This window comes from Streptomyces sp. NPDC005496 (genome assembly GCF_042872045.1).
Lineage (GTDB): Bacteria > Actinomycetota > Actinomycetes > Streptomycetales > Streptomycetaceae > Streptomyces.
The window spans coordinates 280365-338035 of sequence record NZ_JBIAJQ010000004.1 but is presented as its reverse complement, the minus strand read 5'-3'; the positions used below and the strand labels follow the sequence as shown (position 1 = coordinate 338035).

The window sequence follows — 57671 nt, the reverse complement described above, 5'->3', positions numbered from 1 at the left end:
GCGTCGGTGACCTGGCAGATGCACGCGGACCCCATGATGTGGATCGCCGGCATCCGGGCGCTCTACCTCCAGGCGCTGCATCCGCGCGCGGTCCGCGGGGTCATGGAGAACGCGGACTTCCGGCGCGACGCCTGGGGCCGGCTGATGCGCACGGCGGATTTCGTCGGGACCACGACGTACGGCACCACCAAGGCGGCCGAACGGGCGGGCGCCCGGGTGCGGAAGATCCACGGCATGCTCCGGGCGACGGACCCCGCCACGGGGGAGCCCTACGGTGTCGGCGAGCCCGACCTGCTGCTGTGGGTGCACTGCGCCGAGATCGACTCGTATCTCCACGTCCTGCGCCGCTCGGGCTTCCCGCTCACGGACGCGCAGGCCGACCGCTACGTCGCCGAACACCGCACCAGCGCCCGGCTGGTGGGCCTCGACCCGGACACCGTGCCCGCCGACCGGGCCCAACTCGCCGCGTACTTCCGCGGGATGCTGCCCGAGCTCGCCGCGGGAGCCGACGCGCGCGCGGTGGACGACTTCCTGCTCCGGCCGCCGACACATCCTCTGCTCGTCCCGGCGCGCGCCCTGCTCTGGCGGCGCGTGGCGCGGCTCGCGTACGGCGCCCTGCCGCCGTACGCCCACGCCCTGTACGGCAGACCGGCCCCGCCCCCGGCCAGGGTGACCCGGCGCCTGCGGGCCACGGGCACGGCGCTCCGCTGCGTTCCCGCGGGTCTGCGCCGGCAACTGCCGCCCCGACACGTACGCCGCGCCGTGGCCCGCCTCGGCCCCGACGCCCGTCCGGCACGGTACGAGGCCGGCGGACGGCTCGCTCCGTAGGACGGCCCGCGCAGGGCGCGGGGGCGGCGGGGCCGTCGCACGGGCGGCGGAGGCCGGGTTCGGTACGGTGCCGGCCCCGACCAGGTCGACTCATAGCCGTCCGGCCCGGTGGGCGCCGCCCCGACCGGCCGGCGACCAGCGGTACGGCGTCCGGCCCGATTCGAGGCCGGTACCGGGTGCCGCCACGTCCGGGGCCCGTCCGCCGTACGGCGGCTCGTCCGCACGCCTCTGGCCCGCCCTGATCATCGCGTGCTACCAAGAACCATGTCTGCACACGAGCGATATGACGCCGTGATCGTCGGCGGCGGTCACAACGGACTGGTCGCCGCCGCCTACCTGGCCCGGGCCGGACGGTCCGTGCTGGTCCTCGAACGACTGGGGACCACCGGCGGCGCCGCCGTCTCCACCCGGCCGTTCGCCGGCGTCGACGCACGCCTGTCGCGCTACTCGTACCTGGTCAGTCTGCTGCCCCGGAAGATCGTGCGGGACCTCGGCCTGGACTTCCGGGTCCGCGGGCGCACCGTCTCCTCGTACACCCCCGTGGAGCGCGACGGCCGGTCCACCGGGCTGCTCGTCGGCGGCGGCGAGCGGCGCACCCGGGAGGCCTTCGCGCGGCTGACCGGCGCCGACCGCGAGTACGCGGCATGGCAGCGCTTCTACGGGATGACGGGCCGCGTCGCCCAACGGGTCTTCCCGACCCTCACCGAACCGCTGCCCACCCGCGAGGAGCTGCGCCGGCGCGTCGACGACGAGGACGCGTGGCGGATCCTCTTCGAGGAGCCCATCGGTGCCGCCATCGAGGAGAACTTCGCCGACGACCTGGTGCGCGGCGTGGTGCTCACCGACGGGCTCATCGGCACCTTCGCGGACGCCCACGACCCCTCCCTGCGGCAGAACCGCTGCTTCCTCTACCACGTGATCGGCGGCGGCACCGGCGCCTGGGACGTCCCCGTCGGCGGCATGGGCGCGCTCACGGACGCGATCGCCGCCACGGCACGGGCCGCCGGCGCCGTCCTCGCCACCGGCCGCGAGGTGGTGCGGATCGAGACGGACGGACGGGCCGCCGAGGTCATCCACCGCGGCGCGGACGGCGGGGAGGCCGTCGTCGCGGCCCGGCACGTCCTCGTGAACGCCTCGCCGCAGGAGCTGGCCGCCCTGGTCGGCGACGCCTCGCCGGCCCCCGCCGAGGGTGCCCAGTTCAAGGTGAACATGCTGCTCAAGCGGCTGCCGAGGCTGCGCGACACGTCCGTGGACCCGCGCGAGGCGTTCGCCGGGACCTTCCATGTCGCCGAGGGGTACGAGCAGTTGGCGGCCGCGCACGCCCAGGCCGCGTCCGGCTCGCTGCCCGCCGCGCCGCCCTCGGAGATCTACTGCCACTCGCTGACCGACCCGACGATCCTCGGCGCCGGCCTGGCCGACGAGGGCTACCAGACGCTCACGCTCTTCGGCCTCCACACCCCGGCCCGGCTCTTCGCCGCCGACAACGACGGTGTGCGCGCGGAGCTGTTGAAGTCGACGCTCGCGGAGCTGGACGCGTACCTCGCCGAGCCGCTCGCGGACTGCCTCGCGACCGACGCCGAGGGCCGCCCGTGCATCGAGGCCAGGACTCCGCTCGACCTGGAACGCGACCTGCGGCTGCCCGGCGGCAACATCTTCCACCGCGACCTCGCCTTCCCGTACACCCAGGAATACACGGGCCGTTGGGGTGTGGAGACGCGGCACGCCAACGTCCTGCTGTGCGGCGCCGGCGCCGTACGCGGCGGCGGGGTGAGCGGCGTACCCGGGCACAACGCGGCCATGGCCGTACTGGAGGCGGTGGAGCAGGGCGGCCCGCGCTAGGGAGTACCCCGGGCGGCACCGGACCGGTGCCGCCCCGCGCCGTGTGCGGGAGTCTCAGTCGGCCGAGGGCGACCAGCCCGCCGCCTCGATCCGCGCCGCGTCCGCGGGCCGCGCGCCGTCGAAGAGGACGCGGTCGCCCGTCTCGACCCGCAGCGCGTCCACGTAGGCGCCGCGTCCGGCGTACAGGCGGTCGGTGGCGTACCGCCAGCGCAGCGTCAGCGCCCGTTCCGCGGGCAGGCCGGCGTGCAGCCTGTGCCAGACGCGGCCCGACCAGCCGGTGACCGAGCCGGCCGGATGGTCCCGTGGCTCCTCGTCGCGTCGTACGGTCGTGAACGGGACCGGCAGCCATGTCGCGCCCCCGTCCGCCGAGGCCTCCAGGAACAGGCCGTCCGACTGGGGCTCGGTGTCCCACCACACGGAGCAGCGCAGCCGCGTCCCCGCCGCCGTCGTGTCGAGCCCGGGCAGGGTGAGCGTCGCCGTCGTCGCGCTCGCCATGCCGGAGAACCAGGCCGTTCGGCCGCGCGCGGGGCGTACCGGTACGGCTCGCGCCAGATGGTCGGCGGCGGCGACGCGGGGCGCGGACCCGGACCGCCAACCGCGCACCGGATGAACGGAGTTGCCCAGCAGGACGAGGAACGAGTCCGTCGTCGGGTCCAGGACGATAGAGGTGCCGGTGAAGCCGGTGTGCCCGGCGGTGCGCGGTGTGGCCATCGCGCCCATGTACCAGTGCTGGTAGAGCTCGAAGCCGAGGCCGTGCTCGTCGCCGGGGAAGGCGGTGTTGAAGTCGGTGAACATCAGCTCCACCGACTCGGGCTCCAGGATGCGCGCCGACCCGTACGCGCCGCCGTTGAGCAGGGTGCGGCCCAGCACCGCGAGGTCCCAGGCGCAGGAGAACACGCCGGCGTGCCCGGCGACGCCGCCGAGGGAGTACGCGTTCTCGTCGTGCACCTCGCCCCAGACCAGCCCGCGGTCGAGCCCGGACCAGGGCGGGCGCGCGTCCTCGGTGGCCGCGATCCGGGGTTTCCAGGCGGCGGGCGGGTTGTAGCGGGTGCGGTGCATGCCGAGCGGGGCGGTGATCTCGTCGTGCAGGAGCGTGTCGAGTGCACGGCCGGTGACCTTCTCCAGGACGAGCTGGAGGGAGATCAGGTTGAGATCGGAGTAGAGGTAGCGGCTGCCCGGCGGGTTCAGCGGGGCCTCGTCCCAGATGAGCCGGAGCTTCGCCTCGCGGGTCGGCGCGTTGTAGAGGGGGATCCAGGCGCGGAACCCGGAGGTGTGGGTGAGCAGTTGACGGATCGTGATCTCCTGCTTGCCGCCTCCCGCGAAGTCCGGGAGGTACGACGCGACGCGGGCGCCGAGTTCCAGCGCGCCGCGCTCGATCTGCTGCACGGCGAGGATCGAGGTGAACAGCTTGGAGACGGAGGCGAGGTCGAAGACGGTGTCCTCGGCCATCGGGATCTGCCGCTCGGGCGGGAACTCGACGCCCGAGTCCGTCTTCTCGTCGTACGCCGAGTAGCGCACCGCCTTGCCGATCGGCCGGTGCAGGGCCACGGTGCCGCCGCGGCCGGCGAGGAGCACCGCGCCCGCGTACCAGGGATGCTTGGGGGAGGGGCCGAGGAACGCCTCGGCGTCGGTGACGAGTTGGCGCAGGTGTCCGGCCAGCAGGCCGGCCCGCTCGGCGGAGCCGTGGCGCAGCGTCGGATGGCGCCGGCCCCCTCCGGTGGCGGCCGCCGGCCCGGCGGGGAAGGGGGCGATGGCCAGGGCGCCGCCCAGGGCCAGTGCACGTCGGCCGAGTTGGCGGCGGGTCGGCCCGCCGGTCGCTCTGCCCGCTGCGTCTTCGGTCACCGAGAAGCCTCCTGCCGCGCCGCCTGAAAGTATCTTTCCGGTTTCGCCCTGCGCGGTGAAACTTTCCTGTCAGGCGAGGGGCGTGTCAACCCTGCCGAGGGGTGTCGGGGCCGCCCCACAGAAAACTGACGGAGCATCAGAAAAGGTCTTCCCTCGTCCGGACGTCTGCGGCATCCTGCGGCCATGCAGACGGAGCTGAGCACCACTCTGGGAGTCGAGCACGCCGTCTTCGGCTTCACGCCGTTCCCCGCCGTCGCCGCCGCCATCAGCAGAGCGGGCGGATTCGGTGTGCTCGGCGCGGTCCGCTACACGGCCCCCTACGACCTCAGGCGCGACCTCGACTGGCTGGACGCCCACGTCGACGACAGGCCCTACGGCCTCGACGTCGTCATGCCCGCCAAGAAGGTGGAGGGCGTCTCCGAGGCCGACGTCGAGGCGATGATCCCGCAGGGGCACCGGCAGTACGTCGCCGACACCCTCGCCAAGTACGGAGTGCCGGAACTCGCCGAGGGAGAGGCGTCCGGCTGGCGCATCACCGGGTGGATGGAGCAGGTGGCCCGGGACCAGCTCGACGTCGCCTTCGACTACCCGATCGCCCTGCTCGCCAACGCCCTCGGCTCGCCGCCCGCCGACGTCGTCGCCCGCGCCCACGACCGTGACGTGCTCGTCGCCGCCCTCGCGGGCAGCGCCCGGCACGCCCGCAAGCACGCCGAGGCGGGCATCGACGTCGTCGTCGCGCAGGGCTACGAGGCGGGGGGACACACCGGGGAGATCGCCACCATGGTCCTCACCCCCGAAGTCGTCGACGCCGTCGACCCGTTGCCCGTGCTCGCCGCGGGCGGGATCGGCAGCGGCCGGCAGGTGGCGGCGGCCCTCGCGCTCGGCGCCCAGGGCGTCTGGCTCGGCTCGCTCTGGCTGACCACCACGGAGGCCGACATGCACTCCCGCACGGTCACGGAGAAGCTGCTCGCCGCCGGTTCCGGTGACACCGTCCGCTCCCGCGCCCTGACCGGCAAACCGGCGCGCCAGCTGCGCACCGAGTGGACCGACGCCTGGGACGACCCGAACGGACCCGGCACCCTGCCGATGCCGCTCCAGGGCCTGCTGGTCGCCGACGCGCTCTCCCGCATCCAGAAGTACGAGGTCGAGCCGCTGCTCGGCACACCCGTCGGACAGATCGTCGGACGGATGAACAGCGAACGCGGCGTCCAGGCCGTCTTCGACGACCTCACCCGCGGCTTCGAGAAGGCCGTCGACCGCATCAACCGCATCGCGGGAAGGAGCACCCGGTCATGAGCCCCGAGACCCCGCCCCCCAACGGCTTCTGGGCGCAGGCCGCCGCGGACCCCGGGCGCACCGTCCTCGTCGCGCCGGACGGCGAGGAGTGGACCGCCGGGCGCCTGCACGCCGACGCCAACCGGCTGGTCCACGGACTGCGCGCCGCGGGACTCGGACGCGGCGACGCCTTCGCCGTGGTCCTGCCCAACGGCGTCGAGTTCCTCACCGCCTACCTGGCCGCCTCGCAGGCCGGCTTCTACCTGGTCCCCGTCAACCACCACCTCGTCGGGCCCGAGATCGCGTGGATCGTCTCCGACTCCGGCGCCAAGGTGCTCATCGCCCACGAGCGGTTCGCCGACGCCGCGCGCCACGCCGCCGACGAGGCCGCCCTCCCCGCCGCCCACCGGTACGCGGTCGGCGACGTCCAGGGCTTCCGCCCGTACGCCGACCTCCTCGAAGGGCAGCGCGCGTCGGCCCCCGACGACCGCACCCTCGGCTGGGTCATGAACTACACCTCGGGCACCACCGGCCGCCCCCGCGGCATCCGCCGCCCGCTGCCGGGCAGGCCGCCCGAGGACACGTATCTCGGCGGCTTCCTCGGCATCTTCGGCATCAAGCCGTTCGACGACAACGTCCACCTGGTCTGCTCACCGCTCTACCACACGGCCGTCCTCCAGTTCGCGGGCGCCTCCCTGCACATCGGCCACCGCCTAGTGCTGATGGAGAGGTGGACGCCGGAGGAGATGCTGCGCCTCATCGACACGTACAGGTGCAGCCACACCCACATGGTCCCCACCCAGTTCCACCGGCTGCTGGCCCTGCCCGCCGAGGTGCGGGCGCGCTACGACGTCTCTTCGATGCGGCACGCCATCCACGGCGCCGCGCCCTGCCCCGACCACGTGAAACGGGCCATGATCGAATGGTGGGGCGAGTGCGTGGAGGAGTACTACGCGGCCAGTGAGGGCGGCGGCGCCTTCGCCACCGCCGAGGACTGGCTCAAGAAGCCCGGCACCGTCGGCAAGGCGTGGCCCATCAGCGAACTGGCCGTCTTCGACGACGACGGCAACCGGCTGCCCGCGGGTGAACTCGGCACCGTGTACATGAAGATGAGCACCGGCGGATTCTCGTACCACAAGGACGAGACCAAGACGCGGAAGAACCGCATCGGCGACTTCTTCACCGTGGGCGACCTGGGATGTCTCGACGAGGACGGCTACCTCTTCCTCCGGGACCGCAAGATCGACATGATCATCTCGGGCGGGGTCAACATCTACCCTGCCGAGATCGAGTCGGAGCTGCTCGCCCACCCCGCCGTCGCGGACGCCGCGGCCTTCGGGATCCCGCACGACGACTGGGGCGAGGAGGTCAAGGCCGTGATCGAGCCTGCCCCCGGCCATGAGCCCACCCGGGAACTCGCCGCCGACATCCTGGAGCACTGCGCGCGGCGACTGGCCGGATACAAGCGGCCCAAGAGCGTCGACTTCATCGAGACGATGCCCCGCGACCCCAACGGAAAGCTCTACAAGCGGCGACTGCGCGACCCCTACTGGGCGGGACGCACCCGGGCGGTGTGACGCGTCCGTGGTCCCGCCCCCGGCCCAGGGCGGGACCACGGACGTCCCTACGGTGTTCGCCGAGCGGGGCCGTCGCCTCAACGCCGTGTCGGTGACCGCGCTGATGTCACATGTCGTCCATGCTCCCCGGGCCGGCGACGCACTTCCCGGCCAGGTCGACCTGATAGATGACATCACGTGTGCCCACCGCGCCCTTCGCCTTGCCGGGCCCGGGGTCGATGAACGGGCAGACCGTCTCCACTCCTCGGACGACGACTCTGTAGGTGACAGGCCACGCGCGCTCTTCCGTCCACCCGAAGTACGAGCCGCCGTCCGCGGCAGGCGTGCGTCCTGGATCTCCCTCGACCACGAGACCGTGCTCGCCGCACGGGGGGCAACCCATCACACGGGCGTCCCAGACCGACTCGTTGACCACCCGCACCGGCAGTCCTTCATCGCCGGAACCGCCGCACCCCGCAAGGGAGACAGCGACGCCGAGCATGGCCGGCAGCCGCATACGCGATCGTCTCGTGCTCTGCCAGGACTGAGGCCCGGATCTGTCCGACTTCAAGAAGAGCTGCACGCCTGGATCCCCCGTGATCATGTCCGGTTCGGATCATCGCAGGTCACGGTCATGGCGGGGGAGGCGGGCGCGACAGCCGCCCGGATCGCGGAGGCATGCGCGCTGGCCTGCGGTCGGGACCGACCTCGCCGACAGCCCGGAGCTCGAAGTGACCACGAGGTCGTGCTGGTGGCCTGAAGCCCGCACGCCCGCGACGACTTGGGCCCGGTTCCTCCTCGACGGAACGCCGGGCCGAAGTGTTGTCGCCGCAGGCGGGGGATGTGATCAAGCGGCGGCGGGCGCCTCAACCGGAGTGTCGGCGGAGGGCGCCGGCAGGGTGCGCGGCAGGAGCAGCGCGGGCAGCAGGGTGAGGGCGGTGAAGCCGAACACCCACCAGAAGGAGGTGGCGAAGGTGTCGGACAGCGGGGTGCCGGGGGTCTTCCCGTCGGTGAGTTCGTTCTGCAGGACGACGGCGACCACGGCGGTGCCGGCCGATCCGCCCAGCCGCTGGAAGATGTTCATGGCGCTGGAGGCGCGGGGCAGCGCGGCGGGGGCCAGGGAGCGGTAGGCGGCCGCGAGGCTGGGCAGGGTCACCACCCCGATGCCGATGCCGCGGGCCACCATGGCGGCGGCGAGCAGAACCGTGCCGGTGCTGTCGTCGAGGAGGGCGAAGGGCAGGGTGCCCAGCAGGGTGAGCAGGACACCGGCGACGGCGAGTGTGTTCGCCCCCGTCCTGTCGGTGGCCTTGCCGACCAGGACCATGGCGATGACGTAGCCGACGCCCTGCGGAGCGAGCATGAGTCCGGCTTCCAGGACGGTGGCGCCGCGGTCCAGCTGGAAGTACAGGGGCAGCAGGAACATCGCGCCGAACAGGCCGGCGTTGAGGGTGAACTGGGTGGCGACGGCGGCGCGGTAGCCGCGGTCCGCGAACAGCCTCAGGTCGATCAGCGGGGTGCCGGTGGTGCGCAGGGCGTGCACGGCGAAGCCGGTCAGCAGGGCCGCGCCGCCCAGAGTCCAGGACAGGCTGCCGGCGTCGGTGAAGCCGTTGCCGCCGGCCTCGGCCAGGCCGTACAGGAGCAGGGCGAGGCCGGGGGAGAGGAGCAGCAGGCCGAGGGTGTCCAGCCTGCGGTCGGTCTGCGGGCGGCCGGCGGGGAGCTTGATCCAGGCGAGGACGATGGCGGCCAGCCCGATCGGGATGTTGATGAAGAAGATAGAGCGCCAGTTCAGCTCGTCGACGAACACCCCTCCCAGCACCGGGCCGATGATCGGGGCGAGCATCGCGGGCACGGAGACCACGGCCATCACCCTGCCCAGCCGAGCGGGCCCCGCGGCGCGGGCGAGCATGGCTTGCGCCATGGGCATCACCATGCCGCCGCCGAGGCCCTGCACGGTGCGGAAGACCACCAGGCTCTCCACGGACCAGGCCAGTCCGGAGAGGGCTGAGCCGGCGAGGAAGAGAACTTGGGCGGCCAGCCATACCCGTTTGGCGCCGAAGCGTTCCATGGCCCAGCCGGCGAGCGGGACGACCAGGGAGAGGACCAGTAGGTAGCCGGTGACGCTCCACTGGACGGAGTCGAGCGGGGCGTCCAGCTCGTGGGTGAGGGTGTCGACGGCGACGTTGACGATCGTGCTGTCGAGCAGGGTGGCCAGGGCTCCCAGGACCAGGACGCCGCACAGCCACCACAGCTCGCGGTCGACGCGGGTGTCCTGCTCCGCGGCGCCGGCCGCGGGCATGGGTGGGTTCATGGCAGGGGTGCCCTCCGTAGGCGTGGCGAAGCAGAAACATGGACTGGAGCGTCTAGTTTTGAATAGTAGACTAGGCCGTCCAGAAATCAAGGCGGTAACTCTGGCCCCCAGAAGGAGCAGCAGTGGCGAAGACCGATGAGGCGGGCCGGCCCCGCCCGCGCCGTGTGCACGGCGGGCGGAACCGCAGGGCACAGATCCTCCAGGCGGCGGCCGCGGTGTTCGTCCGCGACGGCTTCGCGCGAGCGAGCCTGGACACCATCGCCGCCGAGGCGAACGTCGCCAAGCAGACCCTCTACAACCACTTCGGAGACCGTGACTCCCTCGTGGCCGAAGTGGTGGCGGCGGCGATGGACCCGCTGGCCGGCCAGTTCGACACATTGGTGCGCGAGACCATCGCCGCCCATGACGGCACCGACCTGCCGGCCCAGTTCCTGGACTTCGGCCGGCGCTGGGTGCGGCTGATGCTGGGCGACACCGCCGCGCTGCGCTGGCGGATTCTGACGGAAGCCCAGGTGGAGGAGCCCTTGCGCAAGGCGCTGCGCGGCCTGGACCGGGACGCCGGTCTGCGCTCCGTGGCCGAACAGCTCGCGCTGCTCGCCCGGGCCGGCCACCTGGACATCGTCGACACCGAAGTGGCGGCCCGGCAGCTGCGGGCGCTACTGGTCGGCGAGGCGCAGCTGGAGTCGATGCTCGGTCAGGTGCCGTTGCGCGACGCCGAGATCGATGCCGTCGTGGAGCGTGGCATCGGCATGTTCATGAAGGCCTACGGCCCGCGCTGACCGACGGAGCGCCATAGGGGCAACGGTCGTCCGCCGCACTCGCTCGGTACGGGACAAGCGCGAGGCCCGCCACGCACTGCTGCGCGCAAGGCTGCTGACGTTCCTGCGCTGCTGGTGTGCACACCCCTGATGTGGACAGCGTGGGTGACCGTATGGGCGTGCGGGACCGTCGCCGACCGAGGTCGGCGGGTGCCGCCGCGGGGTCCGCCGGAGAGCGTGCACCTTTGGGAGGCTGTGGCGAAGATGTGTGCACCTCGGTGGAATGTTGCACAGCGAGGGGCGCATAGGGGAACGTTGCCGTGAGACAACATTTTTCTCTCCGCAGGAAGGTGGTGGGGTGCGCAGGACGCGTCCCCCCTGCAGTGACTCCTTCGCACGGAACACACGTTCAGTCGACCGGCGAGGTCGCCGGTACAGGCACGGCGGCTGACGCCCCCTACCCCGTCGTCGTCGTGGACCAGGACGGGATCCTGGTCGAGGCGAACGGCACGGCACGAGGTCTTGTGCCGCAGGCGCGGCCCGGTGCCCGGCTCGAGCAGACGGTGCCGTGGCTCGCCGGCGCCCATGCCGGTCTCGATCACAGCGCCCGCGCTCGCCACTCCGCCCCCGGCTCCGCCGCCTTGGACGGGCCGGCCTCGGGTGAGATCGCCGGTCGTTCCTTCGAGGCGCATCCGACTCCGGCCTCCGGCGGGAATGTCGTCTGGTGGCTGGTCGACAGCACGGATCTACGGCTGGCCGAGCAGGCCCTGGACAGTGAGCGGGAGCGGACGCGGCTGCTCGCGGACATCTCCAGCGCGCTGCTGTCGACCTTGAACGTCGAGCGCTGCACGGAGGTGACCGCCCGCATGGCCGCTGACCATCTGGCGGACGCGGCGGTCATCGTCGCCCCCGCCCACGGCCCGCGCCACCCGCTCACCTACGCCCAGGTCGGCGGGGACGTCTCGCAGACCAGCGCCCGGATCGACCCGGGCACCGTCCCCGGCCTGTCCGAGGCGCTGCAGGGCTTCCCGCCGGTGCCGACCCGCTGGATCAGCCCCGACGACATCCCCGCCTGGGCCGTCCCGCCGGGCTTCGAGGGCCCCATCGGCTCGGTCATCGTCACGCCGCTGCCCGGCCACGGCATCCCCGCGGGCGCGCTGATCCTGCTGCGCTCCAGCACCCGGCGCGCCTTCTCCGAGAGCGAGGAAGTCTTCGCCCGCCTGTTCGCGGCCCGCGCCGGGGCAGCCCTGTCCGCGGCCCGCCTGTACAGCGAGCAGGCGTCGATAACGGCCACCCTGATGCGGGAGCTGCTGCCGCCGAAGCTGAAGCGGGTGCACGGGGTGGAGTTCGCCGGGGCGTACCGCGCCGCGCAGGACCACGAGCGCGTCGGCGGCGACTTCTACGACGTCCATCCCGGCGCCGACCCGTCCCGGGAGACGTTCGTCGTGCTGGGTGACGTCGCCGGCAAGGGACTGGAGGCCGCGGTCCTGACCGGGAAGATCCGCAGCGTGCTGCAGGCCCTGCTGCCCCTGGCGGACGACCACCAGAGGGTCCTCACGCTCCTGAACGACGCGCTGCTCAACTCCCACCACACCCGATTCGCCACCCTGGTGCTGGCCTCCGTGCGACGCCAGGCCGGGCAGGTCCGTCTGCGGCTGACCAGCGCGGGCCACATGCCGCCGCTGATCGTGCGCCGCGACGGCCACGTGGAGGAAGCCGACACCGCCGGCCAGCTCGTGGGCGCCCTGCCGCAGGCACTGGCGCGTACAGCCGAGGTCGTGCTGGCCCCCGGTGAGACCTGCCTGCTGTACACGGACGGCATCACCGAGGCCCGCGGCGGGCCCTTCGGAGACGAACTCTTCGGCGAGGAGCGGTTGCTGCAGACCTTGCGGGAGTGCGGGCGGATGCCGGCCGAAGCGGTCGTGGAGCGGGTGCAGATGGTGGCCTCGCAGTGGCTCGGCAGCAACAACCATGACGACATGGCGGTCCTCGCCATCGCCAACCCCACCAGCGCCCACAGCACTCTGCACCTGGTCGACCAATCCGACGAGCAGTCCTGACAGACCCTCACCCGTCAAAGACGGCGGCCCAAGGACCGCCGGGAAACCAAGAGACTCACCCCATGAGCACCCGTACCACCGTGGCCTGCGATGCCGACGACGGGCCGGTTCGGCACGACCTCGGCGTCCGGTTCACCGCGCCGCACCGTGACAACCGGGCCGCCCCGTGGACGGACCTGATCCCCACCCGCCGGAGAAAGAACTCGTGACCACCTCTCCCGACGCCCAGCCCGTCGCAGCCACCCCGTCCGCCGGCGCGCACACCGTGTACCTGTCCTTCACGGGCGACCTGGACTACGACACCTACGGGGAGCTCCTCCAGCTGGTGCACGCCCGGCTCTGCGACCGCCCGGACGTGGAACACCTGCGCCTGGACTGCCGGGAGCTGGACGTCGTCGATTCCATGGGCCTGGCGGCCCTGCTGCAGATCCACCGCACCGCCCGCCAGAACGGCTTCGGCTTCCATCTGGACAACATCGGGCCCGTACTGCAGCGCCTGCTGGAGGTCACCGGCACCTACGAGTACCTGACCACCCCCGACTAGAGACCCGCACCACGGCCGGCCGGACTCCACCTGCCGCCCCGGTGTCCGCGATCCGGCCACCACGGTTCCCCGTGCGCGGGGTCCGGGTGCGCTTTCTCGGCCTCCCCGCCCCGGTCACCGGCCCGTCACAGGTTCTCCGCACGCCCCCCGACCCGCGACTGCCCGGCCACGCGGCCGGAACCGCCGCCCTGGCCGCGGCCGCCGGCGCCTTCGCCCAGTCACCGTCGGCACGCACTGACTGAGCGAGACCTCACCAGTTCCGCACTCTTCGCGAAACCTCAAGCGGCTCGCTTCACCGGTGGACGCTCATGTCGCACGATGCTTTCGGGTTCATGCGGCTCGTGCGCGTTGGTCTGTTCGGGGGAGATCCGCGTCCGTCGTGGAACCGCCCTGGGCCGGGCGGTGTCACTGCGGGAGTCAGCGAGATCCGACTCCACTGGAGGGCTTGCCCATGACGGGAACGGCTGCCCCGGCCGGCCGCTGGACGAACCCGTACCGCCCGATGAGGCTCTGCACCTTCAGGCGGTAACTCTGCCCCGGGACAGACGGCCGTGCCGTCTCAGAGCCAGCCGTCTGTCCCGGTCCTCCCATCCCGTGCGGGATCAGAGGGAGATCATCAGTATGAGGTCCCGCACGTCAGAGCCGTTTAGTCGCGGGGGCGCGGTTCTTCATGGCACGAGTATCCCCGGCCTCCCCCCAACCTCCGCGCGACAGGGAGCCAGTCACAAAATCCACACATCTGCTTTCCGGCCCGGCTCTCGTCGCCAACGGCTTGTACGGATCCAGCCGCGTAGGCCCATGAAGTCGTTCAGCTCAGGCACCGGCTGCCCGAGATGCCACTGCCGGCCGCCGCCCCGGCTGGTGCTTGACGGTGATGCCCTCTACGCGATGCGTTCCAGGACGAGGGCCATGCCCTGACCGCCGGCGGCGACGACACTGATGAGGGCGGTGGTGAGGTCGTCATGGCGCAGGGTGGTGAGGGCGGTGGTGGCCAGCCGGGCTCCGGCCGCGCCGTAGGGCTCGCCCAGCGCGATCGAGCCGCCATGCGGGTTCATCCTCTCGGGACCCAGGTCGAGTTCGGCGCAGTAGGCGAGGATCTGAGCGGCGAAGGGCTCGTTGCCGGCGACGGTGCCGATGTCGGTCAGGGACAGGCCGGCGCGGGTGAGGACGGTACGGGTCGCGGCGACCGGGACGGGGCCCTCGGTCTCCGGGGTGCCGGCCGAGACCGCGGTGGCCAGGATCCTGGCCAGGGGGGTGTGGCCGTGGGCGCGGGCGTAGTCCTCGGACATCACGACGAGCGCGGCGGCTCCGTCGGACAGCGGGGCGCTGTTGCCCGCGGTGACGCGTCCGTCCGGGCGGAAGCGCGGGGGCAGCTCGGCGAGGCTTTCGGTGGTGACCCCGGTGCGCGGGCAGTCGTCGGTGGTGGCGGTTGTCCCGTCCGAGAGCTTGATGGGGACGATGTCGCCGAAGTGGAAGCCCTCGCTGAGGGCGTGCTGGGTGAGCTGGTGGGAGCGGACAGCGTAGGCGTCCATGTCGGTTCGGGTGATGCCGTACAGGTCGGCGGTGTTCTCGGCGGCCAGCCCGACGGGGATGTAGGGGTCGGGGAGCTCACCTTTCTCGCGTGGATCGCCCCATGGCAGCCCCGCGCCTGGCCCCGACCGCTGCCTGGTGCGCTCTCCGGCCTGCCGGAAGGCGGGGTTCTCCGTCCCCGGCCAGGTGTCGGAACTGCCGTACGCCAGGCGGGACTGCGACTCGACGCCGGCCGCGACGACCACGTCGGCGTCGCCGCAGCGCACGGCCTGCGCGGCCATGCGAATGGCCTGGAGGGACGAGGTGCAGAAGCGGTTGACGGTCACCCCCGGCACGTGGTCCCAGCCGAGCAGGACGGCGGCGATCCGGGCGATGTTGAAGCCCTGCTCACCGCCGGGCAGGGCGCATCCGACGACCAGGTCATCGACGTCCGCCGGCTCCAGGCCGGGGGTGCGGGCGAGGGCTTCGGCGACGGTCCGGGCGAGCAGGTCATCGGGACGCACCGCGGCGAGCATGCCCTTGTGGGCGCGGCCGATCGGGGTGCGGACAGCGGAAGTGATCACGGCGTGCGGCATGACGGGACGTCCTGGGGGATGTGGTGACGAGGGGCGGGTGATCAGAGGTGCAGGGCGGGGCGGTGGGTGCGCAGCCACTGGTCCAGGTCCAGGACGAACTCCAGTCCCTCACGGGGAAAACGGTCCGGGCCACAGGGCTCCAGCAGCAGGCTGCGTACGGCCTCGGTGTCCAGGAGGTCGGTGGCAGGGCTGCCGCTGCCGGCCAGGAGGCGGCCGACCTGCTGGGTGAGGGTGGTGCGGTAGGCGGGATCGCGGACCATCGGATAGGGGCTCTTGCGGCGTTCCAGCACCGGTGCGGGGAGCAGGTCGGCGACGGCGGCGAGCGCTGTCGCGCGGACCGCGAACGCCTGGTCAGGCAGCCGATGGTCGCCCTGCTCAACGAGGTCGCGGACACCGATCCCCGATACGAGGACTTCTCCGTCTGGCATTACCGCACCGACTCCTGGTGGTGGCAGCACCAGAGCGCGGTGATCCGCCTCGGCCGCAAGATCGAGATCGGTCTCCGGTTCTCGCTGGACGGCCTGCGGATCCAGGGCGCCTGGTGGTACCCCGACCCCGGCCAGGTGGACATGTTCCGCAAAGCCGTGGCAGCCGAGGGGAGCGGCCGCGAACTGTCCGCCATTGTCGAGGACTTGAGGAAGAAGGGCTACGACATCCCCGGGGACGTGATGAAACGCCCCCCACGCGGCTATCCGGCGGACCACCCCCGTACGGACCTGCTGCGCCACCGTTCCCTGATCGCCGCCCGCTCCCTCGGCTGCGAGGAGTGGCTTCACACCCCCGAGGCAGTCGACCGGGTCCTCTCGGCCGCCGCGGACCTGGACGCTCTCCTGCTGTGGCTGGTCCGCCACGTGAAGCACGTCGCATGACGTCACGAGGGTGCTGTGCGGCACGGGGGGAGCCACACCTGTTCCGCCGACTTGGCGTCGCTGCACCGCGAGCCGAGACAACCGTACGAAGACGCGCTCCAGGAGCTGAGGGCAAGGGGAGCGCTCACGTAGCCCATTGGCCCTTTCCCGGGCAGCCGCTGTCCGGCCTTGGGATGGAGCGGCCGCAGCCCTGTCCAGACGCCGCCGCTCGGGCAGCAGCTTGCCGGAACACTCCGGGGGGAGAACTGCTGGACGCCTCCAGCGCCATCGTCACCGACGAGGAACGCGAATTCTCCGCCTTTCTGCCTAGACGGAAAGCCACGCCTGCCGAGGCGGTTGACGTGGCCGACCGCACGGCTGGCGACGGTCTGCGGATCTGCCAGGCCTGGACGGCAGACTGCCCAGCAAGGGGCACGAATGTGATACAGAGCGTGGCGATTATCCAGTCAGCGGGGACCGCGCCGTGGCGGGCGCGACAAGGCCCACATGGCAACTATCCGGGCGACGCCTTGAACCGTTCGACGAGTCGCTCGACGTGCGGGGCGGAGCAGCGCTCGTCGGGCTTGGTCGTAGAACCGGCTATGCCATCGGTTCCGCCGCGCTCGGCGGGAGCAACGACGACGACCGCACCGCTGCCTTCGAAAACGACCTGCTGTGGGGAGCTGTCGGAGCCACTCCGGCAGGAGGCTGGATCGCAGGTTTGATGCGGTAGGAGAACAGGCCGGGCAAGGGCTTGCGGGGCTCACCACTTCGCGGGCCCTCTCCAATTAAGGAATGTGTTGTGAGGAGAACGTGGCCCATGATGCGGCAGCGCTGGCGTGGTGCGTTCTTCACCGCCCTGTTCGGGTGCGTCGTGGCAGGCCCGATAGAACTTCTGGACTCTGGTGTCACCTGGGACGCTGTTCTGGTCATGCTGGTCGGGGGTGTCGCAGGAGCAGCCGTGGGTTTCGCATTCCTCTTCTTCCTGGCTCGCGGCCCGAGGAAACGTCCGGCTTCGCCTCCACCACCTCCGCCCCATCCGCCGCCTCCCCCACCGAAATGACGGTAGGGGACTGTTGCCTCGATCCCCCCCAGGTGCGCATCCGTCGGCGTCGGGCCTCAGGACTTCCTTGACGGTGTGAGCGGCTGACACCGTTGGCCGTGCAACTCCTCGTAGCGTGGACGGGCAGGTTCATGCAGCCGACCTACCTCGCTGGGGCCTCACACGCCGCGTGTCATCCAGCTCGTCCCACCGCTAGGCCGGTGCGTTGAATCACTTCCGTTGGCGCAGGGTGTCGTTGATGATGGCCGTGTGACTCACCGCATCAGCGCTCTGATCTCGGCCTTCGGCGTCCTTGCCGGCGCGATACTGCTCGTTGCTTTCGTTCGTGAGTACAGCTCTGGGGCGTCGGCCCTCTGGCTCGTGGCTGGAGCTGTGATCTTCCTCAGCGCTTCGTACACGCTCGTGCGGGACGTGCGACGGCTCCACGCTGGGCCGACGGCCTGATAGCGGCGCCGTTCCAACCAGCCCTGTCGGTCGTCGTTCGTGTGTGCCGGTGACTGACGCGTCATGGGTGTGAATCGAGCCGCAACTCCGAGATCTCTGCGCCGTTTCGGAGGATCCGCGCTGGGTGGCGTGGTGCCGCGGCCGCACTCACGCGTTCCACGCCGGCTGATCCCGTAGCCGACCGACAGTCTGTCGGGGCTCCAGTGGCGGCTGGGCCGCCGGGGACGGTCTTGCTCCGCACCCGTCGGTGCCAGCCCGGCGGCTGTCCAGGCCGGCTGGCGGGGTGACGTCACGCAGGGGCGCCCAGCGGCGGGTGCTCGAGCACGCGGGGCTTGTACTCGACCAGCTGGATGCGGCCGTCGAAGGTGCGGTGCTCGATCATGTCGAGGGCGACGTCCGGATAGCCGTCGTAGATGCGTTCTTCGCCCGTGGCCCCGGTGATCACGGGGAACATGACGACCCGAAAGCGGTCGACGAGTCCGGCTCGCAGCAGGGACCGGCACAGGCTGAGGCTGCCGATCGTGCTGAGAAGCCCCGAGCCACTGGACTTCATGGCGCGGACCGCCTCGACGGCGTCATTGCGGACGAGCGTGGAGTTGGCCCACGCCAATGGCTCCCCGAGTGAGGAGGAGAACACCACCTTGGACGCTTGCGTCAGCTCGTCGACGGACGCCTCTTCCTCGGGCCTGAACTCGTTCTGACCGCTCGGGACCTCGCCTGCGGCGAAGCCCGAAATCAGCCGGTAGGTGTTCGCTCCCATGAGGTAGGTGGACTGGGGCTGCTCGCCGAGCCATGCGAGGTACTCGGGGCCCTCGAGGCCCCAGAACCCGGGCCATCCCTCTCCCGATGCGTAGCCGTCGAGGGAGGTGATGAAGTCGACGAGAAGCTCCGACATGGCGGTGTCCTTTCCTGAGGTCTCACGAGCTTGGACCGGCCGGGAGCCACCAACTCATCGGCCACGCTGTGGAGTGACGAAAAAACCCACGACGGTGCATCCGATCAGGTGGGCGGGCGCAACAACACCCACACCCGTAGCGCCGCGTATCCGCGCGGCACCCCCCGTCGCCTTCCCGGTCCGCCGACCGTGACGGATGCTTGACCCCGGTCGTGCGGCCCGACGAGGATCACGCCAGGGCACGGCGGACGAAGGAGCAGGTCATGACGGCGGGACGAAGCGTCACGGTCGACGGGGTGCTGCGGCGCAGCGCCCGGCGGACCCCCGAGCGCGTCGCGGTCCACTACCGCGACCGCTCCTGGACCTACGCCGAACTCGACGAGGCGGTGTCCCGCGCCGCGAGCGTCCTGCTCGGCGCCGGACTGGAGCGCGGCGACCGGGTGGGCGCCTACGGCCACAACTCCGACGCCTACCTGATCGGCTTCCTGGCCTGCGCGCGCTCCGGCCTCGTGCACGTACCCGTCAACCAGAACCTGACGGGCGACGACCTGGCCTACATCGTCGGCCAGTCCGGCTGCGGACTCGTGCTGGCCGACCAGGACCTCGCCGCGAACCTGCCCGACGGCACCCGGGTCCTCCCGCTGCGCGACACCGACGACTCGCTCCTCGCCCGGCTCCCGGCGGCCCGGCCGTACGAGGGCCCCGAGCCCCGCGGCGAGGACCTGACGCAGCTGCTCTACACCTCGGGCACCACCGCGCTCCCCAAGGGCGCGATGATGACCCACCGCGCCCTGGTGCACGAGTACCTGAGCGCGATCACAGCCCTGGACCTCCAGGCAGGGGACCGGCCAGTGCACTCCCTGCCGCTCTATCACTCGGCCCAGATGCACGTGTTCCTGCTGCCGTACCTCGCGGTCGGCGCGGAGAACGTCATCCTCGACGCGCCCGACGCCGAGCAGATCTTCGACCTGGTCGAGCGGGGCAGGGCCGACAGCCTGTTCGCGCCGCCCACGGTGTGGATCGGCCTGTCGAACCGCCCCGACTTCGCCACCCGTGACCTCAGCGGTCTGCGCAAGGCCTACTACGGGGCGTCGATCATGCCGGTGCCCGTGCTGGAACGGCTGCGGGAGCGACTGCCGAGGCTGGCGTTCTACAACTGCTTCGGGCAGAGCGAGATCGGCCCGCTCGCCATGGTCCTCGGGCCCGACGAGCACAAGGGCCGAATGGACTCCTGCGGGCGGCCGGTGCTCTTTGTCGAGGCGCGCGTCGTGGACGAGTCCGGCAAGGACGCGCCCGACGGCGAGGCGGGCGAAGTGGTCTACCGCTCACCGCAGTTGTGCGAGGGGTACTGGGACAAGCCCGAGGAGACGGCGGACGCCTTCCGGGACGGCTGGTTCCACTCCGGGGACCTCGCCGTGCGGGACGCCCACGGGTACTTCACGGTGGTCGACCGGGTGAAGGACGTCATCAACTCCGGTGGCGTGCTGGTCGCCTCGCGTCAGGTGGAGGACGCGCTGTACACGCACGAGAAGGTCGCCGAGGTGGCGGTGATCGGGCTGCCCGACGAGCGCTGGATCGAGGCCGTCACCGCGGTCGTCGTCCCGCGCGGCGAGGTCACCGAGGACGAACTCCTCACCCACGCCCGGGAGAAGCTCGCCCACTTCAAGGCCCCCAAGCGCGTGCTGTTCGTGGACGAGCTGCCGCGCAACGCCAGCGGCAAGATCCTCAAGCGGGAGCTGCGCGATCGGTTCGCCGACGCCTGACGTTCAACTCCCTTTCTGTGCTTCTCCTTCACGCTCATCGGTGGTCACCGGGCGGCCCGTGAACGCGTCCAGCAGCAGCCGGTCGCCCAGCGGCCGGTCCAGCTTCACCGTCACTGCCTGCAACCGCAGATCGGACGTGCAGGGACCGTCATCCGTTCCCTTGACGTACCCGGACAGCACCACACTGCCCTTCGTCTCCAGGACGTCCACGGCGGGTCCGTCGTCGCAGGAGCCGTGCCCGGCGGTCACGGTGACCGACCGCCCGTCCCGGGCCGTCCCCACCAGGCCGTGGAGCGGCGCAAGTTGATCGGTCGGCACCTCGCCGGCAGCGCCGATCGGGGGGCCGGGCGTCTTCGAGGAGTCCAGGGCGACCCGCCTGAGCGGAGTGTCGTACCCCTTCAGGGTGAACAGCCAGGCCGGGACGGTGGCCGGACCCCGGGTGGTGGCCACCGTCATCTCGCCCAGCCTCGCCCCGGTCACGGTGAGGTGCGGCTCCTCGTCGCCGCCGCGCGCCACCTGCTCGTAGGCCCTGCGCGCGCCCAGTACCGGCAGGGTGAGCGAGTCGCCGTTCTCCCATTCCACCCGCCCGGGCTCGCGCGGCGCGTCGGGCAGCTCGCCCTCCAGCACGAAGGTGCCGCTGCCGTACGCACGCTTGTCGGCGTCGCTGCGGAAGGCGTGGTCGGGCAGCTGGACGAGGTCCCCGACGGGGTGGTAGCCCGTCCTCCACACCCGCGCGGCATCGGACCCGTCCCAGGCCTCGGCGACCTCGCGGGCACGGGCCTCCGACGCGTGGGCCGGGTGGGACCCGGCGCGCGGTCCACCGCCGCAACCGGCGAGGGCACCGGCCGTGGCGGCGCCCAGGGCCAGCACGAGGAACAGGTCGACGGTGCGCCGGGTGTACGTACGCATGGATCCCCCAGGGACGACGGGACGGGCGCATCCTCCGCGAGGGACACGCCCGGAACACCACTTCGACGTGCCGGGCGCGCCGGACGTTCGCCCCAGTCGTCCTCCCGGCACGGTCGTCGCCGGTTCGTGATGGCGGTCAGCGGGGACGCAGATCGACGATCCGCTTGATCTTTCCCACCGACCGCTCCAGGGACTCCGGTTCGACGATCTCCACCGTCACCGAGACCCCGATCCCGTCCTTCACGGCCCGCGTGATGGCCCGGGCCGCGTCCTCGCGTGCCTCCGGCGAGGCGCCGGACCGGGCCTCGGCGCGTACCGTCAGCGCGTCGAGGCGGCCCTCACGGGTGAGGCGCAGCTGGAAGTGCGGTGCGACGCCGGGGGTGCGCAGCACGATCTCCTCGATCTGCGTGGGGAAGAGGTTGACCCCGCGCAGGATGACCATGTCGTCGCTGCGCCCCGTGATCTTCTCCATCCGGCGGAAGACCCGCGCCGTGCCGGGCAGCAGCCGTGTCAGGTCCCGGGTCCGGTAACGGATCACGGGCATGGCCTCCTTGGTGAGCGAGGTGAAGACCAGCTCGCCCTCCTCGCCGTCCGGCAGCACCTCGCCCGTCAGCGGATCGACGATCTCGGGATAGAAGTGGTCCTCCCACACGTGCAGGCCGTCCTTGGTCTCCACGCACTCCTGGGCCACGCCGGGGCCGATCACCTCCGACAGGCCGTATATGTCGACCGCGTCGATGGCGAACCGCTCCTCGATCTCACGCCGCATCGCCTCGGTCCACGGCTCGGCGCCGAAGACGCCCACCCGCAGCGAGGTGCTCCGCGGATCGACGCCCTGCCGCTCGAACTCGTCCAGGAGCGTCAACATGTACGAGGGCGTCACCATGATGATCCGCGGCTCCAGGTCCTGGATCAACTGGACCTGACGTGCCGTCATGCCGCCGGACGCGGGGATCACCGTGCAGCCGAGGCGCTCGGCCCCGTAGTGCGCTCCGAGGCCCCCGGTGAACAGGCCGTAGCCGTACGCCACATGGACGACGTCCCCGGGACGGGCACCCGCGGCCCGCAGTGAACGGGCCACCATGTCGGACCACATGGACAGGTCGTTCTCCGTGTAGCCGACGACCGTGGGGCGCCCGGTCGTGCCGCTCGACGCGTGGAGCCGGCGGACCCGGTCCCGCGGCACGGCGAACATGCCGTACGGATAGTGCTCGCGCAGGTCCGCCTTCGTGGTGAACGGGAAGCGGGCCAGGTCGGCGAGGGAGCGGCAGTCGTCGGGACGCAGGCCCGCCTTGTCGAAGGACTCCCGGTAGAAGGGCACGTTCTCGTACGCGTGCCGCAGCGACGCCCGCAGGCGCTCCGTCTGCAGGGCCCGCAGGGCCTGTGGGTCGAGCCGCTCGGCCTCGTCCAGCAGGCCCTCCGGGTCCGCCGGAACCCTGGAGTCCATGGAATCCGCCACGGGACCTCTCCCTCGACAACCGCGTCATTACGGGCGACCGATCATTCGGTCGTGCTGTTCGGGATCAGTAATTCAGGGGCCCGGGCGGATCGTCAAGGTGTGTGCGGCGCCGGCCACGGCACGCGTGCGCCGGTCAGGGCTTCGTGGCCGGGGCGGCGGAGCCGGGATGAGGGCCGTACGCCGTCAGGAACCGGTCGCGGAACTTGTCCATGCCCCACCTCGGCGCGTCCTCGGCGGGCTTGAGGCCCTCCGTCCAGTTCCACCCGGAGATCTTCTCCAGCACCTTCGGGTCGTGGGCGACGACCGTGACCGGCACGTCCTTGCCCGCGCCGCTGCCGGTGACCGTCGGGTTCGGCTGGTGGTCGCCGAGGAAGACGAGCACGGTGTTCTCGTCGCCGTACCGCTCCACGAACTCGGTCAGGCTGTGCAGCGAGTACTCGATGGCCCGCCGGTACTCGGTGCGCACGTCCTCCGGGTTCTTCCAGACCTCCTTGGGATCCTTGCCCTCCTTCTTGATCTGCTCGAAGAGCGATCCGTCGCCGAGGTCGTCCCAGTCGACCATGCGGGCGATGGGCGCCCACGGGTTGTGGCTGGAGGCCAGGATGATCTCCGCCATCATCGGCTTCCGGTCCTTCTTGCCGTGCTCCAGCCGCTCGAAGGCCTCCAGGCTGAACTGGTCCGGTACGGGCGTCCAGCTGAAGTACGGGCCCTTGTAGCCGAGGTGCTCCGAGTCGTAGATGTGGTCGAGGCCGAAGAACTTGCCCTCGGGCCAGGCGCGGCGGACCCCGGGGACGATGCCGACCGTGCGCCAGGCGCCGGTCTTCTGGAAGTAGCTGGTCAGGGTGGCGCGGTCGCTGGAGGTGAGATTGCGGTAGCGCTGCTGGTTCTTGATCCAGAGACCGGACAGGAACGTGGAGTGGGCCAGCCAGCTGCCCGCGCCGGCGATCGGCGACTTCAGCCAGCCGCTGCGCGAGGAGAACCCGGCGGCCTTCAGCGACGCGGTGCCGTCCTTCAGCACGGCGTCGACCTGCTCGGCCATCGCCGGGTCCTCGATCGCCGAACGCCCGTAGCTCTCGATGAACGTGAACAGGACGTCCTTGCCGCGCAGTCCGGTCAGCAACTGGTCCGGCGGGGTGTCGGCGAAGGCGTCGACGCGGGCCTGCTCGGCGAACACCCGGCCGTCGCGGATACCGGCCCGCACCTGGTGCGCCCGGTTCTCCAGCAGGTTGGCGTTGAGCTTGGCGGCCACCGGCACGTCGGTGAACTGCACGCCGAGCGTCACGCAGGTGATCCACGCGGTGCCGAGGACGAGGGTGGTCCGGGCGGCGACCGTGCGGTGCGCGGCCATCAGTGTGCTGACCCGCACGACGGCGAGGGCCACCAGGACGAGCAGGACCACCACGAGGGCGACGACCGCGACCACGGCGAGCAGCGCGCCGGTCCGGCCGACGGACTCCTTCAGGAACTCCGCCGCGTCGTCGAACAGGATCCAGTCGAGGACCAGGTCGAACGGCCGGTCCAGCACCGAGTAGAAGCCCATGTCGATGAACTTCAGGACGGTCAGCAGGCCGAGGCCGATTCCCGCGCACCACGCGGTGATCCGCCGCGCCCGCGGCGGCAGCACGAGCAGCAGCCCGGCGAGGAGCACGCCCTCGGCCGGGATGCGGAGGAAGGCGCCGTAGCTGAGGCGGTCGAGGTGGTTCGGCACGAGGAGGGCGAACAGCACCAGGGCGCCGGCGAGGACGGTGGTGCCGACGGTCACGGTCCGGGCTGCCCGCGGGTACCTGCGACGCCAGCCCCACCAGCCGGCCCGGACGGGGTCCCCGTCCCCCTCCCCGGCACCGGCGGCCTCCTCGGGCGTGTCGCCTTCGGCGGGTTCCCGGAGGCCGGGGGTGTCGTTGCCGGCCTGGGCATCGGGGCCCTGGTCGGCGGCATCGCTTTCGCCGGGCTCCCCGGGTATCGCGCCGTCGTCGTCCGCTTCCACGGCGGAGGAGTGCGGGGTGGTGACGCCGTCGCCGGAGTCCGGGGCGCGGTGGCCTTCCGCGCCGGCGGCTTCGAGGTCCGGGTCGGCGTCGCCCCTCGCGCCGGCGGTTTCGCGGCGCGAGGCGCTGTGGCCCTCCGGGGTGGGGTCTTCGGGGTGCGGGGTGCCGTCGCCAACCGTGGCGAGGTCTTCGAGGCCCGAGGTGTTGTCGGCCTTCGTGGCGGCGTTCTCGGCACCCGGAACGCCATCGCCCGCCTCGCGGGCTACCCCGGCATCGCGGGTGTCATCGTCCGTCGCGGTGTCCGCGTCACCGCCAACGCCACCGCGGTCCGGCTCCTGCGTGCCGGGCCGTCCGTCACGCCCGGGCGCCCGCTGGGAGCCGACCCGGCCGGCGTCCGCCGGGGTGTCCGGTCCGGGGACGGCGTCCGCCGTCGCGCCGGGACCGGCGGCAGCCGCCTCCGCTCCGGTGTCCGGCTGTTGCGGCGAGCGCGTGATGTGCGACACGCGAAGGTCCTTCCGTACGAAGCCCGTGCTGACGCGGCGGAACCGCCCCGAGGCCGGGACCGCCACCCTCCGTACGGCCCGCCTTCACCCGCAGTTCAATCCGCACGGTCAACCGCGCGCAAAGACTACGCCGGGACCCGCCGACCACTCCGTACACGCGGCCCTAGATGTCCGCCCGCACCGCGACCCCGCGCGCCCACCGGTAGTCGGCCTTCCCGCTCGGCGAACGCTGGATGCTGTCCGTGATCACCAGCTGGCGCGGCACCTTGTACCCGGCGAGACGGGAACGGCAGTGCGTCTGGATGTCCTCCAGGGACGGTTCGGCCGCTCCCCGGCGCAACTGGACCACGGCTGCCACGTGATTGCCCCACGTGGCGTCGGGCACCCCGGCGACCAGTGCGTCGTAGACGTCCGGGTGGGCCTTGAGGGCCTGCTCGACCTCCTCCGGATAGACCTTCTCGCCCCCGGTGTTGATGCACTGGGAGCCCCGGCCGAGGACGGTGACGACGCCCTCCTCGTCGACCGTCGCCATGTCACCGAGGAGGACCCACCGCTCACCGTCCTTGTGGAAGAAGGTCTCGGCCGTCTTCTTCGGGTCGTTGTAGTAGCCGAGGGGCACGTGACCGCGCTGCGCGATGCGCCCGGGCTCGCCGACCGCGACCGGTTCGTGGGTGGCCGGATCCACCACCCGCGTACGGTCGTTGACGCGCACCCGGAAGCCCCTGTCCGGGCCCGAGTCCGGTGTCGCCGTGCCGTTGAAGCCGGACTCGGAGGAACCGAAGTTGTTCAGCAGCATCACGTTCGGGACGAGCGCCTGGAACTGCTCGCGGACCGTCTCCGACATGATCGCCCCGGACGAGGACACGCTGAACAGCGAGGAGCAGTCGGTGCCCTTGAGGGGGCCGCCGAGCGCGTCGATCAGTGGCCGCAGCATGGCGTCGCCGACCAGGGACACGCTGGTGACCCGCTCCCGCTCGATGGTGCGCAGCACCTCATCGGGCACGAACTTGCGGTGGATCACGACGCGTTGGCCGAAGTTGAACCCGATGAACGCGGTGAGCGTGGAGGTGCCGTGCATCAGCGGGGGAGTCGGGAAGAAGGTGATGCCGTCGCCGCCCGCCGCCACGCGCTCGGCCAGCTCCTGCGGGGAGGCGACCGGCTCTCCCGTCGGCGCGCCACCGCCCAGCCCGGAGAAGAACAGGTCCTCCTGGCGCCACATCACGCCCTTGGGCATGCCGGTCGTGCCGCCCGTGTAGATGATGAACTGGTCGTCCGCCGACCGCGACGGGAATCCCCGTGCGGGAGAGCCCGCGGCCTCGGCGTCCCTGAAGTCCACCCCCGGCGCGGTGACGGCACCGGGCCCGGGGCTCCCGACGCGGACCAGGTGCCGCAGCGCGGGAGTACGCGGCAGGGCCGCCGCCACGCGGTCGGTGAACTCGGCGTCGTAGACCAGGGCCACCAGATCGGCGTCCCGGTAGAGGTAGACCAACTCCTCCTCGACATAGCGGTAGTTGACGTTGACCGGCACGATCCGCGCCTTCAGGCAGGCCAGCACGGTCTGCACGTACTCGACCCCGTTGTAGAGATGGAGTCCGAGGTGCTCGCCGGAACGGACACCGGCGTCGATCAGGTGGTGGGCGACGCGGTTCGCCGCCGTGTCGAGCTCGGCGTAGGTCAGACGGCGCTCGGCCCCGGTGCCGGGGTGGTCGATGTACACGAGTGCCTCGCGGTCGGGGACCACGTCGACGACCGACTCGAACAGGTCGGCAAGGTTGTACTCCACCGCTCCTCCTGACCCCGGGCAGGCCCGGTATCCCTCGGCTCGTCGGTCATCAGAGCAAAGCGGGACCCAACAGGGAAGGGCCCGGGGCGAAGAAATCTGACTGTCTGTCAGAAAACCCTTGTACTGGCCCGGCGCCTCCTGCAACCTGTTCTCGTTCCTGAGACGGGAGGACGGCAATGGGTGGGACGGAACACCTCACCGTGCAGCGCGAAGGCGCCACACTGGTGCTCACGCTCAACAGGCCCGAGGCCAAGAACGCGCTCTCGCTGCCGATGCTGGTCGGCCTGTACGACGGCTGGACCGAGGCCGACGAGGACGACACCGTCCGCTCGGTCGTCCTCACCGGAGCGGCCGGCACGTTCTGCGCCGGGATGGACCTCAAGGCGCTCGCGGGCGGCGGGATGGACGGGCAGCAGTACCGGGACCGGCTCAAGGAGGACCCGGACCTGCACTGGAAGGCGATGCTGCGCCACCACCGCCCCCGAAAGCCGGTGATCGCCGCAGTCGAGGGCCACTGCGTCGCGGGCGGCACGGAGATCCTCCAGGGCACCGACATCCGGGTGGCCGGGGAGTCGGCAACCTTCGGGCTCTTCGAGGTCAGGCGCGGCCTGTTCCCGATCGGCGGGTCCACGGTCCGCCTCCCGCGGCAGATCCCGCACACCCACGCCCTGGAGATGCTGCTCACGGGACGCCCGTACAGCGCCGAGGAGGCCGCCGCCATAGGGCTGATCGGCCGGGTCGTCCCCGACGGCACCGCGCTCACCGAGGCGCTGCAGATCGCCGAACGGGTCAACGCCTGCGGCCCGTTGGCCGTCGAGGCCGTGAAGGCGTCCGTGTACGCGAACGCCGGCCTGAGCGAGACCGACGCACTGGCCGCCGAACTGGAGCGCGGCTGGCCGGTCTTCGACACCGCCGACGCCAAGGAGGGCTCCCGGGCCTTCGCCGAGAAGCGCCCGCCCGTCTTCCGGCGCGCCTGACCTCCGGCAGGAGACGCGGCGCTCGACCCCCGAAGGAGCCACCCGGGATGCCCGAAGTCCTCAAAGCCCCCCTGGTCCTCGAATTCCCCTTCACCCGCTCGCTCGGCCCCGTCCAGAGCGCCTTCCTCACCGGTCTGCGCGAGCGGGTCGTGCTCGGGGTGCGGACGACCGACGGCAGGACGCTCGTCCCGCCCGTCGAGTACGACCCCGTGACCGCCGAGGAGATACGCGACCTCGTCGAGGTCGCCCCCACCGGCACCGTCACCACCTGGGCGTGGAACCACGCGCCACGACGCGGCCAGCCCCTCGGCACCCCCTTCGCCTGGGTGCTCGTCCGCCTCGACGGAGCCGACACCGCCCTGCTGCACGCCCTCGACGCCCCCGGACCCGAGGCCGTCCGCACCGGCATGCGCGTCCGTGTGCGCTGGGCGGGGGAACGCTCCGGCGCCATCACGGACATCGCCTGCTTCGAACCGCACGAGGACCCGCCCGGCGTCAGCGCCCAGTCGCCCGGACGGGCGGGCGCGGCCGAACCGGCACCCCACGACGGGCGGTTCGACGACATGGTGACCGGCATCGTCGCCCCCGCCCGCCTCGACTACGTGTACTCGCCCGGCCGCGCCCAGACCGCCTTCATCAACGCCCTCGCCGACCGGCGCACGGTGGGCGAACGCTGCCCGTCCTGCCGCAAGGTGTACGTCCCGCCCCGGGGAGCGTGCCCGACCTGCGGGGTCGCCACGTCGGAGCAGGTCGAGGTCGGCCCGCGCGGCACGCTCACCACGTACTGCATCGTCAACATCAAGGCGAAGAACCTCGACATCGAAGTGCCCTACGTCTACGGGCACATCGCCCTCGACGGCGCCGACCTCGCCCTGCACGGCCGCATCGCGGGCATCCCCTACGACCAGGTGCGCATGGGGCTGCGGGTCGAACCGGTCTGGACGGACGGGGGCCGGTACCCCGACCACTACCGGCCCACCGGCGAACCCGACGCGGACTACGAGGCGTACAAGGAGCTGCTGTGATGCGGGACATCGCCGTCGTCGCCTTCGGGCAGACCGACCACCGGCGCACCAGCGACGAGCTCTCCGAGGTGGAGATGCTCCTCCCGGTCCTGCACGAGGTCCTCGACCGGACCGGCCTGCGGACCAGCGACATCGACTTCACCTGCTCGGGCTCCTCGGACTACCTCGCCGGCCGCGCCTTCTCCTTCACCATGGCGCTCGACGGGGTGGGTGCCTGGCCGCCGATCTCGGAGTCCCACGTGGAGATGGACGGCGCGTGGGCCCTGTACGAGGCGTGGACCAAGCTGCTGACCGGCGACGCCGACACCGCGCTCGTGTACGGCTACGGCAAGTCGTCGCCCGGCTCCGTACGGGACGTCCTGACCCGCCAGCTCGACCCGTACTACGTGGCGCCTCTGTGGCCGGACTCGGTCGCCCTCGCCGCGCTCCAGGCGCAGGCGCTCATCGACGCGGGTGAGACCGACGAGGGCGCCCTCGCCGCCGTCGCGTCCCGCAGCCGCGCCTCCGCGGCCCACAACCCCCATGCCCAGCTGCGGGGTTCCGTACCGCACGGCGACTACGCGGTGCGCCCGCTGCGCACCGGCGACTGCCCGCCCGTCGGGGACGGGGCCGCGGCGGTCGTCCTCGCGGCCGGCGACCGCGCCCGTGAGCTGTGCGAGCGGCCCGCCTGGATCCGCGGCATCGACCACCGCATCGAGGCGCACTCCCTCGGGGTACGCGACCTGACGGACTCGCCCTCCACGCGCCTCGCCGCCGAGAAGGCCGGCGCCTTCGAACGACCGGTCGACACAGCCGAGTTGCACGCCCCCTTCACCTCGCAGGAGGTGGTCCTGCGCAAGGCGCTGCGGCTCGGCGACGACGTCCGGGTGAACCCCTCCGGGGGCGCGCTCGCCGCCCACCCCGTCATGGCCGCCGGGCTCATCCGCATCGGCGAGGCCGCCGCCCGCGTCCACCGCGGGGAGTCGGACCGCGCGCTCGCCCACGCCACGTCCGGGCCCTGCCTCCAGCAGAACCTGGTCGCCGTACTCGAAGGGGACGCCCGATGAGCAAGGAGCCCGTGGCCGTCGTAGGCATCGGCCAGACCAAGCACGTGGCCGCCCGGCACGACGTGTCCGTCGCCGGCCTGGTCCGCGAGGCCGCCCGGCGGGCCCTCGACGACGCCGAGCTGACCTGGGCCGACGTCGACGCCGTCGTGATCGGCAAGGCGCCCGACTTCTTCGAGGGCGTCATGATGCCCGAGCTGTACCTGGCCGACGCGCTCGGCGCCGTCGGCAAGCCGATGCTCCGCGTCCACACCGCCGGTTCCGTCGGCGGCTCGACGGCGCTCGTCGCCACGAACCTGATCGCCGCGCGGGTCCACGGCACCGTCCTGACCCTGGCCTTCGAGAAGCAGTCGGAGTCGAACGCCATGTGGGGCCTGTCCCTGCCGGTCCCCTTCCAGCAGCCCCTGCTGGCCGGCGCGGGCGGCTTCTTCGCCCCGCACATACGTGCCTACATGCGGCGCACCGGCGCCCCCGACACCGTCGGCTCGCTGGTCGCGTACAAGGACCGCCGCAACGCGCTCAAGAACCCGTACGCGCATCTCCACGAACACGACATCACCCTGGAGAAGGTCCAGGCCTCGCCCATGCTGTGGGACCCGGTCCGCTACTCGGAGACCTGCCCGTCCTCGGACGGGGCCTGCGCGATGGTCCTCACCGACCGGGCCGGCGCGGCCCGTTCGCCGCGCCCGCCCGCCTGGCTGCACGGCGGGGCGATGCGCAGTGAGCCCACGCTCTTCGCAGGCAAGGACTTCGTGTCGCCGCAGGCCGGCAAGGACTGCGCCGCCGACGTCTACCGGCAGGCGGGCATCGCGGACCCGCGCCGGGAGATCGACGCCGTCGAGATGTACGTCCCCTTCTCCTGGTACGAGCCGATGTGGCTGGAGAACCTCGGCTTCGCCGCCGAGGGGGAGGGCTGGAAGCTCACCGAGTCCGGCGTGACGGAGCTGGACGGCGACCTGCCCGTCAACATGTCGGGCGGGGTCCTCTCCACCAATCCGATCGGGGCCTCCGGCATGATCCGCTTCGCGGAGGCCGCGCTCCAGGTGCGCGGACAGGCGGGAGAGCACCAGGTGGACGGGGCCCGCCGGGTGCTGGGGCACGCCTACGGCGGCGGATCCCAGTTCTTCTCGATGTGGCTGGTCGGCGCCGCGCCTCCGGTCTCCTGAACCCGTCCCCCTCACGTGGCCTGTCCGCCACCCGAACCGATCGCTAGGCTGGCGGCGGACGACGAACCGGGAGGAGCACGGACGTGGCCGAAAGCACCATCGAGCAGCACCCGCTCGCGGGCTGGGACAAGCCGGAGCTGGATCTCAGCAACGCCGAGTGGCAGTCCAGCAGCCGAGGACGGGGAGACGTCCAGATCGCCTTTGTCGAGGGCTTCATCGCGATGCGCAACAGCGGCCGCCCGCAGAGCCCTTCGCTGATCTTCACGCCCGCCGAATGGGGCGCGTTCGTGTCGGGGGCACGCGAAGGCGAGTTCGACCTCACCTGACAGCCCGGACTCCCACTAGAGAGCCCTGCCCTCACCTGAGAGCCTGCGCCGCCACCCCCTCCCGCCGGCCGGGAGGGGGTCGGCCGGCCCCCCTCCCGGGCGCGGCTGTCCGGCGCCACCGCCGCTCCACCGCGGACCGCGGACCGCGGCCGGCCGCCACGCCCGCCGCCGTCCTGCCCGCCCGCACACGGCGAGGGCATGTACGCGAAGACGTCCAGGGCCCCGAGGGTGCGCGTCGGCCGGTCGGGAGTGACCGGCGGTGCGCCGTGGGCCGGGGTGACGTCCCGGCCGTGTTCCCGGCCGCCCGCCCCGGCGCCCCCAGGGCCCCGCACCCGCCCGGGCACGTACCATGGCGGCATGTCCTTCCTCCGCCGCCGCAGCGCCACACCCGCCGGCCCCGACTTCGACGTGCTGGCCATGGACCCGGGCGACTGGCCGGGCAATCTCGGCGCCGGCCTGCTCCCCGCCCCCGACGGCAGCTGCCAGGGCGTCTTCCTGCGCTACGACCTGTTCGGCGGACGCGGCCCCGCGATGATCATCGGCAATCTGCCGGAGGGCTCCCCGGCCCGTGACATCGAGGAGGACGAGGTCCCGTTCGAGGTGGCGCAGCTCCTGCTCGCGCTGGAGAACGAGGAGGAGGTCACGGTCGTCGGAGCCGAGGACATGCCGGTGATGCAGGGGGACAACCTGCTGATCGTGCGCCGCCTCAAGCTCTCCGAGAGCCGTATCTCGTGCGTCCAGTTCGACCGCAGTGACAACGTCCTGGTGACCATCGCCGCCTGGGACCGCCCCATCACCGACGACCTGTACGCGCTGCTGAAGCCGCTGCCGGCGGAACTGTTCCAGCAGGGCTGAGCCCTCCCGGTGCCGGAGCGCAGGCACCCCCGGAGACGACAGGGCCGGGCCCGCGGCGACGCGGACCCGGCCCTTTCCGTGCGCGGCGCTACGAGGCGGAGCCGGTGAGCTCCACGTCGGCGGCCCGGACGAAGGCCACCCGGTGGCCGAACTGGATCTCGTAGTACTTGTCCTTGCCGATCACGACCTTGTGCGGGGCCGTGTCGAAGGTCGGCGCGTAGAAGTACTCGCCGGCCACCGTGGCGCCGACCGCGTAGCGCTGGCCCGCGAGCAGCTTGTACGGCAGCGGGGAGACGGCCTGCACCGGCACGCCCGCCGGATACGCCTCCTTCTCGGGGTACGCGCGTCCGTACACCGGGACCTCGCTCAGACCGGCCTTCGGGGTCGCCACCCGGCCCGTGGCGTCCACCGCCGTGGGCTGCTTCCTCGGGTTCTTGAACCAGGCCTTCTGGCCCAGGTACCAGATCGCCGTCCAGTCGCCGTCACGCTCCGCCACCGCGTACCGCTGGCCGGTGGAGACGCGTGAGCCGATGTCGTTCACGTCGGTCGTGGAGTCGCCCCCGGAGGGCCGCAAACCGATGTCTTTGATCAGCGGCGAGCTCTCGTCGGGCAGGCTGTACAGCCGCACCTCGCTGGAACCGTGGGCCGCACAGGGCTCGCCCTTGGTGACGCAGCCCGTGTAGAGCGGCTTGTGCTCGGCGTACTTCGGCAGCACCGTCACCAGCCCGCCGTCGGCCTTGGCCGTGCGGTGGAAGGGACGGCCCATCAGCGCGAAGTAGTGCTGCCAGTCCCAGTAGGGGCCCGGGTCCGTGTGCATGCCGGGCACCGTCGACGCGGTCGGGCCCGGCACGTTGTCGTGCCCGAGGATGTGCTGGCGGTCCAGCGGGATGCCGTACTTCCTGGCCAGGTACGTCACCAGCCGCGCCGACGAGCGGTACATCGCCTCCGTGTACCAGGCGTCCGGAGAGGCGAGGAAGCCCTCGTGCTCCAGGCCGACCGACTTGGCGTTCACGTACCAGTTGCCCGCGTGCCAGGCGACGTCCTTGGCCTTCACGTGCTGCGCGATGTGGCCGTCGGTCGAGCGAAGCGTGTAGTTCCAGGACACGTACGTCGGGTCCTGGACCATGTTCAGGACGCCCTCCCAGGCGCCCTCGGTGTCGTGGACGACGATGTACTCGATGCGCTGTGCCGCGGGCCGGTCGCCCAGGTCGTGGTTGCCGTAGTCGCCGTCGCCGAACTCCTCGTAGGGCGCCGGGATCCACTCGCAGGACACGTTCGCCGGGCATTCGGTGCCCTCGGCGGAGGCCTGGCGCAGACCGGCGCGGCGCAGCTGCGCGGTGTCCGGCCGCAGCGCGGGCCGCGCGGCGAGCGTCACGCGCTCTCCGGTGTCGGTGGTGCGCCGCTCGCCCCCGCGGATGACGTCGTACACGTCGTCGGCGTACGCCGCCGCGGTGGCGCTGTCGTCGGCGGCCGAGAAGCGGGCCACCGCCCCGTACCAGTCGGCGGGGTCACCGCTCAGGGGTTCACCCAGCTGCCGCTGGGCGGCGGCGAGCAGCGCGGCGCCGCCCGCCACGTTGGCGGCGGCGTCCGTGCGCAGCCGCTCGGGCGAGAGCCCGGTCAGCTCGGACGCCTTCCTCAACGTCGTGAGCCGTGCGGGCAGTTCCGCGTTCCGCGGCACCTTCGTGCCGGGCAGCAGGGGCGCACGCGAGCCGTCGCCGCGGGCGTCCTCCGTGCCCTCGGAGTGGTGGCGCGCACCGCTCTCGGCGAGCGCGGTGCGGGCATCGGTGAGGTGCATCGGCCCGTAGCCGCCCGAGACGCTCGGCGCTCCGCCGTGCGTGTCCCAGCGGGACTGGAGGTAGGAGACGCCGAGCAGCACGCTCTGCGGGACCCGGTACTCGGCCGCCGCGGCGGCGAAGGCGCCCCGCAGGCTCCCGGCGGGCTCCGGTGCCGAGGTGCCGGACGGGGCGGCGCCGAGCAGCGGCAGCAGCAGAGCGGCCGAGGCGACCGCGACCGCCGTCCTGCGTACGCGTCCGGATGTGCCGGGGGCGTTGGGGTAGGTGGCGGTTCCTCGCAATGCGGCCTCCTGGGACGGTCGGGCGCGGTGGGTGGGGCGGGCCCGACGTGGGTCAGTGGTACCCGCTCTCCGACGATCCGTCAATCATGCCCAGCAGAGGCCGCTTTCCCATGTCAGAGGCGGTCGAAGGGAGTTTCGTGGCGGCGGCGTGGCGGCCTGCGGGGCGTCAGTGGCGTGGACCTCTGGACCCGGTTCGCGCCCGGACATGACGAAGGTCCGCGGTACGCCCCTGTCCCGGGCGTACCGCGGACCGCCATCCCCCGTCAGCGAGTGCCGACCGCCGCTCGGACGGCCTTGCGGGCCATCTGGCAGTCGTCGTGCAGCCGCCTCAGCAGCAGCCGCTGTTCCTCGCCGGACGGCGCAGCACCCGGATGGGCCGGTCCCGGTGCCGCCGGGGTCGTGTCGTGCATCGAACGCTGCACGGCCGTCTCGTAGGTACGGATCTCGCGGGTCAGTACCAGCATCAGGTTGACCAGGAAGGCGTCGCGTGCCGCCGGTCCCGCCGCCTGGGCGAGCTGACTGATCTGGCGCCGCGCCATGGGGGCGTCACCGAGGACCGCCCACAGCGTCGCCAGGTCGTAGCCCGGCAGGTACCAGCCCGCGTGCTCCCAGTCCACCAGCACCGGACCGGCCGGTGAGAGCAGGATGTTCGACAGGAGGGCGTCGCCGTGGCAGAACTGGCCCATGCCCTGACGGCCCGTGGAATGCGCGATGCCGTGCACGAGCTTCTGGAGATCACCCATGTCCCGGTCCGTGAGCAGACCCAGCTCATGGAAGCGGGAGATCCGCTCCGCGTAGTCCAGCGGGGCATGGAAGGTCCCCGCCGGCGGCCGCCACGCGTTCAGCCGGCAGATCGCGCTGAGTGCCGCCCGGATGTCCGCGCGCGGCGGCGTCTCCAGAGGGTGGCGCTGCAGCGCGGCGACCCGACCGGGCATCCGCTCGATCACCAGGGTGCAGTTGTCCGGGTCCGCCGCGATCAGCCGGGGCACCCGGACCGGCGGCCGGTGCCGGACGAACGAGCGGTAGGCAGCTATTTCGTGCCGGATCCGCTCCGCCCAGATGGGGGAGTGGTCCAGTAAGCACTTGGCGACGGCGGTGCTGCGGCCGGTGGTGCCGACCAGGAGCACGGAGCGTCCGCTGCGGCGCAGTACCTGCACCGGAGCGAACTCCGGACAGATCCGGTGCACCGACGCGATCGCCGTGCGCAGCTGCGCGCCCTGGGGGCCGGACAAGTCGAGTCTCCCGCTGAGCGGTTGGGCACCTGGCCCCGGAACACGCCGCGTCCTGCCGGCGCCGAGCACGGGGCCCGCCGCCTGGCGCGCGGGGTCGAGGTAGGGGCCGCTGCCCGCCGGGCGGGAGTGGAGCGACCGGGGCGGAGCGGACACGGAGGACGATGCTGTGTACATGGGCGATACAGATCCCTTCGTGTGCCTGCGAATTGCGGCGTCAACCCGCCCGGTCGCCCTGATGCACCCTGGGGAGTGCCCCAGCGGCAACCGGGTCGGGGTGGCGCGTTCCTACCTGACACCCGGGGGTCACTGGCACACCATCTGGCGCACCCTGGCGAACCCTGGCGAATAGTCGCTCAGCAACTGACAGGCGGTTACTGTCGATTTCAGCCGAGAACCTGGGGGCTTGACGTGAACGGACAACCCAACACCCGCCTGTCGGACCTGTTCGGCCTGGCCGGCTGGTCCAAGGGTGAACTCGCGAGGATGGTCAACAGGCAGGCGGCGGCCATGGGCCACCCCCAGCTGGCGACCGACACCTCACGGGTGCGGCGTTGGATCGACATGGGAGAGATCCCGCGCGATCCGGTGCCGCGGGTGCTGGCGGCGCTGTTCACCGAGCGACTCGGCCGTGTCGTGACCATTGAGGACCTCGGCCTGGTCCGGCACGGGCGCGCGGGGAAACGGCAAGGCGACGGGAACGTGGAACATCCCGACGGAGTGCCGTGGGCGCCCGACCGTACGGCTGCGGTCCTCACCGAATTCACGGGAATGGACCTCATGCTCAACCGACGCGGCTTGGTGGGCGCGGGTGCCGCGCTCGCCGCGGGATCAGCACTCAGCAGTGCCATGCATGACTGGCTGCACACCGATCCGGCCCTGACCGCCGACGCTCCGGAACTCGACAACCCCCTGCACGCCGACCCCGCTGGGTTCGACCGCTATGAGGCCGCCCCCATCGGGTCGCAGGAGATCGAGGAACTGGAGCGCTCGGTCGAGGTGTTCCGGGCCTGGGACGCCGCCCGCGGTGGCGGCCTCCAGCGCAAGGCTGTGGTGGGCCAGCTCAACGAAGTAGGGGGCATGCTCTCCTACCGGCACCCCGACCATCTGCAGCGGCGCCTGTGGGGCGTCGCCGCCAACCTCGCCGTCCTCGCGGGCTGGATGTCGCACGACGTCGGCCTGGAGCCCACGGCTCAGAAGTACTTCATCATCGCCACCCACGCGGCCCGCGAGGGCGGAGACCGGCCCCGTGCCGGCGAGGCGCTCTCCCGGGCGGCCCGCCAGATGGTGCACCTGGGCCGGCCCGACGACGCACTCGACCTCATGAAGCTCGCCAAGTCCGGCTCGGGCGACGAGATGCTGCCCCGGACGCAGGCCATGCTCTACACCATCGAGGCCTGGGCACAGGCGTCGATGGGCAAGGGCCAGGCCATGCGGCGCACCCTCGGCGAGGCGGAGGACCTGTTCGTCTCCGACCGTGGGGACGTGCCGCCGCCGAGCTGGATGCAGATGTTCGACGAGGCCGACATGCACGGGATGCAGGCGCTCGCCTACCGCACCCTCGCCGAGCACGAGCCGTCGGCGGCCGCCACCGCGCAGCGTCACGCGAAGGAGGCACTCAAGCTGCGCGGGTCCGGACGGGAGCGCTCCAAGATCTTCGACCACATCTCCCTGGCGTCCGCCTGCTTCATCGCCGACGACCCGGAACAGGCCGACCGCTACGCGCGACTGGCGCTGACGTCGATGGGGGCCAACTCCTCCCAGCGCACCTGGGACCGACTGCGCGAGATGTACCGGCTCACCGGGCAGTACTCCAGCTACCCGAAGATCCACGACCTGCGTGAGGAGATCAAACTGTCGCTGCCCAAGGGCGCGTTGAAGCCCAGGGGAGGCAACAGCTCCCGGGCGTGAGGGCCCGGGTCAGGACATCACCCTGGCGACGAGCACGCAGGCGTCGTCCTCGCGCTCCGTCTCGCCGCACTCCTCGACGACCGTCCGTACGCAGTCCAGGGCCGTGCGTGCCGCGCACAGGCGCGGGGCCAGGCCGAGCAGGCGCCGCACGGCGGCCGTCCCGGTGCGTCGCGGGACCAGTCCGTCGGTGCGCAGGAGCAGCACGTCGCCCGCTTCGAGGGTTTCCTCGGCCTGCCCGTACGCGGCGCCGGGGGTCGCTCCGAGCAGCACACCCTCGGGCGCCGTCAGGGCGCGTCCCGTCCCGCCGCGGAACAGCAGCGGGGCGGGATGTCCTGCCCGCGCCCAGGTCAGGGTGCGGGTCTCGGGGCGGTAGCGGCAGCAGACGGCGCTGCCCAGCGCGGGCTGGCCGGTGGCGTCCATCAACTGGTTGAGCCAGGAAAAGAGTTGCCCGGGCCGGGTGCCCGCCATGGCCATGCCGCGCAGGGCGCCGAGCAGTGTGGCCATGCCCGAGGCCGCGGCGACCCCGTGGCCCGTGAGGTCGCCGACGCTGAGCAGCGTCTCGTCCCCGGGCAGCTCCATGGCGTCGTACCAGTCGCCGCCGATCAGGGTCCCCGTGGCGGAGGTCAGGTGGCGGCCGGCGAGGTCGAGCGCCCCGGGTCCCTCGTGCAGGGGGCGCGGGGAGCCGCGCAGGGAGGGCAGCACGGATTCCTGCAACTCGGCCGCGAGCCGGCGTTCGGTCTGCGCGAAGTGCCGCTGGCGTTGCAGCGAGTCCCGGGTCTCGCTCACGGTGCGCTGGCTGCGGCGGAGTTCGCTGACGTCGCGCAGGACGGCCCACATGGAGGCGGTGCTGCCGTCGGTGTGCAGGACGGGCTCGCCCATCATGTGCACGGTCCGCACCCCGCCGTCGGGACGCCGGATGCGGAACTCCCCGTCGATGGGTTTGGCGTCGATGAGGCAGTCGGTCACCATCGCCGTGAGCATCGACCGGTCCTCGTCGTGCACGAGGGCCGGGAGCTCGTCGAGGGTGAGCGGGGGAGCGGCGGGGTCGCGGCCGAGGATCTGGTAGAGCTCCCCGGACCAGCTGGCCTCGTCCGTCAGCAGGTTCCATTCGGCGCTGCCCACCCGGCTGAGGAGGGAGCCGTGCAGGGGCGTGTCGGGCTCGGCCCGCCCGGGGCGGACCGTTGGGGGCGCGGGCACGGGCGGCGGCCCGTCGCGCAATTGCGCCAAGTGTGCGTCGAGGTCGTTGAGTTGGTGCATCGCCAGGTCGCAGAGGGCGCGCTGCCAGCGGCCCTGCGGATCGGTGCCGTCGGCGGGAGCGTCACGTCGTACCGCGTCCATCTCTCCGCGCAGCCGCCGCGTCTGCGAGATGAGCGCGTCGACCGTGCCGCTCGGCGGCGGCTGGGCGGCGGGGCTGTCCGCAGAGAGATGGGGGGACATGACGTACTCCGATGCGGGGACGGTGCGACCCGGGAAGTCGGAAGGACCATCACGACTGTGGCACAGCGCACGACGCCCTGTAAGGGATTTGGCGACACCCGACGCGGTCGTGCATCTGGCATATGCCGCAGTCCTCCCGGCCGATGCGGCTCGACCCGATCGCGTACGCTCGTACCGGATCAAGTCGTAGACAGAGTACGCGACTTGATGGCTCATCGGGAGACGTCGGACCCTCGTCCAATCTGTTGTTCGAGGGTCATCTGTGCGACTGCCTTCGGGCGGGTTCCGCGTCCTTCCGCCCGCACGGGACGGGACCCGCCCGAAGACGTCCGCGGGCTCCCCTCGGCTCAGGCGTACAGGCCGGGGCGCGGGGCCGCTTCGACGGCCGTCCGCGCGCCGCTCTCCTGCGCGCGGACACCCGCCTCGGCGACGACGGCCGCCGCGTAGCCGTCCCAGGCGCTCGGTCCTGCCACCCGGCCCTCACGGGTCGCGTCCACCCACGCCTGGACCTCGCGGTCGTAGGCGTCCGCGAACCGCACGAGGTAGTCCCGCGCCACGTCCTCCCGCGCACCGCCGGCGTCGGTCACGACCATCGTGTGCTCGTCGCCGATCCGCGCGCTCCCCGTCTCGCAGACCGCCTCGCAGCGCACCTGGTAGCCGAATCCGCAGTTCACGAAGATCTCCACGTCCACCAGGGCGCCTTCCGAGGTCTCGAACAGCACCAGCTGGGGATCGCCCAGCCCCTCGGGCGCCCCCGACGAGGGCCGCGGCCGCAGCACGGTCACGGCCGTCAGCTCCTGGCCCAGCAGCCAGCGTGCCGCGTCGATCTCGTGCGACACGGAGCTGTTGATCAGCATCGCGGTCGTGAAGCCGGGCGGCGACGCCACATTGCGGTGCGTGCAGTGCAGCATGAGGGGCCGGCCCAGACGGCCGCTGTCCAGCAGGGACTTCAGGCGCAGGTATTCGGCGTCGTAGCGCCGCATGAACCCGACCTGCGTCAGCCGCCGCCCGAGCCGCGCCTCCGCCTCCACCACCCGCAGCGCTCCCGCCGACTCCGGCGTCAGCGGCTTCTCGCACAGCACCGGCAGCCCGCGTCCGAGCGCGGCCAGCACGGCCTCCTCGTGGGCGGGACCGGGTGAGGCGATCAGTACCGCGCCGACTCCCGGCGCGTCCAGCGCGGCGGCGACGTCCGCGTGCACCGACACCCCGTCGATGCCCGCGACGGCCTCCTTGGCCCGGTCGGTGTCCGGGTCCGCCACCGCGGCGACCCGGGCACCGCTCACCGTCCGGTCCAGGCGCCTTATGTGGTCCGCCCCCATGTGTCCCGCACCCAGAACCGCCACACCCAGTAGTCCGCTCACGCGCTCCGCACCTCTCACGCCGACAGTCCGGTCTTCCGCTCAGATTGTCGGCCGTGGATCAGTAGCGCAGAACCCCCGCGATGCGGTCGGCGTCCGTCAGCGCGCCGTCGGCGAGGAAGCGGACCTCGGCTCCGGTCTCCAGGCACTGCTCGACGATCTCGTCCACGATGTCCTCGCGGGCGTCCAGATCACCGCTCTCGGCGGGCACGAGGTGGTCGCCGTCGTCGCGCACCGTCGCGCGGTAGTTCTCCTCGACGGCGAGCAGCCGGACCCGGCCCTCGGTCGCGCTGCGCCACAGCTCGTCCAGTCCGGCGGCGAACTCCTTGCGCCCCCGCGCGTTCTCGAGTTCCTCCGCCACACCGTCGGCCGTCTTGCGGTCGTGGGCGACGACGAGGGGGCGGATCGCCTGCCACACGGCGTCGGGCGTCGCCTGGGCGAGCCCGCCGTGGGAGAGGTGTTCGGCGTCCTTGGTGACGGTGCCGATCTCGTCGACGAGGGAGAGCGCGGCGGTCTCCCCGGTGACGTACAGCGTGCGCGGACGCTCGCGCAGGACGGCGCTCATGGCGCTGTCGGCCTCGCGCAGGAAGTGCCGGGTGTCCTCGTCGCGGAAGATGCTGGGCTGGTCGCCGATCCGCTCCTGGCGCTCGGCGTCGAAGTTCTCGCGGTCGCGGGTCATCGGGAAACCGTCGCTGTGGTGCTGGGTGACGCGGTCCGTGCCGCCGTTCCACAGCGTGACGTGGTCCGCGGAGAGGGACAGCACCCAGAACGGCCGCTGTGCGGCATGGGCGGCGACGAGGTTGCGGGTCAGGAAGGTGTCCGAGAGCACCACCCGCTCCGGCACGCTGCGGGCCAGTGTCCACACCTGGTGCTCGCCCGGCGCCGCGAAGATCGCGAGTCCGTCCTCCGTGTGTGCCAGGTCGACCTCGGCGAGCGCCTGGTCGAGCTGCTCGACGACGTCGAGGCGGCGTTCGCGGGTGACGGCGGGATCGGCCTCCAGCTGCTTCTTCGCCTCGGCCACCACATTGCGCAGCCGGACGGCGTCCTGGGCGTTGTCGGGTCTGCGGCGGTGGGTCGGCGTCAGCACCGACACGGCCGGGTAGGGCCGCGGCCGGCGCAGCTCGGCAAGGGTCGCGGGACTGAGAGCATGCTCCATATCTGCACGATAGGACCGATTCATCCGGCGGGCATTCGGTACGGGGCCGCCTGGATGCCGGACCGGACGAGACGGGCCGACCCGGTACCGAGGTGGTGCGGCCGCCTCGGACCGTGGCTCCCCGTCAGGGGCCGAAGGAGTCGGGGTGGGCCGCCGCCCAGTCCGCGGCCCAGGAGGCGGGCGGCTCGTGGAGCAGGATGCCGGGCGCCAGCCACTCGTGCAGCCGCGTGTACGGCACGACGGTCGCGGAGTCGGTGCGCCGCACCAGATGGGCGGGCGTCAGCTCGCCCGGGTCGCGCACGCCCATGGCGGCCATCAGCTGCGCCGCGCTCTTGACCGTGGCCCGCTGGTAGCGGTGGACGCGCTCCGCCTTGTCACCGACGTCCAGGGCGCGGACCCGGCGCGGGTCCTGCGTGGTGACCCCGACCGGGCAGGTGTTGGTATGGCAGCGCTGGGCCTGGATGCAGCCGACCGCGAACATCATCGCGCGGGCGGCGTTGGTGTAGTCCGCGCCCTGGATCAGCCGCTTGACGATGTCGGCCCCGGTGGCGATCTTGCCGCTCGCGCCGATCCGGACGCGGTCGCGCAGCCCGGTGCCCACGAGGGCGTTGTGCACGGTGATCAGGCCCTCGGTGAGCGGCATCCCCAGATGGTCGGCGAACTCCAGGGGCGCGGCTCCCGTACCGCCCTCCGACCCGTCGACGACGATGAAGTCCGGGGTGACGTCCTCCGCGAGCATGGCCTGGCACACCGCGAGGAACTGGCGCCGGGACCCCACGCAGAGCTTGAAACCGGTGGGCTTGCCGTCCGCCAGTTCCCTCATGTGCGCCAGGAACAGCACCAGTTCGCGCGGCGTCGAGAACTCCCGGTGATACGGCGGCGAGATCACCGTCTCGCCCTGCGGGACGTCCCGCGTCCTCGCGATCTCGGCGTTCACCTTGGCGCCGGGCAGCACCCCGCCGATGCCCGCCTTCGCCCCCTGCGAGAGCTTCAGCGACACGCACTTGACCTCGGGCAGCGCGGCCTTGTCCGCGAACTCCCGTTCGTCGAAGCCCCCGTCGGAGGTCCGGCAGCCGAAGTACCCCGTCCCGATCTCCCAGACGAGGTCGCCGCCGCCGCGCAGGTGGTACTCCGACAGACCGCCCTCGCCGGTGTCGTGGGCGAAACCGCCCATGGCCGCGCCCTTGTTGAGCGCCAGGATCGCGTTCGAGGACAGCGAACCGAAGCTCATCGCGGACACGTTGAGCAGCGCCATGTCGTACGGCCGGGTGCAGCCGGGCCCGCCGATCCGCACCACCGCCGGCTCCTCGGGCGGCTCCACCGGGCGCATCGACGGCACCAGGAACTCGTGCCCCTCCGCGTACACGTCCAGTTCCGTGCCGAAGGGCTCCTCGGCCTCGACGCCCTTCGCCCGCTCGTACACGATGCTGCGCACGTCGCGGTCGTAGGGGCGGCCGTCGTAGTTCCGCTCGATGAAGTACTGCTGCAGCTCCGGACGCAGCGCCTCCATGAGGAAGCGGAGATGACCGAGCAGGGGGTAGTTCCGCAGCACCGAGTGCCGGCGCTGCGCCAGGTCCCACACCCCGAGCCCGGTCACGGCCAGCAGCGCGCCGGCCGCGATCCACCACCACGGCGACAGGGCGAGGGCCAGGACAGTCGCCCCGGCCGAGGCGAGGGCGACCACGAGGAGCGGGAGGAGTCGGCGCACACCACGAGTCAAACGCACGGGAGGGGAGTCGGCGACGTCAGGCATGCCTCCCGGGTGCCCCCGACGCGGGGTGCCGCCGCGTTCTTGGCGGAATCTTGATCGAATCCATGCCGTGCGGGGAGGATCACCGCCGGTCCCGTCCCGTCCGGGTCGGTCCGGCGCCCGACAGTCCGGGGCCGAGCCCACCCGGAGCCGGAGCCGGAGCCCGTCGGGCCGGGACGGCGTCCCGGTGTCTGCGTCCGACGGCCAGCGTCCCGTCCTCCGGAGTGGGCCGGCCTCCCCGGCGTCAGGCCGTCCGGTCGCCCTGCCGGCGGGACCCGTGTTCAGTCGCGGGTGTCGGAACCGCAGGAGCTGCCGTCGTCCGGCAGGGAGCCGTACAGCAGGAAGTCGTCGACCTTCTGGTGCACGCACTTGGAGGACGCGTAGCCCGTGTGCCCGTCCCCCTTGTTGTCGAGCACGACGGCCGAGGAGCCCAGCCGGTCGGCGGTCTCCTGGGTCCAGCGGTACGGGGTGGCCGGGTCGCCGCGGGTGCCGACGAGCAGCATCTTCGAGGTGCCGACGTCCCGGACCTCGTCGCGGATGAAGTCGGTGCCCGGCGGACGGCCGTAGCACATCAGCACCTGGGTGAGCCGGTAGCGGCCGAACACCGGTGACGCGTCCTCGTACTCGTCGCGCAGCCTGCCGATGTCCCGGGTGACCTGCTCGGCGGTGGGCCGGTCGGGGTCGTCCGCGCAGTTGATCGCGATGAGCGCGGCCGGGAGGTTGTCGAAGGGGACCTCCATCGCGTCCACGAGGTCGCCGTCCCGGCGCGGGCCCGCCGCACGGCCGTCGCGGCGCGTGTCCGGCAGGGCGGCGCCGCCCGACAGCTGCATGAGCCCCTGGCTGTCGCCGTCCTGGACGAGGGAGGACAGCGCCTGTTCGAGTGTCGGCCACAGCTGTCGGCTGTACAGCGCCTGACTTATCGCGCCGACGAGGTCCTGGCCGGAGAACGCCTGTCCGAAGTCCGTCGGCACCGGGTCCTGGTCCAGCGAACGGATCAGGTCCACGACGTCCTCGCGCGCCGACCGCGTGTCCTCCCCGAAGGGGCAGGTCATGTGCGCGGTGCACCACTCGAGGAAGTCCTCCAGCGCCGTCTGTTGTCCCTCGGCGCCCACCACGCCCTGTTCGGCCAGCGGCTCGGTGAGCGTGTCGACCCCGTCGAGCACCATCCGGCCGACCTTCTTCGGGAACTGCGCCGAGTACACCGCGCCCAGGCGCGTTCCGTAGGAGAAGCCGAGGTAGTTGAGCTTCTTGTCGCCGAGCGCGTCCCGCATCACGTCCAGGTCGCGCGAGGCGTTGACGGTGCCTATGTGCGGCAGGACGGGGCCGGAGTGCTTCGCGCACGCGTCCGCCATCTTCCGCAGGTCCTCCAGGGTTTCGAGCGGATCGCTCTCCTCGGAGCTCGCGGCCTCGGCCTCGGCGGCGCCCTCGCCGCAGCTGACGGGGGAGGACCGGCCGACCCCGCGGGGGTCGAAGGTCACCACGTCGTAGCCGTTCGTCAGACCCATGAAGTCCTTGCCGCCGGCCGCGAGTTCGCTGACGCCCGAACCGCCGGGACCGCCGAAGTTCAGCAGCACCGAACCCCGTTTCGGGCCGGTCGCGCGATAGCGGGCCAGCGCCAGGTCCAGCGTGCCCGCGCCGGGGCGCGCGTAGTCGAGGGGGACGGTGACCTTCCCGCACTGGAGGTCCTCGGGTGCCTCCTCGTCCTCGCAGGCGGACCACTTGATCCTCTGGTCGTAGAAACGCGTCAGGTCGGGGCCGTCGGCGGCGCCCGCCGCGGACGGCAGCTCCACCGCCAGCAGGGCCAGGGTCGCGGTCGCGGCTCCGGCGAAAACGCAGCGTTGGTGCACGGACAGCATGCAAGCCTCCAGGGACGCCCGGCTGCGGACCGGGGGGACCCCACGACCACGTGCCGGGGGCACCCCCTGGATCACGATAAGCGGGCCCCCGCGAGCGTGCCTCCGGACGAGCGGGGCGGGCCGGCCTGTCGTACCCTGCCCGCCTTCTCCTCCGCTCCCGCGCCGCCCGCCCGGCGCGAACGGGCCGGTCGGAGGGGCGGGCGCGGCCGGACACGGGGGCGCGCGGCTCCGCGCACGGCGGGTCGCGCCGACCGGTCCCGGACAACAGGGGTGAGCGAGTGGCTGGTTGCCGACCCGGGAGCCGCGCCGGGCGTGCCCCGGGCCGTCCCGATCGGCGAGGATGCCCCGGTGCGGCCGACCACCGCGCACCACACGACCCCCACGAAGTGGAGCGCTTCGATGACCTCATCCGTCTCCCACGACCTCGCCGTGAGCCGGGCCTCGCTGGACGACTGGACGGTGATCACCGATTGGGCGGCGGCCGAGGGGTGGAATCCCGGGCTGTCGGACGCCCCGAGCTTCTTCGCCCAGGATCCCGAGGGCTTCTTCGTCGGGAGCATCGACGGGGAACCCGTCTCGGCGGTCTCGGTGGTCACCTACGGCGCCGACTACGCCTTCCTGGGCTTCTACCTGGTGCGCCCCGATCAGCGGGGCCGCGGCCACGGGATCGCCACCTGGAGGACGGCGCTCGCCCACGCCGGGGACCGCACCGTCGGCCTGGACGGCGTGGTGGCGCAGCAGGACAACTACCGCAGGTCCGGCTTCGCCCCCGCCCACCGGACCGTCCGCCACAGCGGCGTCGCACCGCAACTGCCCGTCCCGCACGGCGTACGGCCCCTCACGGACCCCGCCGTCGTCGCCGCGTACGACAGCGCGTGCTTCCCGGCGGACCGCCCGCGCTTCCTGCGCCACTGGCTCGCCGAGGAGGGGCACCGCGCCGTGGCCCGTGTCGTCGACGGGCGGCTCACCGGCTACGGCGTGATCCGCCCCGGCCGGGACGCCCTGCGCGTCGGCCCGCTCTTCGCCGACACCGCCGAGGACGCCCGCGCCCTGTTCGCCGGACTGACCGCCACGGCCCCCGGCCGCGAGGTGGCGATCGACGTGCCCGAGAACAACGCGCCCGCCGTCGCCCTCGCCGAGGACCTGGGCCTCACCCCCTCCTTCGAGACGGCCCGCATGTACACCGGCCCGGTCCGGCCCTTCGCGGCCGAGCGCGTCTTCGGCGTCACCACCCTGGAGCTCGGCTGACCGTACGGCGAGGCCCCCGGGGTTCCGGTCGACGGCACCGTGGCCCCCGGACCCCGGCGGGCTTAGGCTGGAAGTACGGCGATGTGCACGACGGCGTGATCCCGATCATGAACAGACCCATCGAGGATTACGCCCTTCTCAGCGACCTGGAGACGGCCGCGATGCTCGGCACGGACGGGTCCGTCGACTGGCTCTGTCTGCCGCGCTTCGACTCGCCGGCCTGTCTGGCCGCGCTGCTCGGCGGGGCGGACAACGGATTCTGGCGGGTCGCACCCGTCGGTGCCGCAGGACGGTCGTGCACCCGCCGGGCCTACCGGCAGGACACCCTGGTCCTGGACTCGGAGTGGGAGACCCCGGCCGGGACGGTACGCGTCACCGACTTCATGCCGCCGCGCACCCGCTTCCCCTGCATGGTCCGCATGATCGAAGGCCTGTCCGGTGCTGTGGACATGCGCAGCGAACTGCGGCTGAGATTCCACCACGGCCGGGTCGTACCCTGGACCCGGCCCACCGACAGCTGCACGGTCGCGGTCGCCGGGCCCGACGCCGTCTGGCTGAGCGCCGACGGCCCCGTCGAGACACTCCGCGACGAGACGTCCACCGTCACCGGCTTCACCGTCACGGCGGGCCGGCGGCTGTCCCTCACCCTGGCCTGGGCGCCCTCGCACCAGGCCGGCCTGCCCGACGTGCTCGGCGTCCCCGCGGAAACGGCGCTGAAGGAGACCGGCGACTTCTGGCGGCGGTGGACCGGCCGATGCCGCTACCGGGGCCCGAGGCGCGACGCGGTGACGCGGTCGCTCATCACACTCAAGGCCCTCACGTACGCGCCCACGGGCGGCATCGTCGCCGCTCCCACCACGTCCCTGCCCGGACATATCGGGGGTGTCCGCAACTGGGACCACCGGTACTGCTGGCTGCGCGACTCCACGCTCACCCTGTCCTGCCTGCTGCGCAGCGGCTACCGGGAGGAGGCGGCGGCCTGGGTCGAGTGGCTCGTGCGCGCCATAGCAGGGGACCCCGCCGAACTCCAGGCGGTGTACGGCGTCGCGGGACAGCGGCTCCTGCCGGAGACGGAGGCCCCCTGGCTGCCCGGGTACGCGCAGTCGCAGCCCGTGCGCTTCGGGAACGCCGCGATGGGCCAGTTCCAGCTCGATGTGTACGGGGAGGTCCTGGACGCCCTGTGGCTGTCCCAGCGGGCGGGCATCGAGCTGCCACCGCACGTGTGGAGCCTGGTGAAGTCCCTGATGCGCCACCTGCGACGGCACTGGGGCGAAGCCGACCAGGGGCTGTGGCAGGTGCGCGGCCCGGCCCGGCAGTTCGTCCACTCCAAGGTCATGGCGTGGGTGGCGGCCGATCGCGCGCTGCGGCTCGGCGGCCTGCTCGGCGTCGAGGTGCCCGACGCCTGGCGGGTCATGCGCGACGACGTGGCGCGCCAGGTGTGCCGGTACGGATGGGACGGCCGCCAGGGGTCGTTCGTCCAGGCCTACGGGTCGTCCGCGCTCGACGCCTCGGCGCTGCTGTTGCCGGGATCGGGATTCCTGCCCGCCGGCGACCCACGGGTACGGGACACCGTACGGGCGCTGAGATCCCTGATGCGGGGCGGATTCATGCACCGCTACACGCGCGGTGACGGCGTACCGGGCGAAGAGGGCGCCTTCGTGTCCTGTTCGCTGTGGTACGCCAACGCGCTGGCGGCCGTGGGGGAGACGGCGGAGGCGTACGCCGTCTTCGAGCGGGTGCTCTCGGTCCGCAACGACGTCGGCCTGCTGTCGGAGCAGTGGGACCCCGTCGAACGGCGCCAACTGGGCAACGCCCCGCAGGCGTTCAGCCACATCGCCCTGGTGGAGACGGCGCTCAGGCTTCAGCCCGGGAGCGCCGACACCGCGCTGAGCAGCACCATCCCCGAATCGCCGTAGTCCGGCAGGGTCGGGTCGGTGTCGATGCGCCCGACGCGCAGCCGCCGGGTCAGCGGAGCGAACACCGAGGTCACCACGTCCGGGTCCACCGGGCAGCCCGGCCACCGCGAGGCGGGCCCGATCCGGTAGGTCGGCATGTTCTCCATGAACGCCGCGACGAGCCAACCCCCCGGAACGACGGAGCGTACGAACAGCCGGCAGAAGTCCCTGAACTCGTCGAAGTCCTCGGTGACTCCCTCGGCGACGAAGTTCATCGAGGCCAGGTCGTAGCCGCCGGGCGGGAGCGCGCGCACGTCCTGGTGCACCACGCGCACCCGCGACAGGGCCTGCGCGGGGTCCGCGGGCAGACCGGGATTGAGCCGCCTGCACAGCGCGTGGAAGGGCAGCCAGCTGGCGTCGGGCCCGCCGTCGAGCTGCCGGCTGAGATAGGCGACGTTCGCCTTCCCGGCCTCCACGGCGTCGATACGGCGGCTCGCGGCCCCCGCGAGCATCAGTGGATAGAGGTTCGGCCCCGCCCCGAACTCCACCGAGCACGCGAGGCTGCCGGGGGCGAACCGGCGGTAGACCGCGGAGTGGTGGGCGATGACTGCCGCGTCGGAGGGGTGCAGCTCGCGGTAGTTCTCGGCGAGGTAGTCCTCGACGGGCCAACTGTCCCAGTTCACGTCGTCGTTGAGGGTGGACATGCGGGATCAGCTCCTGGGCCGCAGCGGGTGGCGCTCGGTCAGCCGGGTCAGCGTGCCGATGAGCCGGCCGATGTCGTCGTCGGAGTTGAGCGCGGTGATCTGCACGCGGAAACCGACCCGGTCACGCGGGACGAGCGGATAGGCCGCGAGCGTCACGTAGATGCCCTCGTCCCACAGGAATTCGGCGACCGCTTCGAGATCGCCGGCGTCCGCGAGCGGGATCTCCACGATCGGCAGCCCGTCGGTGTTGAGCGTGTCCACTCCGAGGGCCGCCAGATGGTCGAGCACCCGGGCGGTCTTGCGGTGCAGGTCAGCGCGGACGGCGTCGCCGCGCCGGTCGTTGACGTCCAAGCCCGCCATCGTCGTGGCGAGGGAGGCGGTCGGCGAAGGACCCGAGTAGAGGTAGGGCGCCGCGGCCGTCTTGAGCCGGTCCTTGAGGTCCGAAGGCAGGGCGAGGAAGGCCAGCAGCGACGAGTACGCCTTGGAGAACCCGCCGACGAGCACGATCCCCTCGTAGGTTTCGCCGGTGTGCCGGACCACGCTGTTGCCGCGCAGGCCGTACGGGCAGGGCTCGCTCGGACCCCGTTCCCCGATGACACCGAAGCCGTGCGTGTCGTCGACGTACAGCGTCGCGTCCCGGCGGCGGCAGACGGCGGCCAGCGCGGGCAGGTCGACGACGTCGCCACTCATGCTGTTGACGCCGTCGACGCAGACCAGCCGCGGCAACCCGCTCGGTACGGAGCACAGTTGGGCCTCCAGCTCGTCGGGCCGCTCGGCGTGGAAGCGCCGCAGCGTCGCCCCGTGCCCGCGCGCGAAGACGCACCCGTCGTACACGGTCCGGTGCGCGGTCGCCTCGACGAACACGTGTCCCCGGTCGGCGAGTACGGGGATCACCGAGGTGTGGATGAGGGTCGCCGTAGGCAGCAGCAGCGTGTCAGGTGCGCCGAGCAGGGCGGTGAGCCGTTCCTCGATGTCCGGATAGAGGCGCGGGCTGCCGATCAGCCGGGACCAGCTCGGGTGCGTTCCCCACCGGCGTACGGAAGGCTCGATCGCCGCGATGATCTCCGGGTCGAAGTCGAAACCGAGGTAGTTGCAGGAGGCGAAGTCGATCAGCCAGTGGTCCCCGCTGCGGATGTGCCGCCCGCGCACCTCGTCGAGGACGGCGTCGCTCATGCGACTGGTCCGTCGCAGGCGTTCGAGGTCGTCCCCGCCGGGCCGCCACGGCGCCTCGGCGGAAGCGGGCCGGGAGGCGGGGGACCGCGAGGGGCGGAGCGCGGCGGGGGCGGTGTCGTCCGCGTGACGGGAGGCGGGTGGGGCGGGGTCGAGCGGATGGCGGCGGGTGGCCGGTGCCACCGGCCCGGCCATGGGCGTGTCGGCCGCGGTGCGCTGCGGCCCGGGTGTGCTGCGGTCGGCCACGGTGTCTCCCATGTCATGTGTGCGGCGGCCGGTCGCGGGGGTCCCCGGACCGGAGGTGCGGGGTGCCGGACGCGGCCCGGGTTCGTCCGCACGGCGGGCGGTCGGGCGGGTGGGGGGCTGCGTGTCCGGGAGGGGCCGCCCGCCTGGGGGCGCCGGGGTCGCCGCCGTCGCCCGGCCGTCCCGGTTTCCGTTCGCCGCCGGGCCGTACACCGACGCGGGCGTCCGCTTCCCGTCTCGGCGCCGTAGCAGGAACTCGCTCTGTTCCAGAGTCATCGGCCGCGCGAACAGGTACCCCTGCCCGAACCCGCACCCCATCCCGGCGAGCAGATCACGCTGGGCGGAGTCCTCGATCCCCTCGGCGACGACGTCCAGGCCCAGTGTCCCGGCGAGGTTCACGATCCCCTGGACCAGCGCGACTTGACGGGGGTCCACGGCGATGTCGTCGATGAACGTCTTGTCAATCTTGAGCGCGTCGACGGGGAACTCCCGCAGATAGCGCAGCGAGGAGAACCCGGTGCCGAAGTCGTCGACGGCTATCTGCACGCCCATGTCCTTGAGGGACCGCAGCATCGCCTGCATCTGGGCGTCCTGCCGCATCAGCACCGTCTCGGTCAGTTCGAGCTGGAGTGTGCCGGGGGCGAGGTCCCGCAGCGCCCCACGCACCACGTCCAGGAAGCCGTTGTCCCCGAGCTGGCGGGCGGACACGTTGACGCTCACGTACGGCGGACGCTCCGTCTCCCCGGCCAGGCGTTGCAGGCCGGCCATGTCGGCGGCGGCGTTCTCCAGGACCCAGGCACCCAGCGGCGCGATGTGCCCGGTCTCCTCGGCCAGCGCGATGAAGTGCTCCGGCGGGACCGGCGCACCCCGGCCACGCGGCCAGCGCGCCAGCGCCTCGAACCCGACGACCTCACCCGCCTCGATGCCCACCACCGGCTGGTAGCGCAGGGCGAACTCGGCGTCGTCGATCGCCCGGTCGAGGCGCGCCCGTATGTCGTGCCGCTCCACCATCCGCACCCGCAGCCGGGGCTGGAACCGGCGCCACTGACGCTTGCCGGCCCCCTTCGCCGCGTACAGCGCCAGATCGGCGTGGGTGAGCAGTTCCTCGGCGTCCGTGCTGTCCCGGGCGGTGGCGACGCCCACGCTGGCGGACACGCTCAGCGGACCCCCCGGCAGGCTGAACGGCCTGCCGAGGGTCTGGATCACCTGCGCGGCGAGCAGCTCGGCGTCGAGTGGCTGCCGCGCGTCCTCCATCAGCACCGCGAACTCGTCACCGCCGAGGCGGGCCGCCGTGTCGCTGCGCCGCAACGCGCCCGAGAGCCGTTCGCCGACGTCCGTGAGCAGCCGGTCACCCGTCGCGTGCCCCATCGTGTCGTTGACCATCTTGAAGTCGTCGAGGTCGACGAAGAGCAGGCAGGTCAGCGTCGACTCCCGCCGGCCGCGCAGGAGCGCGCGTTCGATGCGCTCCAGCAGCAGGGTCCGGTTGGGCAGGCCGGTCAGCGGGTCGTGGAAGGCGCGCTCCGTCAGTTCGTGCTCCAGTCGGCGCTGCTCCGTGACGTCCCGCAGCGTGATGACGAGCCCTCGCACCGTGGGGTCCTCGCGCAGGTCGCTGCACCGGACCTCGACCTCGATGCGGTCCCCGTCGCGCAGCACCCACCAGTGGTCGTGGGTCTCGGGCGACCCGCCGCGGCGCATGGCCGTGAGCCCTTCGGTCACCCGCCGCCGGTCGCGGGAGCCCACCAGCTCCGGCAGGGCGGCGCCCGTCAGCGGCGCCCCGCCGAACACGGCCCGCGCGGACGGGCTCGCGTACCGCACCGTGTCGTCGTCCTCGACGATGAGGATGACGTCGGAGGCGTTGCGGACCAGCGTCCGGAAGTACGCCTCGCTCTCCGTGCGGATGATCTCCCGGCGCAGCGCGGTCCGTTCGAGGGTCAGGGCCGCGTGCGAGGCGAGGATCTGCAGGGAACCGCGGATCTCCGCGAGCTTGTGCTCCGGGCCCGCGGCCAGCAGGGCGCCGGGCAGCTCTCCGGCGGGCCGGTCGGGCGGGACCATCGGACACACCAGGGTCGTCGGCAGATCGCCCAGGGCGGCGGCGATCTCGGGGCCGAGCCGGCCGGTGGGCACCAGGTGCGTCCGGTTCGTCGCCAGGCCGACGGCGCGCTCGGCGGGCAGCAGGAGGGTCCCGTGGGCGACTCCCGGCCCGAACAGCGTGCTGACGGCCCGGTCGCAGGCGGCCGTGACCTCCTGGGGCCGGGTGGCCTCCATCAGCGAGGCCGCCGCGGTGCGCAGGGCCAGCTCGCGTGCCACCGCCTCGCGGTGGGCCACGACCATGCCCGCGAGGCGGAGGATCACCAGCAGGAACAGCACCCCGGAGAAGGCGGCGATCGCGGCCGCGTCCTCCGGGTGCCCGGCGAGTCCCTCGTAGAGCAGGATCCCCGGTGCGACCAGCGTCGCGAGGGCGAGGCTCAGCAGGCGCCGGGGCCGGGGCAGCAGGGACTCCCGCTGGGGGACGGACGCCGTCAGTTCCACCATCGAGGGGTGCAGCGCGGCCAGCCCCCACGCCGTGTAGAAGACGATCCAGCCGGTGTCGACCAGCGTCCCGGCCTGCCACATGCCCTTGAGCTGGAGGATCCCGTACGCGATGTCGAAGATGAGCAGCGTCGCCGTCCCGGCGACGAGGAGCCGCACGGCGCGGTTGCGCTCCCATGCGGGACGCGGCGCCAGCAGACAGGCCAGCAGGGCCAGGACCAGCACGTCGCCCAGCGGGTAGGCGATGCTGATCGCGCGCTGCTGCCAGGTGATGCCGGTGACGTGCGTGAGGGGCTGCACCAGCAGCACCCACACGGGCAGGGCGAGGCCGGCGGTGAGGATCAGGGCGTCCAGCAGGCTCGGCAGGTCGCGGCCGGCCCACCGGTAGCGCACGAGGCCGAACAAGCCGGCGGCGAACAGCGGATACGTCGCGAGGTAGCAGGCGTCCGCGGGGGACGGGAAGGGGTTGGAGGCGTCGAAGTACGCCTCCAGCACGTTGTAGTACGTGTCGCCGGTGGCGAAGGCGAGCAGACCGGTGGCGAGCAGCAGCCACGGCCAGCGGTGGGCGGGGCGGTGCACGAGGACGCCGGTGACCACGGCGGCGGAACCGCCGAGCCCGATCACGGCCCACAGCGGGGTGCGCAGGACCGGGACGGACAGGTAGACACCGGTGACGATCAGCACCAGCGCGGCGTATCCGGCCATCAGCCGGTGTGCCTGCAGCAAGGGCAAGCGCCTCCCAGCGTCGCGGGACACGGAGTGCTTCACCTGGATCCGGGGCACCTTCGATCGTAGGCACGGGGGCGGTGGAGGTGCATCTCGTCCCGGGCGCGTCAGGGCTCGACGGCCCCGACGGCCGGCGGGTCTCCGGCGTCCCGGCCGAAGTAGTCGACGCCGCCCGCGTCGGTGCCGAAGAGGGCGTGCAGGTCGAGTCCGTCCCGCGGGCAGCCGGGGACGACCAGCCCGGCGTCCTCGGGCGTACGGAGACCCGGCAGCGCGCCTCCCGCGAAGCAGGGGTCGGCCACCGCTCCGGTCGCCTTCCCGCCGACCCGCTCCTGTCCGGTGCCGGCCCGCCAGGCGGCCAGGTCCGAGTAGGTGCGGTCGCCCCACTTCACCGCCCACTCGCCCTTGGTCGTGTGGTAGACGTTGCCCTGCAGCACGACCTGGTCCGTGGACAGCGCCGCGTCCGCCGAGACCAGCGGATCGCCCTCGGTGACGAGGATGTTGTTGCGGATGCTCACCCCGGAGTTGCCGTCCCGCAGGAGCACCGCTGGCCCGCGGCCCCCCGGGGAGTGGGACATGACCACCGTGTTCTGGTAGACGGCCAGATCCTGGATGCGCTTGCCGTAGACGGTCAGCGCGCCGTGCAGGGGCAGTTTGCGGGCGTCGTCGGTGCTGATGTTGTAGCGGATGGTGTTGCCCGTGTGGGTGCCGTCGCGGTTGCGGGAGAACACGTAGTAGCCCGAACCGTCGTTCTCGTACGACACGTTGTACTGGATCTTGGAGTCGGAGACGTTCGAGTCGAAGCCGAATCCGGAGCCGTCCACGGTGGAACGGGTGTGATTGCGGTAGGAGGAGCTGTGCTCGATGAGCACGCGGGTGGAGTCGTACGCCCACAGCCCCACCGGCCCGGCCGTCGCGTGGGTGGCCGAACGGCCGCCGTTGTCGTGCGCACTGGAGTTGCGCAGGGTGGCCCCGCGGACCCCGCCCAGGATGATGCCGTCACCGGTGTGCCGGTCGACCGCCGCCGGGTCGCCGTGGTTCTCGTAAGCCTCCACGTCCTCGATGTCGACGTTCTCGTGGGCGTAGGCGCGGCGGGCCGGGTCGAAGTCCGCTCCGTAGGTGAGCAGCCCGGCGTCCCTGTTGTCGTGCAGGTGGGTCTGGCGCACCGACACGTCCTTGAAGCCGTTGTCGTCCTCGGTGGCGCCGACGGCGATGCCGACCCGGAAACCGGAGACGTCGACACCCGAGACACTCACGTGCTCCCGCCGGCCGTCCGAGCGGCGGTCGGAGTAGAGGTTGACCCCGGCGTCCTTGCCGGCGGCCGCCCCCCGGCCCCGCAGGGTGAGGTCACGGATGTCCACGCCCGCCGTGTTGTGCACGGAGACGCCGGGGGAGTCGGCGGAGTCGATACGGGCCCTGCCGGTGCCGTACGACCCGATCACCACCGGCCGCCCGGCCTCACCGGCCTCGTCGGCGCCGACGGTGACGGTCCCGGGGAAGCGGGCACCGCCTTGGAGCAGCAGCTTGTCGCCGGGCCGCAGCTTCACTTGGTCGGCCCGTGCCAGGGACCGCCAGGCCTTGCCGGGCGACGAGCCGTCGGCGGAGTCGTCACCCCCGGGACTGACGTAGTAGGTGCCGGCGGCGGCAGCGGAAGGGGCGTAGTGGGGTGTGGCCGCGCAGGCGCCGCCCGCGGACACGAGCAGCGTGGCGGCGAGGGCGGCGAGCACGGTGCGGGGCATCGATCAGGCCTCCACCGGATCGTCGAGGAGCCGCCGCGGCTCGGGGGACTGCGCCCTGAACCAGGCGACCGTGTGGCGCAGGCCTTCTTCGATCGGGACCCTGGGGGCCCAGCCGAGCAGGTCGCGGGCGCGGGTGACGACCGGCCGGCGGCGGACCGGGTCGTCCACGGGCAGCGGGCGGTGCTCGACCGGCGACGTCGACCCGGTGGCCTCGATCACCAGCCGCGCCAGCTCCCGCACGGTGTGTTCGGCCGGGTTGCCCAGGTTCACCGGCCCGGCGTGGCCGCTGTCCAGCATCGCGACGAGGCCCCGGACGAGGTCGTCGACGTAGCAGAAACTGCGCGTCTGGCTGCCGTCCCCGAAGAGCGTGAGCGGACTGCCCGCCAGCGCCTGCCGCACGAAGGTCGACACGACCCGCCCGTCGTGCGGGCGCATCCGGGGACCGTAGGTGTTGAAGATCCGCACGATGCCGGTGTCCACGCCGAGGCTGCGCCGGTACGCCATGGTGAGGGCCTCCGCGTACCGTTTGGCCTCGTCGTAGACGCTGCGCGGCCCCACCGGGTTGACGTTGCCCCAGTAGTCCTCGGGCTGCGGGTGCAGCACCGGGTCGCCGTACACCTCGCTCGTGGAGGTCAGCAGGAAGCGGGCCCCGCGCCGCTCGGCCAGCCGCAGGGCGTTCTCCGTGCCCCGGCTGCCCACCGACAGCGTCTGGAGCGGCAGCCGATCGTAGTCGGGCGGCGAGGCGGGGCTCGCGAGGTGGGCCACCGCGTCGACGCCGCCGGGCACGTCGAACGCCGAGGTGACGTCGGCGTGCACGAGCCGGAAGTGCCGGTGGCCGGTCAGCCGGGTCACGTTCAGGGGCTCGCCGGTGCAGAAGTTGTCCAGGCACCAGACCGTGTCGCCCCGGCGCAGCAGGGCCTCGCACAGATGGGATCCGAGGAATCCGCCGCCGCCCGTCACCACCACCTTCATGACGCGCCTCCTCGGGCGGACACGGCCGCTGACCGATCCGGGCGGCCCAGGGCGTGCACCGACCATCCGGCGGCCCGCCAGGACGGCTCGTCGAGTCCGCCGCGGGCGTCCAGCAGCAGCGGCTCGTGCACCACGGCGGCCAGGCCGGCCGGATCGATCCGCCCGTACTCCGGCCAGCGGGTCAGGTGCAGGACCAGGTCGGCGTCCTCGCAGGCCTTGGGGACGTCCAGGGTGTAGGCGAGGGCGGGATGCGCGGCCCGCGCGTTGTCCAGGGCCTCCGGGTCGTGTACGCGGACGGCGGCGCCCCCTTCCTGAAGCGCCGACGCGACGGCGAGGGCCGGCGAGTCGCGCACGTCGTCGCTGCCGGGTTTGAAGGCGGCGCCGAGCACCCCGACGCGGCGGCCGGCGAGGGACCCGCCGAGCAGCCGCCGCGACAAATCGACGGTGCGCCGCCGCTGCCGGGTGTTGATCCGGTCGACCTCGTGCAGGAACACCACCGAGGCGCCGGCTCCGAGTTCCTCGGCGCGGGCCGCGAAGGCGCGGATGTCCTTGGGGAAGCAGCTTCCGCCGAAGCCGAGTCCGGGCTCCAGGAAGCGGTCGCCGATCCGCGAGTCCGCCCCGATGGCGCGGGCCAGGACCGTGGCGTCCGCTCCGGCCGCCTCGCACACCTCGGACATCGCGTTGATGAACGAGACCTTGGTCGCCAGGAAGGAGTTGGCCGCCACCTTCACGAGTTCGGCCGTGGCCGGGTCCGTGCTGAACCACGGCACCCCGGCGCGGAGCAGGGGCCGGTACACCTCCCGCAGCACGTTGTCCGCCCGCTCGGACACGACACCCACGACGATCCGCTCCGGGTGCATGGTGTCCTGGACCGCCGAGCCCTCGCGCAGGAACTCGGGGTTCCACGCGACCTCGCAGTCGCGGGTGCTCACGGCGAGCCGCCGGGCGAGCCGGGCGGCCGTGCCGACCGGGACCGTGGACTTGCCCACGACCAGGCTCCCCGGGCGCAGGTGCGGGGCGAGCCCGTCGATCACGGCGTCCACGAAACGCAGGTCGGCGGCCTGGCCGTCGGGGCGCTGCGGGGTGCCCACGCACACGAAGTGGGTACGGGCGAACGCGGCGCCCTCGGCGAGCGACGTGGAGAACCTGAGCCGTCCCGAGGAGACGGTGCGCGCGAGCACTTCCCCGAGTCCGGCCTCGTGCAGCGGGGCGCGACCGGCCGAGAGGGACGCGATCCGCTCCTCGTCGATGTCGATGCCGAGCACCTCGTGGCCGAGGTCGGCCATGCACGCGGCGTGCACCGTCCCGACGTATCCGGTACCGATGACTGTGATCCGCATGGCGTCACTCCTTAGGGGCCGACCGCCGGGCGGAACCGGCGTACCCGTGGGGGTTGAGTTGCTGGAAGTGCCAGGAGTCCCGGCACATCGCGGCGAGGTCGCGGGTGGGGCGCCAGCCCCAGGCACGGGCCACCGCGCTCGCGTCGGCGACGAGTTCGGGCACGTCCCCCGACCGGCGGCC

Annotated in this window: 42 protein-coding genes (2 of these 42 cut by a window edge); 19 read left to right on the top strand and 23 right to left on the bottom strand. The window is 72.3% G+C overall.

What is annotated here, in order from left to right:
* Window positions 1-828, top strand: the 3' portion of a protein-coding gene (locus tag ACFYQQ_RS13950; protein WP_388904604.1) for an oxygenase MpaB family protein. The gene continues 45 nt to the left of window position 1, outside the view; only the last 828 of its 873 coding nucleotides appear in the window; its start codon lies beyond the left edge, outside the window; its stop codon occupies window positions 826-828.
* Between the two features lie 264 nt (window positions 829-1092).
* On the top strand, window positions 1093-2667 hold the full coding sequence (locus tag ACFYQQ_RS13945; protein WP_356242700.1) for an NAD(P)/FAD-dependent oxidoreductase: 1575 nt from the start codon (window positions 1093-1095) through the stop codon (window positions 2665-2667).
* 54 nt (window positions 2668-2721) lie between these two features.
* Here the strand turns inward: ACFYQQ_RS13945 and ACFYQQ_RS13940 are convergent, their stop codons facing one another.
* Window positions 2722-4509, bottom strand: a complete 1788-nt coding sequence (locus ACFYQQ_RS13940) for a serine hydrolase (RefSeq protein WP_388904602.1) — start codon at window positions 4507-4509, stop codon at window positions 2722-2724.
* Between the two features lie 183 nt (window positions 4510-4692).
* On the opposite strand from ACFYQQ_RS13940, the gene ACFYQQ_RS13935 reads away from it, so the two are divergent.
* Together ACFYQQ_RS13935 and ACFYQQ_RS13930 are read left to right on the top strand one after the other, a co-directional pair.
* Window positions 4693-5805, top strand: coding sequence for a nitronate monooxygenase (locus tag ACFYQQ_RS13935; RefSeq protein WP_388904600.1), 1113 nt, complete (start codon window positions 4693-4695; stop codon window positions 5803-5805).
* Window positions 5802-7361 carry an acyl-CoA synthetase gene (locus tag ACFYQQ_RS13930; protein WP_356164365.1) on the top strand — a complete coding sequence of 520 codons (1560 nt, stop codon included), beginning with the start codon at window positions 5802-5804 and terminating at the stop codon, window positions 7359-7361. Before ACFYQQ_RS13935 ends, ACFYQQ_RS13930 begins: the two co-directional genes overlap by 4 nt.
* A 106-nt stretch (window positions 7362-7467) precedes the next feature.
* Here ACFYQQ_RS13930 and ACFYQQ_RS13925 read toward each other — a convergent pair whose 3' ends face one another.
* Both ACFYQQ_RS13925 and ACFYQQ_RS13920 read right to left on the bottom strand, forming a co-directional pair.
* On the bottom strand, window positions 7468-7944 hold the full coding sequence (locus tag ACFYQQ_RS13925; RefSeq protein ID WP_388904598.1) for a hypothetical protein: 477 nt from the start codon (window positions 7942-7944) through the stop codon (window positions 7468-7470).
* 243 nt (window positions 7945-8187) lie between these two features.
* The gene (locus ACFYQQ_RS13920; RefSeq protein WP_355788246.1) at window positions 8188-9648 is read right to left on the bottom strand and encodes an MDR family MFS transporter; all 1461 of its coding nucleotides are present in this window, start codon (window positions 9646-9648) and stop codon (window positions 8188-8190) included.
* A gap of 122 nt (window positions 9649-9770) precedes the next feature.
* On the opposite strand from ACFYQQ_RS13920, the gene ACFYQQ_RS13915 reads away from it, so the two are divergent.
* From ACFYQQ_RS13915 to ACFYQQ_RS13900, 4 genes are all read left to right on the top strand, one after another.
* Window positions 9771-10427 (top strand): TetR/AcrR family transcriptional regulator, encoded by a 657-nt coding sequence (locus ACFYQQ_RS13915; protein WP_355788243.1) that lies wholly within the window; start codon window positions 9771-9773, stop codon window positions 10425-10427.
* Window positions 10428-10789: 362 nt separating this feature from the next.
* A complete protein-coding gene (locus ACFYQQ_RS13910) occupies window positions 10790-12466 on the top strand; it encodes a PP2C family protein-serine/threonine phosphatase (RefSeq protein WP_388904595.1) in 1677 nt (558 codons plus the stop codon).
* A gap of 62 nt (window positions 12467-12528) precedes the next feature.
* Window positions 12529-12675 (top strand): hypothetical protein, encoded by a 147-nt coding sequence (locus ACFYQQ_RS13905; RefSeq protein ID WP_355788238.1) that lies wholly within the window; start codon window positions 12529-12531, stop codon window positions 12673-12675.
* The gene (locus ACFYQQ_RS13900) at window positions 12672-13010 is read left to right on the top strand and encodes an STAS domain-containing protein (protein ID WP_356164358.1); all 339 of its coding nucleotides are present in this window, start codon (window positions 12672-12674) and stop codon (window positions 13008-13010) included. The genes ACFYQQ_RS13905 and ACFYQQ_RS13900 overlap by 4 nt, the downstream gene beginning before the upstream one ends.
* Before the next feature lie 881 nt (window positions 13011-13891).
* Here the strand turns inward: ACFYQQ_RS13900 and ACFYQQ_RS13895 are convergent.
* Window positions 13892-15115 (bottom strand): acetyl-CoA C-acyltransferase, encoded by a 1224-nt coding sequence (locus ACFYQQ_RS13895; protein WP_355794228.1) that lies wholly within the window; start codon window positions 15113-15115, stop codon window positions 13892-13894.
* A 41-nt stretch (window positions 15116-15156) separates the two neighbouring features.
* Window positions 15157-15543, bottom strand: a complete 387-nt coding sequence (locus ACFYQQ_RS13890; RefSeq protein ID WP_355794229.1) for an asparagine synthase-related protein — start codon at window positions 15541-15543, stop codon at window positions 15157-15159.
* A 39-nt stretch (window positions 15544-15582) separates the two neighbouring features.
* Between ACFYQQ_RS13890 and ACFYQQ_RS13885 the strand changes: the two genes are divergently transcribed.
* Window positions 15583-15984, top strand: a complete 402-nt coding sequence (locus ACFYQQ_RS13885) for a DUF2461 family protein (RefSeq protein WP_356164355.1) — start codon at window positions 15583-15585, stop codon at window positions 15982-15984.
* A gap of 1775 nt (window positions 15985-17759) precedes the next feature.
* Here ACFYQQ_RS13885 and ACFYQQ_RS13880 read toward each other — a convergent pair.
* Window positions 17760-18365, bottom strand: a complete 606-nt coding sequence (locus tag ACFYQQ_RS13880) for a dihydrofolate reductase family protein (protein ID WP_355787649.1) — start codon at window positions 18363-18365, stop codon at window positions 17760-17762.
* Window positions 18366-18628: 263 nt separating this feature from the next.
* Between ACFYQQ_RS13880 and ACFYQQ_RS13875 the strand changes: the two genes are divergently transcribed.
* The gene (locus ACFYQQ_RS13875; protein WP_388904591.1) at window positions 18629-20128 is read left to right on the top strand and encodes an acyl-CoA synthetase; all 1500 of its coding nucleotides are present in this window, start codon (window positions 18629-18631) and stop codon (window positions 20126-20128) included.
* 3 nt (window positions 20129-20131) lie between these two features.
* On the opposite strand, the gene ACFYQQ_RS13870 is transcribed toward ACFYQQ_RS13875, so the two are convergent.
* The 4 genes from ACFYQQ_RS13870 to ACFYQQ_RS13855 form a co-directional block, all read right to left on the bottom strand.
* Window positions 20132-21037 (bottom strand): hypothetical protein, encoded by a 906-nt coding sequence (locus tag ACFYQQ_RS13870; protein WP_355784071.1) that lies wholly within the window; start codon window positions 21035-21037, stop codon window positions 20132-20134.
* A gap of 136 nt (window positions 21038-21173) precedes the next feature.
* Window positions 21174-22484, bottom strand: coding sequence for a phenylacetate--CoA ligase PaaK (gene paaK / locus ACFYQQ_RS13865; RefSeq protein WP_355784074.1), 1311 nt, complete (start codon window positions 22482-22484; stop codon window positions 21174-21176).
* A 145-nt stretch (window positions 22485-22629) separates the two neighbouring features.
* Window positions 22630-24456 carry a sulfatase gene (locus ACFYQQ_RS13860; RefSeq protein WP_355784077.1) on the bottom strand — a complete coding sequence of 609 codons (1827 nt, stop codon included), beginning with the start codon at window positions 24454-24456 and terminating at the stop codon, window positions 22630-22632.
* Window positions 24457-25144: 688 nt separating this feature from the next.
* Complete coding sequence (locus tag ACFYQQ_RS13855) at window positions 25145-26764, bottom strand: acyl-CoA synthetase (protein ID WP_355793415.1); 1620 nt, start codon at window positions 26762-26764, stop codon at window positions 25145-25147.
* Between the two features lie 176 nt (window positions 26765-26940).
* Between ACFYQQ_RS13855 and ACFYQQ_RS13850 the strand changes: the two genes are divergently transcribed.
* The 6 genes from ACFYQQ_RS13850 to ACFYQQ_RS13825 all read left to right on the top strand — a co-directional run bounded on the left by ACFYQQ_RS13850 (window position 26941) and on the right by ACFYQQ_RS13825 (window position 32156).
* On the top strand, window positions 26941-27741 hold the full coding sequence (locus ACFYQQ_RS13850; RefSeq protein ID WP_355793417.1) for a crotonase/enoyl-CoA hydratase family protein: 801 nt from the start codon (window positions 26941-26943) through the stop codon (window positions 27739-27741).
* A gap of 47 nt (window positions 27742-27788) precedes the next feature.
* Complete coding sequence (locus ACFYQQ_RS13845; protein ID WP_356164345.1) at window positions 27789-28766, top strand: OB-fold domain-containing protein; 978 nt, start codon at window positions 27789-27791, stop codon at window positions 28764-28766.
* Complete coding sequence (locus ACFYQQ_RS13840) at window positions 28766-29812, top strand: thiolase domain-containing protein (protein ID WP_356164343.1); 1047 nt, start codon at window positions 28766-28768, stop codon at window positions 29810-29812. The genes ACFYQQ_RS13845 and ACFYQQ_RS13840 overlap by 1 nt, the downstream gene beginning before the upstream one ends.
* Complete coding sequence (locus ACFYQQ_RS13835) at window positions 29809-30975, top strand: thiolase domain-containing protein (protein ID WP_356164341.1); 1167 nt, start codon at window positions 29809-29811, stop codon at window positions 30973-30975. Before ACFYQQ_RS13840 ends, ACFYQQ_RS13835 begins: the two co-directional genes overlap by 4 nt.
* An 83-nt stretch (window positions 30976-31058) precedes the next feature.
* Window positions 31059-31301 (top strand): DUF397 domain-containing protein, encoded by a 243-nt coding sequence (locus ACFYQQ_RS13830; protein WP_028799506.1) that lies wholly within the window; start codon window positions 31059-31061, stop codon window positions 31299-31301.
* A 357-nt stretch (window positions 31302-31658) separates the two neighbouring features.
* Window positions 31659-32156 (top strand): hypothetical protein, encoded by a 498-nt coding sequence (locus ACFYQQ_RS13825; protein ID WP_356164339.1) that lies wholly within the window; start codon window positions 31659-31661, stop codon window positions 32154-32156.
* Window positions 32157-32244: 88 nt separating this feature from the next.
* Here ACFYQQ_RS13825 and ACFYQQ_RS13820 read toward each other — a convergent pair whose 3' ends face one another.
* Window positions 32245-34230, bottom strand: a complete 1986-nt coding sequence (locus tag ACFYQQ_RS13820; RefSeq protein ID WP_388904586.1) for an N-acetylmuramoyl-L-alanine amidase — start codon at window positions 34228-34230, stop codon at window positions 32245-32247.
* A 263-nt stretch (window positions 34231-34493) separates the two neighbouring features.
* Window positions 34494-35636: an aminoglycoside phosphotransferase family protein gene (locus ACFYQQ_RS13815; RefSeq protein WP_356164335.1), complete on the bottom strand. Its 1143-nt coding sequence runs from the start codon at window positions 35634-35636 to the stop codon at window positions 34494-34496.
* A 234-nt stretch (window positions 35637-35870) separates the two neighbouring features.
* On the opposite strand from ACFYQQ_RS13815, the gene ACFYQQ_RS13810 reads away from it, so the two are divergent.
* Window positions 35871-37370, top strand: a complete 1500-nt coding sequence (locus ACFYQQ_RS13810) for a hypothetical protein (RefSeq protein WP_356164333.1) — start codon at window positions 35871-35873, stop codon at window positions 37368-37370.
* A 9-nt stretch (window positions 37371-37379) separates the two neighbouring features.
* On the opposite strand, the gene ACFYQQ_RS13805 is transcribed toward ACFYQQ_RS13810, so the two are convergent.
* From ACFYQQ_RS13805 to ACFYQQ_RS13785, 5 genes are all read right to left on the bottom strand, one after another.
* Window positions 37380-38807: a SpoIIE family protein phosphatase gene (locus tag ACFYQQ_RS13805; RefSeq protein WP_356164331.1), complete on the bottom strand. Its 1428-nt coding sequence runs from the start codon at window positions 38805-38807 to the stop codon at window positions 37380-37382.
* Between the two features lie 347 nt (window positions 38808-39154).
* Window positions 39155-40168, bottom strand: coding sequence for a Gfo/Idh/MocA family oxidoreductase (locus tag ACFYQQ_RS13800; RefSeq protein WP_356242730.1), 1014 nt, complete (start codon window positions 40166-40168; stop codon window positions 39155-39157).
* A 58-nt stretch (window positions 40169-40226) separates the two neighbouring features.
* Complete coding sequence (locus tag ACFYQQ_RS13795; protein WP_355788550.1) at window positions 40227-41321, bottom strand: chemotaxis protein; 1095 nt, start codon at window positions 41319-41321, stop codon at window positions 40227-40229.
* Window positions 41322-41445: 124 nt separating this feature from the next.
* On the bottom strand, window positions 41446-43074 hold the full coding sequence (locus ACFYQQ_RS13790) for an FMN-binding glutamate synthase family protein (RefSeq protein WP_355788548.1): 1629 nt from the start codon (window positions 43072-43074) through the stop codon (window positions 41446-41448).
* A gap of 278 nt (window positions 43075-43352) precedes the next feature.
* A complete protein-coding gene (locus ACFYQQ_RS13785) occupies window positions 43353-44927 on the bottom strand; it encodes an alpha/beta hydrolase (RefSeq protein ID WP_355788545.1) in 1575 nt (524 codons plus the stop codon).
* Window positions 44928-45326: 399 nt separating this feature from the next.
* Between ACFYQQ_RS13785 and ACFYQQ_RS13780 the strand changes: the two genes are divergently transcribed.
* Together ACFYQQ_RS13780 and ACFYQQ_RS13775 are read left to right on the top strand one after the other, a co-directional pair.
* Complete coding sequence (locus ACFYQQ_RS13780; protein ID WP_356242733.1) at window positions 45327-46175, top strand: GNAT family N-acetyltransferase; 849 nt, start codon at window positions 45327-45329, stop codon at window positions 46173-46175.
* 107 nt (window positions 46176-46282) lie between these two features.
* A complete protein-coding gene (locus tag ACFYQQ_RS13775) occupies window positions 46283-48091 on the top strand; it encodes a glycoside hydrolase family 15 protein (protein ID WP_356164323.1) in 1809 nt (602 codons plus the stop codon).
* Here ACFYQQ_RS13775 and ACFYQQ_RS13770 read toward each other — a convergent pair.
* The 6 genes from ACFYQQ_RS13770 to galE all read right to left on the bottom strand — a co-directional run.
* The gene (locus tag ACFYQQ_RS13770) at window positions 48037-48774 is read right to left on the bottom strand and encodes a class I SAM-dependent methyltransferase (RefSeq protein ID WP_356242738.1); all 738 of its coding nucleotides are present in this window, start codon (window positions 48772-48774) and stop codon (window positions 48037-48039) included. The two genes, ACFYQQ_RS13775 and ACFYQQ_RS13770, sit on opposite strands and share 55 nt — an antisense overlap.
* A gap of 6 nt (window positions 48775-48780) precedes the next feature.
* Entirely contained in the window at window positions 48781-53421 is a 4641-nt protein-coding gene (locus tag ACFYQQ_RS13765; protein WP_356242866.1) for an aminotransferase class I/II-fold pyridoxal phosphate-dependent enzyme, read from the bottom strand.
* 128 nt (window positions 53422-53549) lie between these two features.
* Window positions 53550-55178, bottom strand: a complete 1629-nt coding sequence (locus ACFYQQ_RS13760) for a right-handed parallel beta-helix repeat-containing protein (protein WP_356242741.1) — start codon at window positions 55176-55178, stop codon at window positions 53550-53552.
* Between the two features lie 3 nt (window positions 55179-55181).
* Window positions 55182-56150, bottom strand: a complete 969-nt coding sequence (locus tag ACFYQQ_RS13755; protein ID WP_356164317.1) for a UDP-glucuronic acid decarboxylase family protein — start codon at window positions 56148-56150, stop codon at window positions 55182-55184.
* On the bottom strand, window positions 56147-57490 hold the full coding sequence (locus tag ACFYQQ_RS13750; RefSeq protein WP_356242745.1) for a UDP-glucose/GDP-mannose dehydrogenase family protein: 1344 nt from the start codon (window positions 57488-57490) through the stop codon (window positions 56147-56149). Before ACFYQQ_RS13750 ends, ACFYQQ_RS13755 begins: the two co-directional genes overlap by 4 nt.
* A 4-nt stretch (window positions 57491-57494) precedes the next feature.
* Window positions 57495-57671, bottom strand: the 3' portion of a protein-coding gene (gene galE / locus ACFYQQ_RS13745) for a UDP-glucose 4-epimerase GalE (RefSeq protein ID WP_355790920.1). Its footprint extends 915 nt past the window's final position; only the last 177 of its 1092 coding nucleotides appear in the window; its start codon lies beyond the right edge, outside the window; its stop codon occupies window positions 57495-57497.

Coding starts and splice junctions, on each gene's coding strand:
- ACFYQQ_RS13765 (WP_356242866.1), bottom strand. CDS start 53,421: ATGGCCGGATACGCCGCGCTGGTGCTGATCGTCACCGGTGTCTACCTG.
- ACFYQQ_RS13845 (WP_356164345.1), top strand. CDS start 27,789: ATGCCCGAAGTCCTCAAAGCCCCCCTGGTCCTCGAATTCCCCTTCACC.
- ACFYQQ_RS13785 (WP_355788545.1), bottom strand. CDS start 44,927: ATGCTGTCCGTGCACCAACGCTGCGTTTTCGCCGGAGCCGCGACCGCG.
- ACFYQQ_RS13775 (WP_356164323.1), top strand. CDS start 46,283: ATGAACAGACCCATCGAGGATTACGCCCTTCTCAGCGACCTGGAGACG.
- ACFYQQ_RS13935 (WP_388904600.1), top strand. CDS start 4,693: ATGCAGACGGAGCTGAGCACCACTCTGGGAGTCGAGCACGCCGTCTTC.
- paaK (WP_355784074.1), bottom strand. CDS start 22,484: ATGGACTCCAGGGTTCCGGCGGACCCGGAGGGCCTGCTGGACGAGGCC.
- ACFYQQ_RS13790 (WP_355788548.1), bottom strand. CDS start 43,074: ATGCCTGACGTCGCCGACTCCCCTCCCGTGCGTTTGACTCGTGGTGTG.
- ACFYQQ_RS13920 (WP_355788246.1), bottom strand. CDS start 9,648: ATGAACCCACCCATGCCCGCGGCCGGCGCCGCGGAGCAGGACACCCGC.
- ACFYQQ_RS13815 (WP_356164335.1), bottom strand. CDS start 35,636: ATGTACACAGCATCGTCCTCCGTGTCCGCTCCGCCCCGGTCGCTCCAC.
- ACFYQQ_RS13895 (WP_355794228.1), bottom strand. CDS start 15,115: ATGCCGCACGCCGTGATCACTTCCGCTGTCCGCACCCCGATCGGCCGC.
- ACFYQQ_RS13870 (WP_355784071.1), bottom strand. CDS start 21,037: ATGCGTACGTACACCCGGCGCACCGTCGACCTGTTCCTCGTGCTGGCC.
- ACFYQQ_RS13850 (WP_355793417.1), top strand. CDS start 26,941: ATGGGTGGGACGGAACACCTCACCGTGCAGCGCGAAGGCGCCACACTG.
- ACFYQQ_RS13905 (WP_355788238.1), top strand. CDS start 12,529: ATGAGCACCCGTACCACCGTGGCCTGCGATGCCGACGACGGGCCGGTT.
- ACFYQQ_RS13840 (WP_356164343.1), top strand. CDS start 28,766: ATGCGGGACATCGCCGTCGTCGCCTTCGGGCAGACCGACCACCGGCGC.
- ACFYQQ_RS13760 (WP_356242741.1), bottom strand. CDS start 55,178: ATGCCCCGCACCGTGCTCGCCGCCCTCGCCGCCACGCTGCTCGTGTCC.
- ACFYQQ_RS13945 (WP_356242700.1), top strand. CDS start 1,093: ATGTCTGCACACGAGCGATATGACGCCGTGATCGTCGGCGGCGGTCAC.
- ACFYQQ_RS13925 (WP_388904598.1), bottom strand. CDS start 7,944: ATGATCACGGGGGATCCAGGCGTGCAGCTCTTCTTGAAGTCGGACAGA.
- ACFYQQ_RS13795 (WP_355788550.1), bottom strand. CDS start 41,321: ATGGAGCATGCTCTCAGTCCCGCGACCCTTGCCGAGCTGCGCCGGCCG.
- ACFYQQ_RS13755 (WP_356164317.1), bottom strand. CDS start 56,150: ATGAAGGTGGTGGTGACGGGCGGCGGCGGATTCCTCGGATCCCATCTG.
- ACFYQQ_RS13890 (WP_355794229.1), bottom strand. CDS start 15,543: ATGCCAGACGGAGAAGTCCTCGTATCGGGGATCGGTGTCCGCGACCTC.
- ACFYQQ_RS13835 (WP_356164341.1), top strand. CDS start 29,809: ATGAGCAAGGAGCCCGTGGCCGTCGTAGGCATCGGCCAGACCAAGCAC.
- ACFYQQ_RS13875 (WP_388904591.1), top strand. CDS start 18,629: ATGACGGCGGGACGAAGCGTCACGGTCGACGGGGTGCTGCGGCGCAGC.
- ACFYQQ_RS13880 (WP_355787649.1), bottom strand. CDS start 18,365: ATGTCGGAGCTTCTCGTCGACTTCATCACCTCCCTCGACGGCTACGCA.
- ACFYQQ_RS13825 (WP_356164339.1), top strand. CDS start 31,659: ATGTCCTTCCTCCGCCGCCGCAGCGCCACACCCGCCGGCCCCGACTTC.
- ACFYQQ_RS13770 (WP_356242738.1), bottom strand. CDS start 48,774: ATGTCCACCCTCAACGACGACGTGAACTGGGACAGTTGGCCCGTCGAG.
- ACFYQQ_RS13780 (WP_356242733.1), top strand. CDS start 45,327: ATGACCTCATCCGTCTCCCACGACCTCGCCGTGAGCCGGGCCTCGCTG.
- ACFYQQ_RS13805 (WP_356164331.1), bottom strand. CDS start 38,807: ATGTCCCCCCATCTCTCTGCGGACAGCCCCGCCGCCCAGCCGCCGCCG.
- ACFYQQ_RS13750 (WP_356242745.1), bottom strand. CDS start 57,490: ATGCGGATCACAGTCATCGGTACCGGATACGTCGGGACGGTGCACGCC.
- ACFYQQ_RS13930 (WP_356164365.1), top strand. CDS start 5,802: ATGAGCCCCGAGACCCCGCCCCCCAACGGCTTCTGGGCGCAGGCCGCC.